A 57,671-nucleotide genomic window follows, 5' to 3' on the forward strand; every position below is an offset into this window, starting at 1 on the left:
GGCCGCAATGGGGCCGGATCGTTGGTGACCATGCAGAAGGTAAGAACGGCCAAAAGGGTGGGAGGATGTTCCCGATCCGCAGGGTTCAGCCACTTTTCAAGCGTGGCGCTCGTGACGCTCTTGGCGTTCCCAGCGCTCAGCCGAACACCTGCAAATCGGGAAATTTCAGACATCCTGTCGGCAATCATCTCTCGCGAAAGAAGACGGCCAGCGGTTTGACGATACCGCAGACCAGGTGCATGCTATCGCTACCACCAGCGAAGAACAGTCGGTAGCCAGTGAAGAAATCAATCAGTCCATTCTTTATGTTGACGATATGGCGAAACAAACTGCTGATGCTATGTCCGAAGCAGCTGGGGCCGTGTCAGACCTCGCAATTCAGGCGCAGGGCCTTGCTGATCTGATTCAGGAACTGAAAAGCGCATAAGCGCATCAAACACAACGGGCCGCCCCAGAGGGCGGCCTTTGTTTGTTTGGGGGCGGTGGGCTGTGACGCCCGCATCGATCTTGTTCGTTTCAACTTCAGGGTTTAGTGGCGGAAAACACATGCAGGGCAGCGTAGTCGTCGGTCCGGATGTGACCTTTCGCCTGTGTAGGGCGCGCTGCCCTTCAGGCTTTTTGCAGCTGTCTTGTCTCATGCTGGAGTCCGGATAATCCATATCCGGGGACATGTCCCCAAGACAGCTGCGGGCGCATTGCCGGCGGCGGGTGATGTTGTTTGTGGGCGGGGTAAGCTTGGAAAAGAGGATTCAGGATATATGGGGGGAGAAGGTGACTTCTCCCCCCCTTTACAGCTTAGAAGCAGGCGGACACTTCTTTGCAGGTCGGAATTCGCTGGATTTCAGGTTGTTTCTCTGAGCGCACTTTTGAAAGATCATGCTGAGTCTGTAGGTTAATCCAAAATTCAGAGCTGGTGCCGAAAAACTTAGCAAGTCTGACTGCTGTGTCTACCGTCACACCCCGCTTTTCATTGACGATTTCTGTGATACGGGAGAGCGGTACCCCAAGGTAGCCGGACAGCTTGCTGGCTGAAAGCTTCATGGGAACCATAAACTCTTCCCGCAATACTTCACCGGGATGTGTTTTAATACGCATATATTTCTCCTAGTTCCGCGACGAAATGCTCTAGGCTTTCGGTTGCGGGTCATCAGGTCCGTTGTGCCTTATTGACTCTTTTTTATTGTATTATTCTGGTGTGTTGTGGTCTAAAGGGCTTTGGGACTTTTACTTTTGTAATGCGTTGTTAGGGTGTAACTTCTTCTAAGCATTAATGATAATCAACGATTTCGATTTCTGTGGCACATTGTTTGGCTTCATCCCAAACAAAGCATATTCGCCATTGTTGGTTTATCCTGATGCTATGCTGACCCTGCCTGTCTCCTTGAAGAGCCTCTAGCTTGTTTCCGGGGGGCGACTTAAGGTCATTTAGCACCGCAGCTGCCTCAATCATGTCGAGCTTGCGTAAGGCTGCTTTGGCAATTGAACTGAAAACCCTCGACTTACCCGTTCTGTAGAGTTCTTCTGTTTTTTTACATTTAAAATCCGGCGGCATATCACCTCCGCTACAGGTTGCCAGACTCAACATCATGCCCTAGTGACTGCTGCTAGCTGTGCACCATTAGCCGTTTTTCAGCTAGCTGTTAAGCAGGTAGGTGTTTTCGATGTCTTTGTCAACAGGAGCGCAAAAATTAGTTGCGATAATTATGATTATGGGGAGGCACGCCCAGCGAAAACTTTACTTTCGGCTGGAACAAGTTGGATGTGGCTTGCGAATATAGTGGGGCTAGCACTTGTCCATGTCGTTTTTTTGACTTTTTATGAAAAAAAGCGCTGGCTTAGTAGATAATAGGTGGGGGCGTAAGCTTCCCCGTCAAGAGGACAGTTGAAAAATAGAGTTTCCAGCGTTGTTGGATAAAAACTCGGAGGGTGTCAGGTCAGATCGGAAGCCTGCATGCTTCCATACTTGGATTTCCAACTATAATAGGTGGCGTCGGAAATACCGTGGGCGCGGCAGATGTCTTTGACTTTGATACCGGCTTCGCCCTCTTTGAGGATCGAGAATATCTGCGTCTCAGTGAATCGTGATTTCTTCATGAAAGTCTCCTGACGGGGATATGCCAGAAAACTCCAGTTTTGGCCTGTGTCTTTTCAGGGGAAGCTTACGCTTTGTTTGGAGATTGATAGCCATGCACGCAAGTACATGCGCGCACGTGTATGTATATATTGTGTGCGCTATCTGTATGTTATTATTAATATATGGCTGAATGGTGTCTTGTGTGTTTGTATGGTGCAGGAAGGGATTATTGTGGGGGGCTGTTGCATAGGGAACGGGCCAGAGCATCCGAAAGGCTTCGTCGCAAGGCACAGAAAGCGAACCGCAAGCTGTCCGACTTCATGGGCCGGATGCGCGACAAGTTCAAAACGCCACACTGGCGAGCCACCCGGCGTCTATCTTCCCGTGAGGAAGAACAGCGCATGGAACGCCGCATAGCCTGGAACAGAAAATGGGGCGAACTGGTTCTCCAGGGTATCGAGACCCATGAGGCTCAACGACGAACAAACGAGGCCTTGGGGTTTCCGCCAGGATACAGCCCAGGCCAGGACGTTCGCTTGTAGAAGCATTTTCAGGGAGCAAGACGCTTTCCAACAGGGAGCCTGCGCTCTTTTTGCTCCCTTGCGCCGCACATTTCATCCCATTGAACTCAAAATTTCCCATCAAAGATGCCTGGCCAGTTTTTTTACCGGCTGCACAGTTCTATTTGTCATGCCCACAAAAATTAAGTGTCGCATGGTTGGGGCTCAAGTGTCGCGCACCAATACCAAGAGGCAAAAAAATTAAAGAAGGAAATATGCTGTTCAGAGTGGGATGGGTGTCACTCATTCTTTTCAATATAAATGGCCACCATCTGATGGCAGTTTCCACCCTGTTGATATTCCAACAGCAGAAGTGTGATAAATTGGCGAACAAATTCGTACTCCCCCATGAGCAGTAATAAATCCAGGGCAGTCATGCCGGTATTTCTATAGAACCAGTTCCGCACACGTTCTGTTGAAACATCAATATCACTGGCAACTTGCTTTGAAGTCAGCTCATGGCCTCGTATCGCCTGAACAAGAGTATCTGTAAGAAGTTTGTTTCCAAGTTTATTTTTGTGGCAATTCTGCCACAGATTACTTCTAGACATGGCGTTCTCCTTGGATGAAATTACGAGTCTGGACTATTCTCAGTCTCAGCAAGGAGATACACACCTCATGCGGCAGCCGGGAACACCATATACAATAGATGAAATAAAAAAACTGCGTTTAAAAAGCGCAATCTATATTCGCATGTCCACAGAATTGCAGGTGGAATCCCCGGAAAACCAGGAACGCCAAATCCGCGCCTATGCGGAGAGATATGGTATTGAGATCATTAAAACCTATGCCGACCTTGGCGTAAGCGGCATGACAGCGGAAAAGCGGGAACAGTTTCAGGCCCTGCTCGATGACGTGGATAATGGCCGTAACAATTACAGTATTGTTCTTTACCTGGATGATAGCCGCTGGGGGCGCTTTGTTGATAGCCGGGATGCCGACTATTACCGCATGAGCCTGGAGCGTAATGGGGTTATCTGCCAGGCCTGCGATAAACCTCTGACCATGACCACCACCATTGCCGACCGGATCATGACCATGCTTAAGGATGAAAGCGCCAGCGATTACTGCCGCCAGCTTTCACAAAAGGTTTTTATCGGGCAAAGCAATCTCATCCTCAAAGGCTACCGTCAAGGCGGCCCGGCGGGCTTCGGGCTCCGGCGCATGTTGCTGACCGAAACCGGAGAGCCAAAGCAAGAGCTGGTCATGGGGCAGCGCAAAAGCCTTCAGACAGAGCGCGTTGTGCTGATTCCCGGCCCGCAGTCGGAACAAGACAAGGTTGTCTGGATGTATGATCAGTTCATTGCCGGAAAAAGGGAGAGCGAAATTGCAGATATTCTCAATGTCGAAGGCTGGCAAACAGACTTTGGAAGGCCCTGGACAAGAGGAACCGTGCGCGAGGTTCTTACCAACGAAAAGTATATCGGCAACAACCTGTTCAACCGCCGTTCCGGCAAGCTGAAAAGCAAACAAAAGAAAAATCCCGAACATGAATGGGTCAGAAAGGATGGGGCCTTTCCGCCCGTGGTCGATTTGGAGCGCTTTTACGCGGTTCAGGAGTTTATCCAAGAACGGCATAAAAAAATGACCAATGAGGATTTGCTTGAGCGTCTCACGAATCTTCAACGTCAAACTGGCCGTTTGTCCGCCATGATCATCGACGAATCCGAAGAAATGCCGCCCAGCAGTCTGTATATGCACCGTTTTGGCGGTCTGCTCCGAGCCTACCGCCTGATCGGCTACATACCGGAGCGGGACTACAGGTATGTGGAGATCAACCAGCGGCTCCGCACCATGCACAGTGATATTGTGCTCCAAACAGTGGCGGATATTGAAAGGCTTTGTGGGAGAAAAATCTCTGTTGATCCGGCAACAAATCTGTTGGAGCTGAATTACCACCTGTTCATATCAATCGTGATCAGCCGGTGCTTTATCACTCCTTCGGGCCTGAGGCGCTGGAAAATACGCTTTGATACCGGGCTCCACCCGGACATCACCGTTGCCGTGCGTATGAATGCGGTAAATGAGGATATCCATGATTACTATATCCTTCCCGCTTTGGAATTTGGTCAGACCGCTCTGAAGTTACAGGATGAGAATACTGACCTTCTGGACAGCTTCCGCGCGGACAGCCTGGAATATCTTCTTGGCATGAGCGTCAACATCAGCCTCGACAAGGCGGTATAATATGAAAACCAGTGAAATCATCCTGGTGCCGGTGGAAGAGGTTCACATCCTGAACCCACGGGTGCGTAACCAGGTAATTGCGGATGAAATCCGCCGCAATATCCGGACTGTGGGCCTCAAGCGGCCAATTACCGTCACCTTGAGCACAGATCCCAAAACTGGGAAAAAGTACGATCTGGTTTGCGGCCAAGGCCGCCTGGAAGCCTTTATGGATGCCGGGGAAACGGAAATTCCAGCTATCATTATCGACGCTGACAAGGAAAATGCTCACATTATGAGCCTGGTTGAAAACATCGCCCGCCGTAACAACAACCCCATGGAGCTGTTGCACGGCATCCGGTATCTGAAAGCCCAAGGCTATGACGATGTGGAAATTGCGGACAAAACAGGGCTGGGCCGGGACTGGATTCGCGGGATCATCAAACTGCTGGATAATGGGGAAGAACGGCTGGTCAACGCTGTGGAAAAAGGGCGCATGCCTTTGTACATTGCGCTGAAAATAGCCACAGAGGATGAAGCGGCCATCCAGATTGCCCTGACCGAGGCCTACGAAACAGGCCAGCTTGTTGGCGGCAAGCTCATCGCCGTGCAAAAGCTGCTCGATCGGCGCAATCATTATGGGAAGAAATTATCCGCGCCAAAATCCAGAAAAGCCCCGTCAGTTGATGAATTAAACGCTCTGTATGCCAATGACATAAAAAGAAAAAAACGGCTCATGGCCAAGGCTGATCAACTCAGGCAAATCCTCGCGTACACCTCCGCCGCTTTGAACAAGTTATTGCGTGACGAACACTTTACCAATCAGCTCAAAGCGGAAGGGATGAACGACATTCCCCGGCAGCTGGCTGAAATGCTGCGGGAGGTGCGTTGATATGGCCAAAGGGATCAAGCAGGGATTTGAGAAGGAGTTGGTGGAACTGGCCTTTACAGATTTGCGGCTCACAAAAAACTTGAATGTTAACGTCAAACAGGGGCGAAAGTATTCACAGATTCTTTCCTCCATTCGGGAAGTGGGCCTCATTGAGCCTCCGGTAGTGGCGCTTTGCAATAACAAGAAAGAATATCTCCTTCTTGACGGGCATCTCAGGATCATGGCCCTGGAAGATTTGGGGGAAAAGCGGGTGAACTGCCTGGTGTCTGTGGATGACGAGGGCTACACATATAATAAGTTCATCAATCGGCTTTCCGCCGTCCAGGAACACAAAATGATCGTGAAAGCCCTCAAAGCCGGTGTCTCTGAAACAAAGCTCGCTGCCGCTCTGAATATTGACGTAAAATCACTACGTGGCAAAAAGGGCATGCTGGACGGAGTGTGCCAGGAAGCTGTGGACTTGTTGAAAGACAAGATCATGTCGGAATGCGTTTTTCGTGTGCTCAAAAAGATGAAGCCCCTGCGGCAAATCAATGCCGCCAGAAGCATGAACGCGCAAAATCGCTACAGCTACAAATATGCTCAAAGCTTACTTGTGGCCACCCCGGCGGATCAGTTGCTTGATACTGCAAAAAGCAAAAAAATATCACAGGCCGAACTGGAAAAACATATCCGGCTGGAAGAAGAAAGCTTTTCTCTGACAGAAGATATCCATGCCCTGCACAATTCTTATGGGGCGGACATGCTGCATCTCAGCTCTATCCAGTCATACCTGAAAAGGATGATGAGCAACGAAAAAGTTGCTGGCTACCTTTCAAGGCATCACTCGGAAATCCACGAAAAATTTCTGGAAATAATCGGGATAGATTTTTTGAAAATGAGCGACATCAAATGATCGCATCCGGCTACCGGAATGCGGTGGGCTATGCCCCCAATCTTTTTATCGTGCGGCGGGCCAATTCGGCCAGCAAATCATCTGTCGAGCACTCTCTCACCGGCCTGTACTCTATGACCGTCATAACTTAAGGCTTCTTGATTTCTTCATCAGAAGCCATGTGCACAAATTTGCCGCCAATGCCGGTGCGTAGCCACTCCGGATTTATCCGCTTCTTTTCAAAGAGCTTTACCAGCCACTCAGAGGGAACGGTTTGACGGCGCTTGGCATCCGAGACGGAGGATTGTTTGATGTTCAGGAATTCGGCAAGCTCCAACTGCGTTCTGCATTCGGCAACTTCAAAGATGCGGGCGAACTGGGAGTCAAAGTCCGCTTGTGGCTGGCAGTCATAAATGGGAGGTGATTCGGTCATGGCGGCTCTCCGGCGTTGCTGGTTGGCAAACGCCGAAAAGACGAATGCCGGGAGCTGATAACCGCACGAGGACGGCGGGGTTATTTCCTTGAAAAGGTATTGTATTCGCCCACTCCCGACAACATACGCGTAAAGATGACTACGCTTTCATTGAAAGCGCAGCCCCGCAGTGTCGGCGGCGGGCCGCCTCGTGATAAAGGTGTTATTAGCACCTACGGGCGATATGCCTGAACAGATTGGAGAAATCAAGAAAATGAAGGCCAGCCGCGACTCGACAATATAAAAGCTAGCCCGCCGATAAACGCGCCGAGAAGAAAACATGTCGCGCATGTATCACTGTCATGTCTCGCTTCAATGCTTATGCAGCGCCTCATATCCATCTCATATGTTCTCATAATCCACACGCAAAAGAACACACAATTTATGTAACTGCATATCTTTGCTGCATTACTTCATGCTATAATTTGTTTTCTCCAGAGGACAGGACAAGGGAGGTAGGCCCACCTTACGGCGCTCCTCCTCCCGTCCTGCCCTGCGGGGCTGGCTTATTCGCCTTCGTCTCAACGCAAATCCAAGAGGTTTTACTCCATGAAAAGAAAGATTATCTGGATGCTGACCTTGTTCCTGTTTCCAGCCTTCACCTCCGCCCAGGCCGAGGAACCGCCGCCAGCATTGGTCAATGCCATCGCCCGACAGGAATCCGGGCTCAACCCTTTGGCCGTCAATGTGGCGGGAAAGTCGTACTATCCGGCCACGCGGGAAGAGGCTGAGCGATTGATCCGGGATGCCCTGGCGGCAGGCAAGTCTTTTGATGTCGGGAAGATGCAGATCAACAGTTGGTGGATGAAACGTTTCGGCATTGATCCTATTGCTCTGCTCGATCCGGACGTGAACGAGTCCTGGGGAAAGCGCATCTTGGCGGAAGAAATCGCCCGGCACGGCCTGAACTGGCAGGCCGTCGGCAAATACCATTCTCCCGACTCGGAGCGCGGCAGGCAATACGCCTGGCGCATTTATCGGCACTACGCAGGCCCACGCGCCTCCACGCAAAAGGAGGTGGGCCATGCCCAGCAAAAAACACGTCCTCAAAGTCTATCTCAGCCCGCAGGAGTTTGGCGAAATCCAGGCGTCAGCCGTCCGGGCCGGATTGTCACTCTCGACCTTCAGTAAGCGGGTATGCCTCGGTTATACCGTTCCAAGCCTTGAACATCAGGAGGCCCGGCTGGAGTTGCGCCGCCTCAAGGGCGACCTTGGCCGTCTGGGCGGACTGATCAAACAGGCGCTGGCCAACGGAGCCGACCGTCAGACCGTTCATAAATTGCTACATGAACTGGACGCCCGGCAGCGCGAACTCCAGGCCGCCGTGGGCCGGATTCGATAGCGTGATCAGCAAGCGCGTGTTCATAGACGCGGGCAATGACAATTACGCCCGCCTTGCCGCGTATATCGCCGATGCCGGGCCGTCTGGCGAAAAGTCCCTGATGAACTGGGCCGAAGGGATGCTTGGCGGCGGCGACTATGAGGAAGGTATTGCGGAGGCTGTGGACGTGCAAGCTCGGAACATCCGTGCCGCCCGCAAAACTTACCATTTGGTGATCAGCTTCCGCCCTGAAGACGAGACCAAGCTCACCCCGGAGACATTCAAGGCCATAGAGCGGCGGTTCGCCGCCGCTCTCGGCTACATCCAATATATTCAACCTGGAGAACCTAATCAGAACGCGTACATTGAACGGTTCAACCGGACATATCGCACCGAAGTGCTTGATCTCTATCTCTTCAGGACTTTGAATGAGGTCCGGGAGATCACCCACTGGTGGAAGATTGAATACAACGAACAGCGGCCCCATGACTCTCTCGGGGACCTGACACCCTCCGAGTTTTTATCCAACAACGCTGGAAACTCTATTTTTCAACTGTTCTCTTGACGGGGAAGCTTACGACAGAAGAAGTATTTTCGGACTATTTTCAATGTCGTACAACATACTATTACCGTCATTTATACCACACATTGAAGTATATTTGTACAGCAAGGTATGGACTCATTGATAAAAATAAATATTTTGGGATTCTTCGAGCACAGCTCTCCACATTTGAAATGCTCCTGCTTTACTACCATGCTCTAGCGAGTGATGATGTAAAAGAAGGTTGCGATAAGAATATTCCAAAGTTTCAATGTTACATTGAGGAAAGTGCGTTACTTCATTGTCTGGAGACTAGCTATCTCTTTGGTGAGGGGAAAGCTGGGGAATATGACCCAAAGGCATTTGGTGAAGAGTCTTCAAACAGTTGTGCCCGAGGGTGTGAACATTAGACCTCACCCCACAAAGCGGCATGGTTCTGGTCATGGTAAAGTCCGTATTTTCACGCCATGCACAGCGGATGCGGTTTTCCACCGCAAGGCGCAGCGCCTCGGCCCGCTGGGTTGTGGCAGTCAGCACGGGGTATACGGTTGCAGTAAGCGCCACAGGCTTTGCGGTAATGGCCATGCAGCGCAGATCATCGCCGTGGCCGTGGTTGCCTGACTGCCGGATAAAGGCGTTTATGGCGTCGATAAGCTCGTGCGGGGGGATGCCGCTTTCCACCATGATGTGGCAGTTGGCAGTGCCCGGGCCGCGGGGACCGTCTTTTTCAAAAAACAGATAGTCAATGCGGATACCTGCAAATCCGGCAATAAGCGCGCGGTAAGCGGCATCGTGATGATACTGGCCCACGGCGGCAAACTGGTTGCGGGCGCGCAGCCGCAGTGATTCGTCGTCTTCGACGTCGGCACCGGGGGCGGTAAGCCACTCCGGCCCGTTACCGGCAGAGACTATGCCGGGCACCGGACGGGTAAGAATGGAATAATAGCCCGGCCCCAGATTGTAGGCTGCACCTTCATGTTCTGCCTGAACCGGCACTTCTGCTGTCAGCTGGCCTTCTTCCATGACGGTTTCCATCGTTGTGGCCACACGGTAGCTCATGCCCTCCAGCGAAGGCGATTCCACCAGTGTTCCGGCGGGGATGGTCAGCGTTCCCGCTGCGGATGCGCGGGTAAAGGTTATGGTGCCGCGTGCCACGGCTGCGGGTTTGCGCCGTACATCCACACCCCATGCATACACATCCAGCCATGCGCCACCGGCAAACCGCAAAAACGTGTTGGGCAAGGCGTGCTCTACCATCAGCTGCACCAGCCAGCGGGCAGGCTCTGTCACTATGGCGCTGATAAGCCGCCAAAAGGGCGACCACGCGCTGTTGTTGGTTATGCGGCTGCCTTGCTCCGCGTTCAGGGCATCCCAGCGGCTTTGCATTTCTGCCGTGGTTACGGGCATGTCCGCCTCGCGCAGCATGGCGGTAAACAGTTCTGTAGCGGCTTTATCTGGCACGGGGCATTCTCCATACTGTCCGGCGGGGGGCGTTATTACGCAGGCCCCCTTGACGCGATGTAACCATAATGGTTACACTCTGGGCATGATTCGCAGCTTTGCCCATAAGGGACTGGAAGATCTGTTCTACGACGGAGTGACCAAAGGCGTGCAGCAAAAGCATGTACGTAAGCTGCTGGATATTCTCGACCTGCTTGATCATGCGCGGGAAGTGAAAGATATGGGGTATCCCGGCTCCGGCCTGCACCCGCTGAAAGGCAGCCTTGCAGGCCACTGGGCGGTTAAAGTTTCCGGCAACTGGCGGATTACATTCCGCTTTGAAAACGGAGACGCCCACATAGTAAATTATCAGGACTATCATTAGGAGAAATACCATGCGTACACGCACTAGAAAGCCCTCGCATCCGGGCGGTATTCTGTACAGGATGCACATGCAGCCGCTTGGCCTTACCATTACGGCGCTGGCACAGCAGCTGGGCATATCGCGCAAAGCTCTTTCTGCCATTGTAAACGAGCGTGCGGCCATTACGCCGGATATCGCCCTGCGGCTTTCGCGCGCGCTGGATACCACGCCCGAACTGTGGCTGGACATGCAACAGACATACACCCTGTGGGAAACCGCCAATACCAGAACAGAATGGCGTTCCGTGCAGCCCATCAAAACAGCCATCGCATAGCACCGCTTTTCTCTAACCACGCTCTTTCTCCAGCTGCAGGGCTATGTTGCCGTACTTCACGGTGGTGGCCGTCAGCCAGTATTCGCCGGGGGCGGATTCTTCAATCTCTGCCGTGCCCGGCACAATGCGCTCGTCGTCGTCCACTGCCATTGTTATGCGGATGATGTTGGTACGGCGCGTCAGTGCGTCGCGGTTGGCTATGATGTCCACCAGCAGGCCTGATTCGCGGATCATATGTTTTATGTCCTGCGCAATGGATGCGCGCCCGTCCACCAGCTTTGGGTTGCCGCCTGCATCCAGCGTCAGGTCGTCCTGTTCAATCAGCAGATCAATATACTCAGCCACGGCTAACCTGCCTCCATCATGGCCCATTCGTTCAGGGCGGCGGGTGTCATGGCTTCGCTGCTTTGTATGGTGACGGACCCTATGGTCACCTGCTTGCCGCCCGTGGTGCTGTTGTTCACGGTGGACTGCATCAGCCCGCCTGCAGGCGGTGCGGCGGGGCGTGCCTGCTGCACGGTGCGCACGGCTGGCGGCGCGGCATTTGCGCTTGCCGCAGCGGGCGGGGCTGTCTGTTCTTCTCCTTCCCCCAGCACATTGGCTTTAATCCAGCTCCATGCACTGCCCAGCATCTGAAAGGGCTTCATGACCATCTTTCGCAGAGGCGATTCAAGGCGAACTTGTGCGGCGTGTCTCATGTAGAAATTGTTTGGCGTGGATTGCGGGCAGGAGTCTTGTCAGGAAAGCGCGGCCGGAGTGTCTTCGTGTGGTGTTTCTTTGGGTGGATTTGTCAGTTGATATGTCGTATTTTCTGTTGAAATCGGGATGCCATTTTGTACGTAGTATTCTACGCAATGAACCAGCATGTTGCTGTTTTTAGAATGGTATCCTGTTACCGGAGGCAGATATGTGGAAGCGGATTGTAGGAGCCATGGTGCTGGCCTTGGTCATGCCTGTTTTGTGTGTGGCAGGGGAGCAGCAGGCTGAGCTATCAGACGGCGGGCAGCAGTGGGCTGAATATGAAGAGTGCCCGAGGCCGGAGGTTGGTGCGCCGGAACCGGACAAGCCAAAGGCCCGGGCTGCGATCGTGCTGGATGTCATACGGAAAAATCCGGAGCGGGCTTTGGATATTATGGAATTGTTGCTGGAGCGCAAAATGGCCATCGGTTTGCGCGCAGGTATTACCACTACCTGTGCTGATTATTTTATTTCCATTTCCGGTAATGAAAAATTTGATCCACCGATGTTCGAGACAGGGCGTATTTTTGGAGATTTCAGATAATCGTGGAATTGTATCTCTGTTTTGTAGGCGTCTGAATTTTATCAGAATGTTCTAAGTTCTTGCATTGCGCAGTAGTAACTGATTTTTTTGTTATACAATAATTTGTACAAAAGTTGTATGTGCAGTCAGTGTCTGCAAAATAGTACAGTATATGATTTGATATGATGCGATGGCGGTTGCTGCTTGTTGTTTGGTTAGGCATCATCTTCCTGCCAGCCGCAGAAAATCATTTTCAAGAAATGGCGATAAGCTTTCTGCATACTCAACTGTCAAATGATGCGTGTCTCTGAATATCAGGATATTTCCCAAAACTGGTTGGCAATCGTCCGATGGGCAAATCTGGTCTCTGAAATCTACATAACTGATGTTGTCATCAGCGCTTGATGCAGAATATAAAAAGTCATATTCGCTGTGATAGTTGTAATACTTTGGAAATGAACACTGCGCAGGGTCGTTCGTTCTGGCCAGACAGTCGATGCTGTTGACCTTTGTGCGCGGGGTGTCCGCAATGATCAGTGTCTGAATCCCTGCCCTTTCAATAGTCTGGAATGTGCTGCGGATTGATGCCGAAAAAAGCTTTGCTGACTGGTTCCGCCATTCTGTATCCGAGCCGGCGAAGTCGTCTTTCAGTGTATCGGCATAGTAGAAAAGTGAAGAAGAGAAGATGACCCCTTTGGGCCTGGTTGATATTATCATGTCGTATACTTTTTTAGACCATTCAAAGCATTCTGTGTATTCCCTTCCCTGATGCGTTACGGGGTTATTGGTGTCGAAGAGGCAGGCGCTCTTTGTTGTAACAAGTATTTTGACATGATGTTTTTTTCCCAGAAAATCCAATGCAGGCAGCCATTGGGCAGCATGCGAATCACCTATCAGAAATACTGTGTCGTTGGATTTGGTGTCGCCGTAGCTGCCGACATGAGGGGCAATGTCTGAGAATCCCAGATGGACATTGTCAGAGTATACTTTGGGTCTTGTTTTTTTGGCAGTTGAAAGAGGCGGAATAAAATTGTCGTGAGGTTTGTATCCTGCAAAGTTAACTGATTCTAAAGCCCCTGTTGCAGATATCTGGCTTGTTTCAGTTGTTGTATTGCGGTGGCTTTTTGCTGTGTACGCAGAAACTGTAAAAATAATGAGCAGAACAGCAAAAGACCGGGCAAACCTTGTTGAATGCCGAGCGAAAGACAACCTGCGGAACGGGTCTTCGATTAAGACTTTTGTAGCGTAGGATAAGGCAAATACAACTGAGCAGAACAGAAGCCCGTGAATCACAGAAAAAGATTCTGATATATGTTGGCGGTAGAAAATGATCAGTGGCCAGTGCCAGAGGTAGATGGCATAGGACAGGTCTCCTACTGCTAAAGCGGGTCTGTTGGAAAGCAGTGCGTGTAAAAAACCGGCGCAGTTTGCACCGCCCAGCAGGATTAATACGGATGAAACTGTTGGAATAAGCGCAAGCCATCCCGGAAAAACGGTTTTTGCGGAAAATAAAAAAATCGAAGACGCTACGCCCAGTCCTCCCAGTATGACCATCAGTCGGGCGGTTGTTCTCGCAAAGAAAAATCTTCGGCTGATAAAAAAAGCAAGCCCACCGAGGAGTAACTCCCAGATGCGTGTAAAAGTGTTGAAATACGCTGCTACAGGAGATGTATAAGAATAATATATAGAGTAGAGGAATGAGCCGAAGCACATAATGGAAAGAGCCAACGTAATTTCTTTGGCTTGAATTTTGTGACGGTATGATCTTACCAATATCCAGAAGAACAGCGGGTAGATAATATAAAACTGCTCTTCTACGGAAAGGGACCAGTAGTGCATCACTGGTGAATGTGCTTCTTCGCTTGCCAGATAGTCCAATGACTTCGCAATAAGTTCCCAGTTCTGGAACCATAGAGCGCTGGAGACAAGCTCGCCACGTACCGCATCCCACAGAGTAAACGGGAGCAGGTAATATGACGCAACGCCTGTTGCTGCAAGAACTGATAAGGCTGCTGGCAGGATGCGCTTTGCACGCTTGAAGTAAAATCTGCCGACGTTAACAGTTCCTCCCGTCTCAATGTCGGAATATAATGTCCGTGTCATTAAAAATCCCGACAGGATAAAGAAAACATCGACCCCTACATATCCCCCTTTCACAATACCGGGGAACATGTGGAACAACAGCACTGCAAGCACTGCTATTGCCCGTAAAAACTGAATCTCGGGAATAATCCGTTTGTCATTATGCAACGACGTGTCTCGCTTGCTGAGGGTGTTTATTTTCAGCTTGCTTCTTTTTAGCCGTGTGCCGCGTCATTTCGCAATGTTTTTTCTTTGGCACAGGCGGTCTGCCGCAAACTTGTCTGCCGGTCAGGTGCTGTGTGGCGGCGGGAGGACAAGAGAACGTCTTTTGCGTAGCCGTTAGGCCGCATCAGTTTTTATGAACCGGGTGCCTGCTGCTTGCAGCAACGGGCAATACGCGGATCGGGTACCAACCGGAAAAACAGCCTGTTTGCAGGTATCCGGAGGGCAGGGCATATTTTTCCGGCACCTCTGATGGCCACCTTTTCCGGGCATGTCTGCAGCACGGTCCGCAGCTGCCTTTTCTTCTCTTGAGCCATTTCGCATGTCGTACCTTATTTGCATTGAACGCGCTGTATTTCTTTTTCTAATTGCAAGAACCGGCCGGTGGCACCGCCTTGGGCTAGGTCTTGCGGCTTCTTCTTTCCCTCCGCTTTTGTGGCTTCGTTTGTCTGTGCAGCAATCCCTTTTTTGTCTTTCTGCCGCTTTCAATGCCGCCTCCTGAATTGACAGCTTAGATGCATCGGTGTATTTATAAAGTGGTCAGACCAATTTGGAGGTGTATCAGATGGTGGCTGAAAGTGCGCCGCGCACATCTGTTGCCGCGGAAGTGGCAGAAAAGATACGGCGGATGATTGATGAAGGGCAGATGCTGCCGGGAGAAAGACTGCCTGCGGAAAGGAAGCTGGCAGGGCTGTTCAATGTCTCGCGTGCGTCGGTACGCGAGGGGATCAAGCTGCTTGCAGAATCCGGAAGGCTGCTGAGCAGGCAGGGGTCGGGCACATATGTGCGTGAACGTTGTGCAGAAAACAGTGGCAGGACTCTGGTGCAGACGGTGTTGAACGGCGGGTATTCCCTGCAGGATGTCATTGCCGTGCGTCTGTTGCTGGAACCGGAGATAGCAGCTCTGGCAGCCCGTAATGGCGGTGCCGCTGTAGCAGCCCGGCTGGAGGCTGTTCTTGCCGAACAGGAGATTGCAATCGGCAGCAAGGACTACAGTGGATCCGCTGACGTCCTGTTTCACCAGATTCTGGCGGAAGCTGCCGCTAACCCGGTGCTTCTTGAGATGGCAGCGGCTTTGTACGAAGGGTTTGCCAAGAGTCGTGAAGACGGTGTGCAGTCTTTTGAGCGCCAGCAGGCATCGCTGAAGGCTCATAGAGAAATTGTGGCTGCAGTCAGGGCGGGGGATTCACGGAAAGCTGAAAGAGCCATGCACAGCCACCTGACAGATGTGGCCCGGCGGATATGTTCTGCATGCCGCTAGGTTGTTGCAGGTTGGCGGGACAGATTGCAGAAATTTTATGAAGGTGATGTCAGCATGTTGTGTGCATATCTGTGTGTAGAGCATGCGTGCAGGCATAAGGCAGCCAGCGGCGCTTTGTCTCCTGCTGCTTTCTGATAACAGAATACGGAGCATTGCAGTGACAGCAATGTAGGTGAAGAAATGATAACAACGTATCTGATTTATATAACGCTGGGTGCCGTTGCCGGTATTCTTGCAGGGCTGCTTGGCATCGGCGGCGGACTTGTTATAGTTCCCATGCTTAATATCGCTTTCGAGCTACAGAACTTTCCGGAACAGCATCTGCAGCATATAGCATTGGGCACGTCCATGGCGACGATGATTTTTACGTCTCTTTCCAGCATGCGCGCGCACCACAAAAGAGGCACCATAAATTACAATGCATTCTGGCGTCTTGCTCCGGGCATTGTGTGCGGCACCTACCTCGGGGCCTGGGTGGCATCCCTGTTATCTACGGTTTTTCTCAAGGCGTTTTTCGGGTTTTTCCTTTATTATGTGGCCGCGCAGATGCTTCTTAACCTCAAGCCTGCCAGTTCCCGCGAACTGCCCGGCGCTGCGGGCGTTTTTGCAGCGGGCGGGGGCATTGGTGTTTTTTCAGCTCTTGCCGGTATCGGCGGGGGCACGCTGACCGTGCCTTTTCTGTCATGGTGCAACCAGACCATGCATACTGCCATTGCCACGGCTGCGGCCATAGGCATGCCCATAGCTCTTACAGGTACTGCGGGGTATGTTTTTACGGGCTGGAATGTAGCCGGCATTCCCGGTCCTCATCTCGGGTATGTTTATCTTCCTGCTTTTCTTGGTATTATCTGCATGAGTGTGCTGACAGCCCCTTTGGGGGCAAAGCTGGCGCACTCATTGCCTGTGGACAAGCTCAGAAGGATATTTGCCGGACTTCTTTTTATTGTAGGTTCGCGCATGTTGTGGAGTGCTTTTTTTTAGGCCGTCTGGTGATGGGCTGAAACTCTCCGCTCACTCCGGCAGGTCAGTGCCTCCTGCGGTCTTTCCGGCGGAACGGGGAAATCTGATCATCAAATCGTATAGTTGTAAGAAGAGCTTCGGGCGGGCAAGTGCCGGACATTGTCTGCCTGAACAGCAGGAGTATTGTTGTGCAGAATAAATACGGCGCACTGGCCGCCATGGTGTATCACGCAGACAAGCCCGTGGGCCGCTCGTTCGGCGATGTCGAGTTTTACCTTGATCGTCTTGACGGTGTTTGCGGGCCTGTTCTGGAGCCTGCTGTCGGTAATGGACGGTTTCTGATTCCGTTGCTTGAAGCCGGCCACACAGTCTACGGGTTCGATGCCTCTTCTCATATGCTGGATATTTGCAAGCAGGAGATTTCAATCAGAAATCTGGCTGATAATGTCAGCATGCAACGCTTTGATGATTTTTGCTATAGTGAGAAGTTTTCTGCCGCCGTGATACCCGCGGGGTCCATTCAGTTAATTACCTCGCCGGATGAATGCCTGATGTTCCTCAAGCGTCTGAAGGGGTGCCTGTCATCGTCCGGCAAAGTGATCATTGATACGGATTCACTGGCCTGCATGGTAGACCCGGGGCCTGAAACACGGATGTGGAATCTCGGTGATGAGATACTGACTTTGACAGAGTCGAGAGTGCGGACAAGCTACCTGCATCAGACCACGGTTTCTCTGTTGAAATATGAGCACTGGAGATCAGGGCAGCTGGTATCTTCCGAGATGGACGTTTTCATGCTCCGCTTCTGGGGTGTTTTCGAGTTTCAAAGTTTGTTGATTCAGGCGGGGTTCAAGAACATATCCGTCACGCTTGACTACGGAACCCCTTTTCTGCGGGAGTCCGGCGACGCTGCTTCAGGAAACGTGATTACTTTTGAGGCTCTGGTATAGAAGCTGAATGAGCCCCGATGGTTTTTTTAAAAACTATTGAATACAGCGGCGGCAGACACTGTTGTGCATGCAGCCTGCCGCGGTGGCCGGGTTGTACCGGCAGTTTTCCGATTATATAAAAGCCGCACCTGACCGTCAGGTGCGGCTTTGTCGTGCGGGCACAGGGGATTGTCGGGGCATGTCCGCGCGCAGACCCGCCGTATGTCCGCTCCTGTGTCTGATCAGTGCTCTCTGTACAGGCTTTCCGCGTTGCATATGTTGCGGTAGGCGTTTTCATTGACAGGGTAGTCCCATGTACCGCTGCGCAGTTCAATGGTGCCGCCGAATCCGGTCTTGAACCTGTAAAGGCCATGAAAAGGGTGCGCCGGATCGTGGCCGGGTGGTACCGCGCCCATTTCATAAGTAGTGCAGCCAAGGCTGCGTGAACGGCGTATGCCTTCCCAGTGCATCAGGCTTGAGGCCATCAGATTGCGTTTGATGTTGGCCGACGCACCGTACAGAAAGTTGGCGGCGGTGCCGGAAATACCGATAATGGCGCCCGCAAGGATGTCCGCTCCGTGCCGGGCGATGAGGAACAGCAGCTCGGAATGGCCGGGGGCGGACAGGCGGCACCGGAACATGGCTGAAAAGTGTTCAAGATCGCAACTGCTGAATCCGTTACGCTGTGCTGTCTGGCAATAAAGGTTGTGAAAATCGCGCAGGTTTTCCAGTGACCCCTGCTGCACGGTAACCCCTTTGCGCTGTGCCAGCCGGATATTGTAGCGTGTTTTGGGCTTCATGCCTGTCATAATGGCATCCTCGCTGCGGTTTATATCCACCACAAGCGAGCTGGCAACTGTCATATCCTCAAATGATTTACGGAAATTCCAGTGCTGTGTGCCTATGTTCATGCGCATTTCCCGCAACCGCGGCTCCGGAAAGGCGTTCCAGCCCTGTTCCTGCATTTCGTCGGCATACAGCGACTTCCATGGCAGGTCATAGCGTATGAAAGCCAGATCGGGGGGCAGGCATTCAGAAAGCGAAAGGGAGAGGTTTTCCAGAAAGGTGCCGTAGTCATCAGCCTGCGGAGCAACTTCCGGCCCCTGAGGCACCAGCGCGACCTTGTGGTCTCCCACTGTTTTCAGCAAAACCAGCACGTCGCCCCACGGGCCGGATGAAAAAACGTCATATGCTTGTGGAGTAAGTCCGAGAGAAGATTTGACCTGCGCCCAGTACGGGGTCTGGAACAGGATGTCTGTCGGTTGCAGTTCTTCGGTTTCTTTAGGCAGAAGTTGTACCATTACGGGTCCTTTTATGATGCGCCGCCGTAAACGGCCGCCCGTCCGGTTATACGGAGGGCGGCCTGACGTGCCGGTTATAATTCAAAATTTCCTGATCGTTCGGGCTGGTATTCAATATGGTCGACCACCAGTTGCAGTGTGCCGCCGCTGGCGTTGGGCCACGTTATCTCGTCGCCTTCGGCCAATCCCAGCAGCGCGCTGCCCACGGGGGCAAGGATGGATACCGTTTCTCCTTCGGCGGCGGAGTGCCGCGGGTACACCAGTTTAAGACGATGCACCGCCCCCGAAGGGCGCAATTTGAATCTAACCACAGAGTTCATGGTTACCACAGTAGGCGGAATTTTTTCCGGCTCGACGATGATTGCCCGTTCCAGTTCTCTTTCCAGCACTTCAAGCTGGGGAAAGGCATCAGGGGAAAGGCTGTCCAGCAGCGATTCCAGACGTTCTGCATCCTGCGCGGTAATTGTGATGGCGGGGGCATTGTTCATGTGTGACTCCGGTGTTTGAATATATGATTTTGCACTGCCTGCGCCCTGACGGGCAGACAATAAAAAAGGGGGCGTACGAAACGCCCCCTTTCGGATGTACGATAAGAAGGACGTGTGTAATCAGGTACCCGTGCGGCGGAAGAGCCGCGGTACAGCAATGGTGGGAGAAATATGCATGGTGGTGTGCGTCATGTTGCCGGTCATGGGTGATTACACGGTCTGTTTATTGAAAAAAGGGCCACGCACACAGGCGTGGCCGGATAAATTGCTTTTATACTAACCGTAAAAGGGCAAGGTGGCAAGCCTGTACGTGACAGAAGCTGCAAGAAAGACCCGCCACCGCTCAGAATGCAGAGTACATCTGCCGGTGCCAGAGGGAGCCGCCGGTGCTGCCGTCTGCCCCGCACCGGACCCGCTGCCGCCGGGCTGGACGTGGCGGCAGCGGGCAGGGGCGTGAGGGCTAGTCGTCGGGCTGACAACCGAGCCTGCGGGCAATTTCCTTGGCGGCTGTGCGTCCTGCGCCCATGGCCAGTATCACGGTGGCTGCGCCGGTGACTATGTCGCCGCCGGCAAACACGTCGGGTATGCTGGTTTCGCCTGTGTCGCTGTTTATGCTGATGTAGCCCCATCTGTTCAGGTCAAGCTCCGGTTCGGCCTCCAGCAGTACCGGATTGGAGCGGGTTCCCACCGCAATGACGGCCAGATCCGTGGGCAGAAGCAGTTCGCTTCCCTCCACCGGCACCGGACGCCGCCTGCCGGACTGATCAGGCTCTCCCAGCTGCATCTGCTGCAGGCGTACACCACTCAGGCAGCCCTCCGCATCGGGCACAAACGCAATGGGAGCGCACAGCTCCTGCATTTTCACGCCTTCTTCCATGGCGTGTTCCACTTCTTCATGGCGGGCGGGCATTTCGGCCACGGTGCGCCTGTAGACGATGTGCACAGAATCCGCACCCAGCCGCAGAGCTGTACGGGCCGCGTCCATGGCTACGTTGCCGCCCCCGAAAACGGTAACACGGCGTCCGCGGATGATGGGTGTGTCATAGTCGGGAAAGCTGTATGCCCGTCCCAGATTGACCCGTGTGAGGTATTCATTGGCGGAAAAAACCCCGTTGAGATTTTCACCGGGAATACCCAGAAATCTGGGAAGACCGGCTCCTACGCCGATGAAGACCGCCCTGTACCCCTGTGCGAACAGTTCGCCTATGGAGAATGTCTTGCCACCCACACGGTTACGGACAAAGTCCACTTCCAGTTCGCGCAGGGCATTCACTTCTTTGGCTACTATTTTTTCTTTGGGCAGTCGGAATTCCGGAATACCGTAGACCAGCACCCCGCCCAGTTCGTGCAGAGCCTCAAACACGGTCACCTTGCAGCCTCTGGCCGCCAGATATCCGGCAGCTGTCAGGCTGGCCGGTCCGCTGCCGATGCAGGCAACCTTTTTGTGCGGATCAATCAGCGGGCATTCCGGCTTGCCGGAAATAAGCCCGCAGGCATCGCGGTGCATGTATTCGTCTGCCACAAACCGTTCCAGACGGCCTATGGCCACCGGCTGCCCTTTGGCTGTCAGGATGCATTCGCCTTCGCATTGCACCTCCTGCGGGCACACCCGTCCGCAGACTGCCGGCAGACTGTTGGTGCTTTTCAGGGTGCGGTAGGCCGCGTCTATGTCGCCCGCCGCCAGATGCGCGATAAATTGCGGAATGGGCACTTCCACAGGACAGCCTTTGACACATTTTGGTTTTTTGCACTGCAGACAGCGCGCGGCTTCTTCTGCGGCCATTTCCAGCGTGTAACCCGTTGCTACTTCGTCAAAATTGCGTATCCGCTCTTCGGGCGGCTGCACGGGCATGGGTACTCTGGGTCTGACGGGCTTTTTACTTGCTTTCATGGCATTTGCACCTGCAGTGATGGTCATAGGATTCGCGCTCAAGCGGACGGAAAGCGTTCAGGCGTTGCCGCAGTTCGGCAAAGTCCACCTGATGGCCGTCAAATTCCGGCCCGTCCACGCAGGCAAAGCGGGTTTCGTTGCCGACGGTCACCCTGCACGCGCCGCACATGCCTATGCCGTCCACCATTATGGAGTTCAGGCTGACGGTAGTCTTTACGCCGAAGGGTCTGGTGGTTGCCGCCACGGCTTCCATCATGGGAACGGGGCCCACGGCCACAACCTCTATCACGTTATTGTCCTGCTCTAACCGGCGGCGCAGCAGGTCGGTGACCAGCCCTTTGTGCCCGTAGCTGCCGTCATCCGTCGAGACGAGCACCTCCGGCGCAAAGGCTTTGAGTTCGTTTTCAAACAGCAGCAGTTCCTTGTTGCGCGCCCCGATGATGGCCACCACATGGTTGCCCGCGTTGTGATGGCCTTTTGCTATGTGATGCATGGCGGCAATACCGGTGCCGCCGCCCACGCAGATCACGGTGCCTCCGGAAGAGATGTGTGTGGGCCGCCCCAGCGGCCCGCACAGGTCAAGAATGCTGTCGCCTTCATTCAGTTCTTCCAGCAGGGCAGTGCTTTTGCCCAGCACCAGATACACGATGGTGATGGTGCCTTTTTCGCGGTCGGTGTCTGCTATGGTCAGGGGTATGCGCTCTCCGTGTTCACAGACGCGCAGTATGATAAAGCTGCCCGGTTCCGCTTTGGCGGCAATATGCGGCGCGTCTATGACCAGTTTGCTGGTCTGGCCGGGAATGAGCTGCTCTTTTTTCAGTATCATGTTGCTCATGGCTTTTTCCGCCCTGTCTTCAGTCTGTTAGAAAGGCCAGATAAGAGGGATGATGGCCACGCTGAGAAGCAGGCTGATAATCTGCAGCGGCCATCCTGCCTTTACATAGTCGAGAAACGAATATTTGCCCGGCCCCAGTACGATGGTGTTGGGCGGTGTTGCCACGGGGGTGAGAAAGCATGCCGAAGCCGACATGGCTATGCCCATGGCCAGCGGCAGGGGGCTGATGCCGCTCTGCATGGCTATGGGAATGGCCAGCGGAGCCATGAGGGCTGCAGTAGCGGTGTTGGACATGAAGTTTGTTATGCAGACGGTAAGCAGACACGTGACGAACATGATGCCGTAAGGGTTGCTCACATGCTGCACAACGCTTTCGGCTATAAGTGCCGCAGCGCCTGATTTGTCCATGGCGGTACTCATGGAAAGCATGCCCGCGAAAAGGAATATGGTCACCCAGTCCACACTGCGGAAGGCTTCTCGCATGGTCATGCAGCCGGTTATGACCACCAGACAGGCACCCAGCACGGCTGCAGTGACCAGCGGCAGAAACTTGGTGGCCATGGCCACCACCACAAAGGCAAAGATAAGCAGCGACCAGATCATTTTTTCCGGCCGTTTGGGGCGCTCTATCTCTTCATCGTCCATGTGGCAGCTGGCGTCGGAATCGGGCAGCAGTTTGTGTCCGATAAGCGCATAGTAGGCAATGCCGGCGATGAACAGGATGATGCCGAACTTGGCGAATTCGAAAAAGCCGAAGGGGTGGATGCCGGCGGGGCCCATTTTTTCCAGTACGGAGTTAATGAGTCCGTTGGGCGGTGTGCCCACCAGCGTCATGGTGCCGCCCAGACTGGCGGCAAAGGCCACAGGCATAAGTATTTTGCCGGGGCGTATACCCGCGCTTGCGCACATGCCCATGATCATGGGTATGGCCACGACGGTGGTTCCCGTGTTGCTGAGAAAGGCGGAAAGCACTCCCACGGAAACCATGGAGAAAATGAGCAGGCGCACTTCGCTGCCTTTGGAAAGCCGTACGGTCATTTTGCCGACCTTATCGGCAAATCCGGTTATGAACGTGGATTCACCAACAATGAACATGGCCATGAATATGACGACCCAGCTGTTCCCGAAGTTGGCAAAGGCCGCTTTGGCCGGAACAATGTCAAAAATGGACAGGCTGACCGGAACCAGCATGGCCGTTATGGGCAGCGGAATTACCTCGGTAAAGAAAAGTACTGCGGCAACCCCCAGAATTGCCAGAGTGAGATATGCCTTGGTCAGGTCGTGGCCGCCGGCCGTGGCCGCGAAGGCGGCACCGGCGGTGACAGCCAGAATAAGAGCCGTAAGGCCGAGTACGGGCAGCACGCGTTTGATCATTGTGTCCTCCTGCAGATCCGGCGTACGCCGGGGTTTAAAGCGCGCAAGGGGAGAGGGCCATCCCGCGGCAGGCGCGGGATGGCCGTTTAAGTGTCCGCAATGTCGGCAGATATGGCGGACAGCCTAAACCGGGAGCTTAAAGACCGTAGCTGTCGACAACACGCGCAATACGCTTGCGCGACTCATCGAAGCGGGTGGTGAGCTGCTTTTTGTAGGCTTCCATGTCGGCGATGGGCTTTCTGGCCACGCCGGAGTCCATGGCTGCCTTGGCAACAGCGGGGGTTTCCCAGACAAGAACTCTGGGATCGAGAGGCTTGGGGATGACATAGTCGACGCCGAAGGTCAGTTCCTTCACGCCGTACATGTCGCATATCTCCGAAGGTACGGGTTCTTTGGCCAGCGCTGCCAGCGAACGGGCTGCCGCCACTTTCATTTCTTCGTTGATTTCGGTGGCACCCACATCCAGCGCCCCGCGGAAGATGTAGGGGAACCCAGATACGTTGTTGACCTGATTGGGGAAGTCGGAGCGCCCTGTACCCATGATGCAGTTGGGGCTTGCCTGCTTGGCATCGGGATAGGTGATTTCGGGGTCGGGGTTGGCCATGGCAAACAGAACGGGGTCTTTGGCCATGGAGCGCACCATGTCCTGCGAGACAAGGTTTTTGGTGGAAAGCCCCAGGAACATGTCTGCGCCCTTCATCACCTCTGCCAGAGTGCCCGCATCGGACGGCTGGGCGAAAAGAGCTTTGTATTCGTTCAGATCTTTACGGCCCTTGTGGATAAGTCCGCGTGAGTCGAACATGTATATGTTGGCGGGATCCACGCCCAGCGAAACGTAGAACTTGGCGCATGCGATGCCTGCAGCACCGGCTCCCACCACGACGACCTTCATGTTTTCGGCTTTGCGGTTGGTTATTTCCAGCGCGTTGAGCAGGCCGGCGCCGGAAATGACAGCCGTGCCGTGCTGGTCGTCGTGAAACACCGGTATGTTCATTTCTTTTTTCAGCGTATCTTCAATGTAGAAGCATTCCGGCGCCTTGATATCTTCAAGGTTGATACCGCCGAAGGTGGGTTCCAGCGCCTTGACCACGCCGATGAGCTGGTCGGCACTGGAAACGTCGAGGTTGATGTCAAAAACATCAATGTCTGCAAATGTTTTGAAAAGAACGCCTTTGCCTTCCATGACCGGTTTTCCGGCCAGCGGGCCGATATTGCCCAGCCCGAGCACTGCGGTGCCGTCGGATACCACAGCCACCAGATTGCTTCTGCCGGTGTATATCTCGGCCTTGGAAGGGTCTTCCTTGATGGCTTTGCATGCTTCGGCAACGCCGGGCGAATACGCCATGGAAAGGTCTTTCTGGTTGCGGCACGGTTTTACGGGAATGACCTCCACCTTACCGTGGCGGGGGGCTTCGTGATAGTGCAGCGCTTCTTCCTTGGTGAACAGAGCCATGATAGAACTCCTCCTGCTTGCTAGCGGTCCAGAGCGGGTTTTACATACAGTTCGCCGCCGTGACAGTCGTTGATGACCAGCAGCGGAAACTCTTTGACGGTCAGCCGGCGTATGGCTTCAGGCCCCAGTTCTTCGTATGCGACCACCTCTGCGGCGGTGATGCATTGCGAAAGCAGGGCTCCGGCACCGCCGGTGGCGCCGAAGTAGACAGCCTTGTGCCGTTTAAGCGCATCGATTACGTCCTGACTGCGCTTGCCCTTGCCTATGCTTGCCTTTACGCCCAGGCTGTGCATGCGGGGGGTGTATGTGTCCATGCGGCCGCTGGTGGTGGGACCGGCCGAACCGATGGGACGGCCGGGGGGGGCAGGTGTGGGCCCCACATAGTAGATGACGGCCCCCTGAGCTTCAAAAGGCAGCGCCTCGCCCTTTTCCAGCGTTTCCATCATGCGCTTGTGTGCGGCATCGCGGGCGGTGAATATTTCGCCGTTCAGAAAAACGACATCGCCCGCTTTAAGCTGTTCGGTATCCTGGTCGCGCAGGGGGGTCTGCAGATAATAGGTGGCCATTAGAATACAACCTCCTTGTGCCGCGAAGAATGGCACTGCACGTTGACGGCCAGCGGCAGGCTGGCGATGTGGCAGGGATGCATGGCTATTTTAACGGCAAGGCATGTGGTTTTGCCGCCCAGTCCCATGGGGCCGATGCCCAGCGCATTGATTTCGTCCAGCAGTTCTTTTTCCATGGCAGCTATTTCCGGGTCGGGATGCACATCGTCCACGCGGCGGAACAGCGCGCCTTTGGCAAGCGAAGGCGCCAGATCGAACGTGCCGCCTATGCCCACACCCACGATGGTGGGGGGGCAGGGGTTGGGACCGGCTTCGGCCATACGCCGGACAACAAAGTCCTTGATGCCCTGCCAGCCCTGTGCGGGGGTAAGCATGGTACAGCGCGACATGTTTTCACTGCCGCCGCCTTTGGCCATGTACCGGACTTTCAGCGTATCCCCGGGCACCAGTTCCACGTGGATGACTGCGGGAGTGTTGTCACCGGTGTTTTTGCGGGTCAGCGGGTGGCACATGGATTTGCGCAGAAAGGCCTTGTCATAGGCTTCCACCATGGCGGCGTTGAGGGTTTCTTTCAGTCCGCCGCCTTCCATGCGCACTTCTTCTCCCATTTCGACAAAGAAAACAGCTACTCCTGTGTCCTGACACAGGGCCAGTCCGCTTTGCGCGGCCAGATCGGCGTTTTCCAGCAGCTGACGCAGTACCTCCTTGCCGGAGTCGGTAGTCTCTTGCTGCATGCAGGTCTGAAAGGCGTTGTACACGTCTTTTCCCAGCACACGGTTGGCGTCCATAATCATGTCACGCACGGCGGCGTGCAGATCGGCGGCCTTAATGCTTTTCATGGCAGCACCCCTTGTGGTTTTGCAGTTTTTTCACCACGGAAGCGGGCAGAATGCCCTTTACGGAGTTCAGCGCCAGCATGCGGCGCATGATTCCCAGCTGATCCTGCAGCGGGATTTTTTTCGGGCAGACATCTTCGCAGGCCAGCAGTCCCATGCAGCCGAACACACCGGCATCATTGCCGATAAGGTCGTAGTAGTCGTCTTCGGACCGTTCGTCGCGCGGGTCCATGTAAAAGCGGGCGATGCGGTTGATGGAAGTGGCCCCTATGAAGTCCTCGCGCATTCTGGCAGTACCGCAGGCAGCCACGCAGCAGCCGCATTCAATGCAGCGGTCCAGCTCGAATATCTGGTTGGCCAGCTCATTTTCCATGCGGGTTTCTTCTGCGGAGGGGTCAAACTCTTTGCGGGTGTGAATCCATGATTCGATGCGGGTGCCCACATCGCGGAACCATACGCCGGTATCAACTGACAGGTCGCCCACCAGTTTGAATACCGGCAGAGGATGCAGCACGATATGATCGGGCAGGTCGCGGGTCTGCGTATGGCAGGCCAGCGCGGGACGTCCGTTGATGACCATGCCGCACGAGCCGCAGATACCGGCGCGGCAGCAGAAATCAAACTGCAGGGAAGGATCGTGCTGGTCGCGGATGATGTTCAGCGCGATGAACAGGGTCATGGAGTCGAATTCGTCGATGAAGAACGACTGCATGTAAGGTTTGGTATCGGGGGTGGCGGGATTGTACCGGAACACCTCTATATGAAGTTTGCGACTCATGAACTCTCCCTCCTAGGCCTTTTTCTTGGACGTTGTTTCAGACTTGGCGGTGGGTGCGGCACCGGGTTTGCGCAGCTTTTCTTCGGGAATGTCGGCATAGATTATCTTGCCGCCGCCGTAGCCGCGTTCGCCGGGAGGCATTTCAAAGTAGGGTGAGGCTTCCTCGTATTCGAGCGTGGGCAGTGCGGCACCTTCTTTCCAGTAGGCAAGGGTGCGGTTCAGCCAGTCACGGTCGTTGCGTTCGGGGAAGTCTTCGCGGGTGTGGGCACCGCGGCTTTCGGTGCGCATCAGCGCGCCGTAGGCGGTGCACAGTGCCAGCTTGATCATGCCGGGCACACGCAGCGCCAGCGACATTTCAGGCGTAAAACCGGCGCTGTTGGACTGCAGCCCTATTTTCATGGAACGCTCATGCAGTGCTGTCAGTTTATCCACGGCGGTCTGCAGGTCTTTGGCGTTGCGGAAAATACCCACTCCTTCCATCATGATGTCCTGCAGTTCGTTGCGCAGGGTTACGGCGCTTTCTTTACCCTTGCGTCCGGCGGCGATGTCGCTGATGCGCTGGTTCATTTTGTTTGCGGCATCGCGCATGGCGCCGGTGGAGAAGCTGGTGGAATGCCCCTGCAGGAATTCGACGATTTTTTTGCCTATGTGACGTCCGGCCACAACTGTTTCTGCCAGCGAGTTGCCGCCCAGCCGGTTGAAGCCGTGCATGTCCCAGCAGGCGGCTTCGCCTGCGGCAAACAGACCCGTAAGCCCGTAGGCCGCACCGTCTTTGTCTGTACGCACGCCGCCCATGGAATAGTGCTGGGTGGGCCGCACGGGAATAAGCTGATGGATGGGGTTCACACCGAGGAAGTTGGTGCAGATGTCGTACACTTCACGCAGGTTGGTGGTGATGTGTTTTTCGCCCAGATGGCGGATGTCGAGCCACAGATGGTCGCCGTAGGGGCTTTTGACCCCCAGCCCCTTGCGCATGTGTTCGGTCATGCGGCGCGAAACCACGTCGCGCGAGGCCAGCTCGGCTTTTTCCGGTTCGTAATCGGGCATGAACCGGTATTCATTGACGTCCAGCAGGGTGCCGCCGTCACCGCGGCAGCCTTCGGTCACCAGAATGTCGGTGGGCACGGTGCCCGTGGGGTGAAACTGCACGGCTTCCATATTGCCCATGGGAACAATGCCGGTGTCCAGCGCTGCTATCTGTCCGCCGCCGTCGCAGATGACGGCGTTGGTTGTGGCGCGGTAGATACGGCCGTAACCGCCGGTGGCAATAAGTGTGGCAGAGGCGAAGTAGGCTATCAGCTCGCCGGTGCGCAGACTGCGGGCAATGCAGCCCATGCAGGTCTGACCGTCGTGGATGATGGCTTCGGCCTGTACTCTGTCATGAATGTTTACGCCGTATTGCAGGCAGATGTTGTCCAGCGTGTACAGCACGGAGTGTCCTGTGCCGTCGGATGTGTAGCAGGTACGCCATTTGGCGGTGCCGCCGAAGGCGCGGGCATGGATGAGACCGTGTTTTTCTTTTTTTTCTTCGGCGTCAAAGGGTTTGCCGCCTTTGTAATAAGTATGCATGCCGGCCACAACGCGGTTCCACGGCACGCCCCAGTGAGCCATTTCGCGCATGACGATGGGGGCTGTGTCGGCAAAAAGCCGGGCCACTTCCTGATCACACCCCCAGTCGGAGCCTTTGACCGTATCGGCAAAGTGCACATCGGTGGAGTCACCGTCACCCATTATGGCATTGCCGAGAGCGGCCTGCATGCCGCCCTGAGCGGCGGAAGAGTGCGAACGTCTGGGGGGAACGATGGAAAGACAGACCACATCGAATCCTGCCATGGCCGCTTCAACGGCGACCCGCTCACCGGCAAGGCCGGCGCCTATGCACAGGACGTCGGTATAGATAACTTGCATTGAACACCTCTTGCTCTGGCTGAAATAATTAAATGAGGTCAAGGAACATGAAGCGGACAAGAGTAAGCAGCCCCACCGCAATGAAGCCGATCATCATGGCGTTTTCGGTGCGCTGATACCATTTGCGGTTTTCACGGGTGATAAAACCGTATTTCACCCCTATGCGGTAAAATCCCACGCCTACGTGGATTTCAGCCATGGGCAGCAGAATGAGATAAAAAGAAAGCCAGCCGCCGTGCTGGATGCGGGCCGCGCTTTTCTGGGCGGTTATGGGCAGGTCGGTGAGCACTTCGTACATATGGATGCTGGCCATGACCAGAATGATCAGCGCCGTAACCACCTGTGCCACCCACATCCATGTGTCTTTGTGCCGCAGCATGCCCGCATGCCGCAGAAAAGCTCTTTGCTCCGTCGTGCGGAAGGGCATCTTGCGTCCGGCAAGAATGAAGTGGAAAAGCATGAGCGCAAAAATGACCGGCCCGCCTATCTGCGCCATGAATGTTGCCTCGAAAAACCATGCAATGGCGTTCATCAGCCGGGGGCTCAGGATGACGCTGGAGACCAGCAGCAGGTGCGCCCATAAGAAGAGAATCAACAGGACACCCGAGAGCATCTGGAGGAAGTCGAGCCTGCCTGCCAGTTTGCTCCGCTGGGGAACATGAAGCGTTACGGTGCTGGAGTTCATGTGCTGCTCCTCGGTAAAGGTTCGTTGCTGGGAAAAGGCCTGCCGGAAACAGGCCGCCACCCGTGCACTGCGGATACCGCAGGCGGTGCGCTCCGCCGGGGCTTTTCCGGTGCCCCTGCGGGTGTGCCTGCAGTACACAAAAGCATATGCCGTGCCAGTCTGTTATATCTAGTATAGTGTGATATTTCAGATGCATGCATTCTTGGCTGTTTGAGTGGTCAATGCGTTTTTCCTGTCATGCAGGATAATTTTCTTGTGCGGCAGGAAAGTAGAGAGAGGGGACGGGCTGTTACTGTTCAGCAGGAAAATGCAGTGTACCGGCAGGCGGATGCCGGAGCATGCCAGACACGGCCCTTTGTCGGGTTGTCGTGTCTGCGGTGGTACGGATGTGCGGGGCGGACGGGTAAAACGGCTGCTGCGGGGCCGGCATGGAGGCGGAACAGGCGGCGGCGCAGGCGCACAGCCTGCTGTCAGCAGGCTTCTGCGGCGCTGGTTTGCTGCATATGCGCGTGGCCGCCGGTACATCATGAGGTGGTTATGTTGTGTTTTTTTAACAGGGCATACAGCCGCGACTGGGAAAGACCTGACGTGCTGACTGCTTTGCGCACGCAGTTGCCGCTTTCTGCCATGAGGCGCCGCAGGTATCCTGATTCGGCCTGCTGCAGCACCGCTTCACGGTAATCTTGCAGCAGCGGCAGCCCGGCGCCGGCGTTTTCAGCCATGGGGGGCGATGCTTGCGGCGGCGTGCTGCCGGGACCGGCAGCCACACGGGCCCGGGCTACTTTGGCACGCAGTGCGGGCGGCAGATGCCATGCAAAAAGGTACGGTTCGGTAATGGCTGCAGCCAGTGCGTGGTCAAGCGCATGCAGCAGTTCGCGCACGTTGCCCGGCCAGCTGTAGTGCGTGAGCACATCAAAAAAATCAGCGTAGCACCCTTTGCGGTCCATGCCGGCCCTTGCGCATTCCCTGTCCAGATAATTGTTGCTGATGGCGGGGATATCATCTTTGCGATCGCGCAGCGGCGGCAGATCGATAAGTATGGAACGCAGGCGGAACAGGAGATCATTGCGGAATTCTCCCGCCTGCACCATGGCTTCCAGATCGCGGTTTGTCGCCGCCACCAGCCGGAAGTCGCAGGGCACTTCCTCTGCCGACCCCAGCGGGCGGACGGTGCGCTCCTGCAGAACCCGCAGGAAGCTTTTCTGCATGAGCAGTGGCAGTTCGCCTACCTCGTCCAGAAAGAGCGTTCCGCCGTGGGCACGCTGCACCAGTCCTGTGCGGTCTTTTTCTGCACCGGTGAATGATCCTTTGCTGTGGCCGAAAAGAATACTTTCTACCAGATTTTCCGGCAGACCGGCGCAGTCCACCACCACAAAGGGGCCGTCGGAGCGCATGCTGTTTTCGTGTATGGCGCGGGCGAACAGTTCCTTGCCGGTACCTGTTTCGCCGCAGATGAGGACGTTGGCGCGGGTCTGGGCCGACTGTGCAACCAGATCAAGACAGCGCATCAGGGCGGGGCTGTCACCCACTATGCCTTTGCGGCGCAGGGCGCGTACGGGGCAGTCCTTGCGCGATTCCATGCGTTCGCGGCGGAAATCCAGCGCACGTCTGAGGGTAAGCGTGATATCCTGAATGGAAGCTGTCTTTTCTATGTAGTCCCACGCGCCGTTGGTAATGGCCAGTTCTGCACCGTCAGGGTCTCCGGCGCCGGTGATGATTATGACCTCCGGGCGTGAGGGGGCTTCTGCCAGCCGGGGCAGAAAGGAAAGCCCGTTGCCGTCCGGCAGCCGCACATCCAGAAACACGGCATCGATATCGCCTTTTTCCGCATGTTGCAGGCCTTCGCCGCCCATGCCGGCCATGACCGGTTCACATCCCAGACGTCTGACTGTGCGTCCCAGCGCGTGGCGCATATGTTCGTCGTCGTCAATGATCAGAACGCGCATGTGCGGTGCTCCTGTGCTTTTTATGCTTGTCCAGCTGGGTGCGTATTTCCGCGCTCAGAGCCGCGGTATCAAACGGTTTGTAGAAAAAGGCGGCCACCCCGACCTTGCGCCAGTCTTTGGGATAGCGCGACAGGTTCCCAGTGCCTTCAAAGCCGGTGTACATGATGACGGGCAGGTCCGGCCGGATGCTCAGCAGCTCGCGTGTCAGTTCCACGCCTGTGAGGTTGGGCATCATCTGGTCGGTAAGTACCAGATCAAAGGCATGGGGCTTTCGTCTGAAAAGTTCCAGTGCCTCTTTGCTGCGTGTGACGCTGGTGACTTTGTATCCCAGCCGCGTGAACAGTTTTCCCACGGAATAGGCCAGGTCATCGTCGTCATCCACTATCAGCAACGATTCATTGCCGCGCTGCAGTGCGGAACGTATCTGTTTTTCCTGTACTTCTTCGGCCATGCCGCTGCAGGGCAGGTACACGCGGAAGGTTGAGCCCCTGCTGGGCGCACTGTCCACCGTTATGTGCCCGCCGTGCAGCCGGACGATGTTTTGGGTGATGGAAAGTCCCAGCCCCGTTCCGCCGCTTTTTTTGCGTGTGGTGTAGAAAGGTTCAAACACGTGTTTCATGACCACCGGCTTCATGCCTGTACCCGTGTCGCGTACGGATACGACCACATAACGTCCCGCGGGCAGTTCCAGCGGGGCGGCGTGTCCGGTGTCCAGAGTTTCCATGTCCAGTGTGATTTCCAGCAGGCCTTTCATGCCGCGCATGGCCTGCTCGGCGTTGGTGCACAGGTTCATGAGCACCTGCAGCAGCTGGTCCGGGTCGGCTTTTACCTGCGCGGTGGGCGCATTGATGCGCAGGCGGACCTCCACTGTGGCGGGAATGAATGTCTGCAGCAGCTGGATGCATTCCTGTACGGTGTATCGTACCTGCACCGTGGTTTTGGTCAGTTCGGTGCGCTGGCTGAACGTCTTGATGCGTTTGACAAGGTTTTTACCGCGCCGTGCCGCCTTGAGCACATGGTACAGGTCTTCGCGCACGGGGCTGTCTTCCGGCGTATCTTCCAGTGCCAGTTCGCTGCATGACGATATGGCGCCGAGAATATTATTGAAATCATGCGCTATGCCGCCAGCAAAAATGCCGATGGCCTCCATTTTTTGTGCATGACGCAGTTCGCGTTCCATCTGGCGCCACGGTTTAAGAATGCCGCTGACCATATACAGGCTGGTGGGCAGTACAAAAAAGACAAGGGTGATGAAAACCCCCACGCCCACGATCATCAGGGCCTTGTTGATATGCCCGTCAAGACGCGCGGCCAGCTTTTCCTGTTCGTTCTGGATGTTGTCGGTGTAGATGCCTGTGGCCAGCCAGAAGTCGGTACCGGGAATAATCTCGGCGTAGGCCAGTTTGGGCAGCGGCGTGGTTTCGCCGGGCTTGTGAAAGCTGTACGAAACATAACCGCCGCCGCTGCGGACCAGTGATGCCAGAATGCTGATGTAGGGTACGCCGTCTTTGTCGTGGTGGTTCAGGCGGTCGGTGCCTTGAAAAGCGGGGTCGAGAGGATGGACGATGTTGATGCCGTTGAGGTCGTAGACAAAGTAATAACCGTCGTTGTCGTAGCGCACGGCATTGATGGTGCGCCGCAGCACATCAACCGGATTATCGCCCCGTTCACGGGCTTTGGTCATGGCGTCCGACAATGCCGCGGCCATGCTTTGCACCGAGTAGCGCAGAGTTCGTTCGTAGCCGTGCACCGTGGCCGATTTTACCTCTGCCAGCGAATCGGACTGCACAAGCTTGATGTAGTAGGTGTATGTGAGCCCGATGGCAGAGGCGAAGACAATAAGAAAGAGCAGCAAAAGACCGATACGGCCTGCAATGCTGGCATTGGCGCGCAATACGACCTCCTCCCGCCGGTACCACCGGCAGGCAACCCCGGGAGCAAGCACTGCGGAACAGGGGGCAGCAGCGCAGTCTGATCAGCAGGCAGACGCAACCGCAGCGCTTTTCCGATGATTTATCCGTACACACTTCAGGATAAAGGTGCAAGCCTGTCGAGAGTTTGTGTCATACTTCGTGCAGATGTGGCCTGTACTTTCCCGGGTACTTGCTCCGGCCTGAGAGGCGGGGCATGATGTGTCCCGCGTATGGCCGGACGTCCGGCGGCATGGGCAACGGCATGCCCGTACAACAGAACAGTGCATGAAAATTGGAGCCTGAAACACTGCGGAGAAACTTTATGAATCCTGTAAATATCAGAATTTTTTCAGATTATATTTGACCGTTCTGCTATATCGGCAAGGGGCTTGTCGAAAAACTGCAGGCGGAACTGAATGTCAGCTCCGAGTGGCTGCCATATGAAGTGCATCCCGAAACGCCGCTGCGGGGGGTGGAACTGGCGGAATACTTTCCCGATCTTGATCCCGCGGCTTTTATGGCAGAGATGGACCGGCGCGGGGCGCCGCTGGGCAAGAGGTTCGGCGGACAGCGGCTTTTGAGCAACTCGCGTCATGCCCTGCTGGGCGGAATACACGCTGCGCGGCAGGGCAGGGCAGATATCTATGACGAGGCCGTTTTCCGAGCGTATTTCACCGACGGGGCAGACATAGGCGACATGGCGGTGCTGGGCAGTGCGGCCGCAGCTGCCGGACTGGACAAGGCGGAATTTATGCGGGCTGTGCAGGATGGCAGATATGAACCGGTACTGCAGGAATATGCGCGGCACGCACGCGGGCAGGGAGTGCGTGCCGCTCCGACTTTTTTCATTGAAGGATATGGTAAAATTGTGGGGGCGCAGCCGTTTGCAGTGCTGCGCGACGCCGTTGTGCGGGCGGCCGGAGGTACGCCGCCCCCGGCGCTGTAACCTGTTCCGGTTTGTCCTGCCGCAGGCCGCAGCCGCGTGGCGTGCACAAGGCTGTGCCGCGTCTGGTGCGGCCTGTATCCGGCAGGCGTGCTACAGCCCGTACAGCTGGATTTTGCGGTATAGTGTGGCCAGCCCTATGCCCAGCCGCTCGGCTGCAAGTTTTTTGCCGCCGGTGGTGGAACCGAAGCGGTCCAGCGCCCGCTGTATGGCCTGACGTTCAAGCTCGCTCAGGGGGATGATATCGTCCTGCCGATCCAGCTGTTCTTTTTTTTCACCGCGCAGCGCGGCATGCAGAAAAGGGGGAAGAACGGCAGGTGTCACCACGCCGTTTTCAGGCATCATGTTGACTATGAATTCAATGGCGTTTTCAAATTCACGGATGTTGCCCGGCCAGGGGTAGCTTTTAAGCATGTCCATGCACTGCGGGTCTATGTGGCGCAGATTTTTGCCGAACCGTTCTCCGTACTTGCGGAAGAAATGTTCGGTCAGCATGTCCACATCTTCCAGCCGTTCGCGCAGCGGGGGGATTTCAAAAGGAATGACCTTGAGCCGGTAGTACAGGTCACTGCGGAACGAGTTGTGGGCGATAAGTTCGCTGAGGTTGTCGTTGGTGGCGGCAATGACACGGATATCTATGTTGATAAGCTTGTTGGACCCCAGCCGTGTGATGGTGCGTTCCTGCAGTACGCGCAGCAGCTTGACCTGCAGATACAGGGGCATGGAGCTTATTTCATCCAGAAACAGCACCCCGCCGTTGGCCAGCTCGAATTTGCCGATGCGTCCGGAAGACCGCGCACCGGTAAAGGCTCCGCTTATATAGCCGAAAAGTTCGCTTTCCAGCAGTGAATCAGGAATGGCCCCGCAGTTGATGGCAATGAACGGCTGGTCGTGTCTGTTGCTTTCCTTGTGAATGGCACGGGCAAACAGTTCCTTGCCGGTACCGCTTTCACCTTCTATGAGCACGGTGGAAGATGATGTGGCGATGCTGCGCACGCGTTCTTTCAGCCGCACCACGGCGGGCGAGTTGCCCAGTATGGCCCCCAGCCCGTCCGAATGGGCCTGCGATGTGAACCGCGACATGCGCCTGGTGAAATCGCGCTGATGTTCAAAAATGACCAGACGTGCAAACCGCGGGTCCTGCGCGGCCAGTTCCACGGTGCGGCCCATGACCATCAGTTCCTTGCCGTTGTAGCTCAGTTCGTATTCGTCGGCGTCTTCCACCGTGTTGCCGGTGGCAGTCAGAGTCAGGTTGGCCGGCAGGGGCGGGTCGGGCAGGCGTATGGTGCGTTTGGCATGTTCGTTCACATAGGTCAGCTGTCCGTCGCGGCCAAAAACAAACACCCCGTCGGAATAGGCATCCACCACACTCTGCAGCATGTCCACGGTGTTGGACATCATGGTTATGCGCTGCTGGTCCCGTGCGGCGCTGATGACAATGTTGGACATCATGTCCACGAAGTCGAGAAATGAATCACGGGTTTTCAGTATGCGCGCCCGGTCTTCTTCATTGAAGCAGATAATGCCGATGATGCCTTCCACCTTGCCGTCAATCTTGATGGGGGCGCAGAGCGTGAGCTTTTCTTCGCAGGTATCTTTTTTTTTGCAGCCGTCACAGATGGGATGAAAGCGGGGTTTTTCCACATACACGGGGCGGCCGGTGCGGCGTGCCGTCCGGTAGACCTGTCCTGCCTCTATGATGCTGGTACCCACGCCCTCGGCATAGCGCCCCGTACCGGCAATGCGGACAAATTCGGCGTTCACCACCTCCACGTCCAGCCCGATGACAATGGATATGACCTGTGCAATCCGGTTTATGGCCGGTGCGATGCTGTCGAGCATTCTCTGTTCTCGATATGATAATAGCTTTTCTGTTTGCAGATGGCGTCTGTATTGAAAAAGCTATGTTTGTTGTGAAAAAATGTCTGTATTGCAGCATGTTGCAATGTGTTATAGAGAAATTATCACATCGAGAAAATTTTTTCAATATGAGAAGTGCCAATGAAGCCGGGCAGTGGCGACGTGCCTGTCTCTTTTTTGTAACTACATGATATGACATAAAATTAATGTCAGGTATTCATTTTGGCATCCTCTTTGCCTTAAGGGCGGCATACCTACTGACATTTTTAGGAGGATTTCATGAAAAAGATTGTACACACCGATGCCGCCCCCGCAGCTATCGGTCCGTATTCACAGGCCGTGCTCAAAGGTGACACCCTGTATATTTCAGGCCAGCTGCCCGTTGACCCCGCCACAGGCGAACTGGTGGACGGTATTGAAGCTCAGACCAGACAGAGCCTGACCAACGCCAAGGCCATTCTGGAAGCTGCCGGTTCTTCGCTGGACAAGGTGTGCCGCACCGGCGTGTTTATGAAAGATCTTTCGCAGTTTGCCCAGATGAACGCCGTCTACGCGGAGTTTTTCTCCACCGCATTTCCCGCCCGCAGCTGCGTGCAGGTAGCCGCCCTGCCCAAGAATGCGCTTGTGGAAATCGAACTCATTGCCGAAGTGTAGGTCGCAGTTTCATGAGTAACATCCGTTTTATTGCCAACCAGAAGGCCAGACAGCAGACAGACAAGGTGGACGTGAGCTTTCTGTCCTGCGCAGAGGCGGAAGTCGTCCGCGGTTTCTTTAAGACCTTTGAAGGGTATGAACCCACTCCTCTTGTCGGTTTGAAAGGACTGGCCGCAGAACTGGGCGTATCGTCTTTCTACCTTAAGGATGAATCCAAACGTTTTGGCCTGAACGCCTTCAAGGTGCTTGGCGGGGGCTATGCCATAGCCAAGCACATCTGCCGGCGTCTGGGCGTGCCCATTGCCGAGATGAGCATGGAACGTCTGTGCTCTGCGGAAGTGCGTGAAGCGCTGGGTGAAGTGACGTTTGTTTCGGCCACGGACGGAAACCACGGCCGCGGTGTGGCATGGGCTGCCAACCGTATGGGACAGAAATCCGTTATCTATATGCCCAAAGGCTCCGCCGTAACGCGGCTTGAAAATATCCGCGCAGAAGGAGCACAGGCCAGCATAACCGACCTGAACTACGATGACGCTGTGCGTCTTGCATGGAAAGATTCGCAGGAAAAAGGCTGGGTTATGGTGCAGGATACCGCGTGGGAAGGCTACGAGGAAATTCCCGGCTGGATCATGCAGGGATACACCACGCTGGCGCTTGAAGCTCTGGAAGAGTTTGAACGGCAGGAAGGCGAAGCCCCCACGCATGTGTTTCTGCAGGCGGGAGTGGGGTCCTTTGCCGGTGGCGTACAGGGGCTGCTGGCTCAGCGCTACGGCGAGCGCCGCCCTGTAACCGCAGTGGTGGAACCGGAACTGGCTGACTGCATTTTCCGCTCTGCCGCCGCTGCTGACGGCAATCCGCACTTTGTCACCGGCGACATGCCTACGGTGATGGCCGGTCTGGCCTGCGGAGAGCCGAACACGGTGGGCTGGAGCATTCTGCGCGACTACAGCGACGGCTACATATCATGCCCCGACTGGGTGGCCGCCAACGGCATGCGTATTCTTGCCAGCCCGCGGCCCGGAGATGCCCGTGTCATTTCCGGAGAATCCGGCGCAGTGACCACCGGCATAGTGGAATGCCTCATGCGTATGCCCGACATGGCTCCCGTGCGCGAGGCTCTGGAACTGGACGGCGACTCGCGCGTGCTGGTCATCAGCACCGAAGGCGACACCGACCCTGTGATGTACCGCAAGATTGTCTGGCAGGGCGCCTACCCTGAAATTGAAGGATAAAAAGGTATCACCGTGTTGAATGAACAAGTGAAGAAAAGCGTTGTGGACCTGTGCGCTGCCGTTATCCGGCAGCCCAGCGTCTCGGGCGAGGAAGCCGGTGTCGTTTCCGAACTCAAGGCCTTCATGGAGTCGAGCGGGTTTGATTCGGTGACTGTCGACCGTTACGGCAGCATCATCGGTTGTGTGAAAGGCAACCGCCCCGGCCCCAGAATTCTGTTTGACGGCCATATAGACACTGTGCCTGTGGATGCCGCACGCTGGACCAGAGATCCTTTCGGCGCCCAGATCGAAAACGGCCGCATGTACGGCCGCGGCACGTCGGACATGAAAGGCGCCGTGGCAGCCATGGCCGTGGCGGCAGCTGAAATGGCAAAGCCGGAAAACCGTGATTTCGCCGGTGAGATTTATGTGGCCGGCGTGGTGCACGAAGAATGCTTTGAAGGGGTGGCCGCACGCGAAATCAGCAGTGCCGTCAAGCCCGATTATGTGGTCATCGGCGAAGCATCGCAGCTGAATCTGAAAATAGCCCAGCGCGGCCGGGCTGAAATTGTATTGCAGACAGAGGGCAAACCCGCGCACTCCGCGTCGCCCGATGAAGGCATAAACGCCGTGCACAAAATGATGAAGCTGGTGGCCTGCGTGGAAGCGCTGACCCCGCCCGAACAGGAAGTGCTGGGCAAAGGTACCAACGCCCTTACCGACATCAAGTCGTCTCCGTACCCCGGCGCCTCGGTGGTGCCTTCCGGCTGCCGCGTGACCTACGACCGGCGCCTGCTGGTGGGAGAAACCAAAGAGTCCATTCTGCAGCCCATCCGCGACATCATTGCCCGGTTGCAGGCCGAAGATTCCGCTTTCAAGGCAACTGTGGGGCTGGCTGAAGATCAGGCCCCCTGCCACACCGGCGAAACCATCCGCGCCGAGCGGTTTTTCCCCGCATGGCGTTATGAAGAGTCCGAAGAGTTTGTCCGGCAGGTTCTGGGCGGTCTGCGTGCAGCCGGTCTTGACCCGCAGATAGACCACTATGCCTTCTGCACCAACGGCAGTCACTATGCCGGCGAGGCAGGTATCAGAACCTTCGGCTTCGGTCCCTCGCTCGAAACTCTGGCACACACCGATGATGAGTACATCGAGCTTGATCAACTCTACAAGGCTGTTGCCGGCTACATGGCCATCAGCCGAGCCCTGCTGCAGGCCTAGAAGAGGAGTCACCTGCCATGACGAGCACATTCTATGTTATTCTGGCCTATATGGCGTGCATGATCGGAATCGGCCTGTGGGTCGCCAAACGCAAAATCCGTCAATCTGAAGATTTTCTTCTGGCAGGCCGGCAGCTTGGTCCGGCTATGATGGCAGGGACTCTCGCCGCCGCCGAAATCGGCGGCGGCAGTACCCTGGGCGTTGCGGCCAAGGCCTATGGCGAATGGGGTTTTTCCGCAGGATGGTACGTTGTCAGCGCCGGTATCGGCATCTTTCTGGTGTCGTTCGTCGCCCCGTATCTGCGCCGCTCCATGGCCACCACGGTTCCTGAAATTCTGGCACGGCGTTACGGCCGCACATCGCATATCATAACCACTTTTCTTTCCATCAGCGCCCTTTTCTTTGCCACGGCTGCGCAGGTCATTGCCACCTCGTCGGTCATCCATGTGGTAACCGGCGCCGACCTGCCCATGGTCATCATCCTTTCCGGCTGCGTGGTCACGGCCTACACGCTCATGGGCGGGCTCATGTCGGTGGCCTTTACCGATATCGTGCATATATTCTTCATCACCGTAGGTATGGCTGTGGCCATGCCCATCATTCTGCACAACTCCGGCGGGTGGGACCATCTTGTGGCCACGCTGCCTCCTTCGCAGATGAGCCTGACCAACGTGGGCTGGAAGACTATATTCGGACTTATCCTTATGTACTTCATGACCTTTTCCACAGGTCAGGAAGCGGTTCAGCGGTATTTTGCCGCACGTAACGCCAAAGTGGCCAAAATGGGCTCCTTCATGTGCTCCTGCCTGATGGCCCTGTACGGCTTCATTCCGGCAGTCATAGGTCTGGTGGCACTGGCCCACTTCCCCGGTATCGAACCCAACAGTGCGCTGCCCACGGCCGCGCAGCATTTCGCCCCGACCATCATCGCAGGCGTGGTTCTGGCATCGGTGGTGGCGGCAACCATGTCCAGCGCCTCCGGCAACATGCTGGCCGTGTCCACACTGTTCACCAAAGACGTCTTTCAGAAGTATATCCGCCCCGATGCCACAGACAAGCAGCTCATGACATGGAGCAAGGGCGCCATCCTGTTCGTGGGCATGTGCGCCGTGGGCATCGCGCTGGGTAACTACTCCATCATATCGCTGCTCATTCTGGCATTCACCATGCGTGCCGCCGGTCCTTTCGCAGCGTTCGTCTTCGGGCTGATTTATGAAAAAGCCACCGTAAACGCCGGACTGTACTCCATCATTCTGGGGTCCGTGGCTGCCATCGGATGGCAGCAGGCCGGTGAACCCTACGGCATCATGGCCATCGTGTTCGGCGCGCTGGTCAGTACCGTGAGCTTCTTTGCGATTTCCAAGATTGAAATCGCCATGGGTGTTGCGCCTGCCCCGCTGGCCATCACCGAAGAACACCGCAAGGCGAGCGGCGAAGAGTAGCAAGGTTATTTGACGGGACGGGCGCGGGTGAAGGCGCGCCCGTCCTGCAGCGTCTCACTGCGCGGGCCGGACGCTGCTTTTCCGCTGCACCCGGAAAAAAACCGGCCCGCCCGCGGCGCAGGATTCCGCAACAGCGCTTCCTGCGCCGGAAATTTCACCGGAAAGCAACTGCCCGTGACAGGCAGGGGGAAAAGACCATGAAAAGACTTATCAGCAACGCCACCATCATCGACGGGACAGGAGCCGCCGGTTTCAGCGGTTCTGTAGTGACCGAAGGAGAGAGGATCGTCGCGGTGCTGCCGGACAGCAATCCTCAGGGCGATTTCGATGAAGTGCTCGACGCTCAGGGTTGTGTCGTCTGCCCCGGCTTCATCGACACCCACAGCCATTCCGACCTGCTGATTTTCAGAGAAAAACATGTGCCCGCCAAGACAAGGCAGGGTATCACAACAGAAATTCTGGGTCAGGACGGTATTTCCGCCGCGCCCATGCCTGCAGAGTATGAAAGCCCGTGGCGTAAAAATCTTGCCGGTCTGGACGGCGATGTGGAAGAGCTGGACTGGTCGTATGCCACCACCGACGGCTACCTGAAGCTGCTGGAGCAGAACGGCAGCGCACCCAACGAAGGGTATCTGATCCCGCACGGCAACGTGCGTATGGAGGCGCTGGGGCTTTCCAATGTAAAAGCCACGGACGACGACCTGCGCCGCATGCAGGACATCCTGCGCCGTGAACTGGAAGCCGGCGGTATGGGGTTTTCCACCGGACTTATTTACATGCCCTGCGCCTACAGCGACACGCGCGAGATGGTGGCCCTGTGCAAAGCGGCTGCGGAATTCGACAGACCTCTGGTTATCCACCAGCGCAGCGAGGCCGACACCATTCTGGAATCCATGGAAGAAGTCATCACCATGGGGCGCGAATCGGGCGTGAAGGTGCATTTTTCGCACTTTAAGATCTGCGGCAAAAACAATGCCGACAAGTATGAAAAAGTGCTTGCGCTGCTGGACAGATGCAGTGCCGAAGGCATCCGTGTCTCTTTTGATCAGTACCCCTACATTGCCGGTTCCACCATGCTGGGTGTGATTCTGCCGCCGTGGGTGCATGACGGCGGGACCGACCTGCTGTTGCAGAGGCTGGCCGACCCCGAAGCCCGCAGGCGCATGGTGCGTGATATCCGCAGCGGCATCGCCGGCTGGGATAACTTTGTGGAGTTTGCCGGACTGGACGGCATATATGTGACCGACGTGAAAACCGCCGCCAACGGCGACTGCATAGGCAAGAACCTTGTGGAACTGGGTGAATTGCGCGGCAAGGATCCTTTCGAGGCCACATTTGATCTGCTGCTGCAGGAAGAGAATGCCGTGGGCATGGTCGATTTTTACGGTCTGGAAGAACATGTGGAAGGCTTTATGCGCCGTCCCGAGATGAACGTATGCACTGACGGTCTGCTGGGCGGCAAGCCGCATCCCCGCGTATATGGTGCTTTTCCGCGGGTGCTTGGCCGCTATGTGCGCGAACGCGGCGCCCTGACGCTTGAAGAAGCCGTGCGTAAAATGACAGGCCGCCCCGCCTCTGTGTTCGGACTTGCCGGACGAGGTGAACTGAAAGCCGGAAATTATGCCGACATTGTGGTGTTTGACCCGCAGACTGTGCAGGACAACGGAACCTTTACCGACCCCTGCCAGTTCCCCGACGGCATCCATCATGTACTGGTCAACGGCCGGTATGTGGTGCGCAATGCCGCCAATACGGACGAGGCGCCCGGAAAGGTGATCCGTCTGTAACAGAAACAGATGCACCGCCCGCACAGGCCCGTCCGGCCATTGGCCGGGCAGGGCGGTGCATCTGTCTTTTTCCGGTGCGGCGCACCGGCGATGATTGTTTTTCCTCCGAAGACGCAGCGGCTGTGCGGCCGGCCATTCTGGCTGGGTGGGCGGGCCGCGGCTTTCAGCAGACTGCGCCGGGGCTCCTTGCGTGTGTCGCGGATGCAATGTCCGGGGCACACGCTTTTTTTTGCGGATGCACAAGTGCAGACCGCCCGCGGCATACAGTTGCCGCGGGCGGTTTATGTGTTCATGGCGGCCGCGGAATCCGGCCCCGGGCAGAAAGGCGGCACTACGGAAACCGCCGGCGTGTGCGGGGCTTGCGGCGTCAGGCGTCTTCGTGCGTGCCGTCCTGTACGTCACGTAATTTTCTGAACAGGGTGGTCCTGCTTATTTTGTACATGGATGCCACCTTGCATACCGAGCCGTGACGTTTGAGGGCTTCCTGCAGAATTTCCCGTTCGATGTCGGCCATGATTTCCTTCAGCGGACGCTCGTCTTCGGGGGCGGGGGGCGTGTAGGGAGTGCTTTTGCCTGCGCGGGTGATATGCGGCGGCAGATGCTCGGGGCGGATAGAGCGCCCGTCGCATGTGACCACAAGGCTCTGGATAAGATTCTGCATCTCACGCACATTGCCCGGCCAGCCGTAGTTGCCCAGAGCGTGGCGAGTGGCTCTGGTCATGGTCATGGTGCGGTGGTATTTGGCATTGAACCGGTCAAGAAACGTGTCTGCCAGCGGAAGAATGTCGTCGCTGCGTTCGCGCAGCGGCGGCAGCCGCAGCACGGCCACATTCAGGCGGTAAAAAAGATCGCTGCGGAACCGCCCTTCTTCCACCTCTTTTGCCAGATTGCGGTTGGTGGCGGCGATGATGCGCACATTGACCTCTTTGGGCTGCGTGGCGCCCACGCGCATGACCTCTCTGTCCTGCAGCACGCGCAACAGCTTTGCCTGCATGGGCAGCGGCAGCTCGCCTATTTCGTCCAGAAAAACCGTACCGCCGTCGGCTATTTCAAAGTAACCCGGTTTCCCTTTGCTGCTTGCTCCGGAAAACGCACCCGGCACATAGCCGAACAATTCAGATTCTATAAGATTTTCAGCTATGCTGCCGCAGTCCACCTTCATGAACAGCTTGCCGTCGCGGGGACTGTATTCATGGGCAAGACGGGCAATCACATCTTTGCCCACCCCTGTTTCACCCAGAATAAGCATGGTGGCATCGGTGGAAGCCACGCGCTGCAGCAGTTCCAGAACCCGTTTCATGGCATGACTTTCAAATACGGGGCGCGGGTGGCGGGTCTGCTCCTGCGCCATGTGTTCCATGCGCTCGTTGAACGAGTCTATCAGCTCGCGCTGCTGGGCTATCTGGTCGCGGAACTGGGTTATCATGGTGATGTCGCGTGCGAATGTGACCACAAGACAGACTTCACCTTCATCGTCAAACACAGGATAGCCGCGCAGGATGACCTTTTTGCTCTGCCGGACATTCTGCACGGATGTGGCCGGGCGGCGTGTGCGGACTATTTCTGGGTTCAGAATGATGTCAAAGACACCTTCTTCCAGCAGGGTGCTGACATTCAGTCCCTTGATGTCTTTCATCTGCAGGCCGGTAAGCTGTTCGTACCGTTTGTTGACGAACAGGGTCTTTCCGGATTTGTCTGTAATGTATATCCCGTCACTTAATACATCAAATATGCTTTCTATATGTTGTATTACTTTACGCATTGTATGGCCGGCAAAATGCAGCGCAGCACGCTTTCAGCTTTACCATGCCAAGCATGAAGCTGATGTGATGCACTGTATGCTGTGTTTATTATTTTGTGCATATCTAAGAATGCGTATGCACCGTGATGCTTCCGGAAAGTATATCGCAGGAGAAGTGTTCTGCGACGTGTTGTTGCGTGATAGTAAAATGGTTGTCTTCGGAATGCATCATAAAAATGAAGCCGCTGTTATCTGAGCGGCTTCATGACATTTTTTGCGTGTCAAACGACATGCCGGCCCCTTGCGGTACGGCATATGAGCGGGGCCGGACGCGGCTTAACCGTCTGTTGCATGCTCTGCAGCCACCACGGCATTCAGTGCTGTCATTACCTGTTCATCCAGAACCACCTCGCCCATGGGAGCCTGCCTGTCGAGGAAGGTGTACTTCTGCGTGCCCAGCCGGTGGTAGGGCAGCAGCTGGTATTCCACTTCCAGTTCCGCAGTAAGCCGCGCAATGGCCCGGATATCTTCTTCGGTATCGTTGAAACCGGGAATAACGGGGGTGCGCACGACCACTTTAAGCGCCGGAAAACGGCTTCTGATATTCCGCAGGTTTTCGATGATCCGGACATTGGACACGCCTGTGGCGCTGCGGTGTTTTTCGTCGTCCAGACTTTTTATGTCGTAGTGGACAAATTTTACATATTCCAGCGCCGGTTCCATGTCGCTCCATGACGCGTAGCCGCATGTTTCCACCGCAGTGTGGATGTGCCGTCTGCGGGCTTCGCGCAGCAGTGCAAGAGCAAAAGCCGGCTGGGCAAAAGGTTCGCCGCCGGAAAGGGTAATCCCGCCGCCGGAGCGTGCGTAAAAGACGCTGTCCTGTTCCACCACGTTGAGCACTTCGTTCACGGTGCGCGTGGTGCCGTAGGTTATCAGCGCTTTTGAAGGACATGCCTCGGCGCAGAACATGCCGCACTCCTCGCACAGGGCGCGGTCAATGGATATGGTGTCGTCATCTGCCCGTGTAATGGCGTTCATGGTGCACACTTCGACACAGCGCACACACTTGGTCAGCGTCAGGCAGCGTCCTGTGTTGTATGCCAGTTCAATACGTCTGCGCTGCGATTCGGGGTTGCTGCACCACCGGCAGCGCAGAGGACAGCCCTTGAGAAAGACAACCGTGCGGATGCCGGGGCCGTCATGAACGGAGTACTTCTGTATATTGAATGTGATGCCGGTTGTTTTTTTGTCTTCAAAAGAGCTCATGGGATGCCTTTTTTTCGGCTAGCAGGTTCGGTAAATGCCGGTGCCGCCCCCGTAAAGGGGGCGGCTGGCCGGCTGAGTGTGGATGATGCCTTTTTAGTGCCGGTGCCTACATCGCGTCGTGCTGGGTACGGGCGATAAGGTCGTTCTGCAGGTCGGGCGAAAGGTCCACAAAGTACGCGCTGTAGCCTGCAATGCGTACAATGAGGCTGCGGTATTTTTCAGGGTCTTTCTGCGCGGCAATCAGCGTGTCGCGGTTGATCACGTTGAACTGCACGTGCCACAGCTTCAGGTCGCAGAATGTACGGATGAACGAGACCAGCTTTTCGGTGCCTTCATCGCCTTCCACGCATTTGGGGGTGAACTTGATGTTCAGCATACGGGCGGCGCGGTCGCGGTAGCCGTAGTTCTTGGAACTGAAGTTGGACTGCAGCACAGCGGTGGGGCCGTTTACGTCGGCACCGTGCGAAGCGGATGAGCCGTCAGACAGCGGCGTCCAGGCCAGCCGGCCGTTGGGAGTGGCAGAAACCACTTTGCCGAAAGGCACGTGCGAGGTGAAAGGCACATAACGCACGTCGTTGTGCATGCCGAGTTCGGGCGAGTAACGGCGGCCGTACTTTACCGAAATGGCGTCGATTTCGCGGGCGATGCTGTCGGCGTATTCATCGTTGTTGCCGTAGCAGGGGGCGGACTTGAGCATCTGCTGAACGTCTTCCTTGCCTTCGAAGTTGCACTTCAGGGCTTCGATGACTTCCTGCATGGTCAGCTTTTTGTCTTCAAAAACAAGCTTTTTGATGGCTGCAAGCGAGTCGACAACGGTGCCGAAGCCCATGTACTCGAAGTACCCGAGGTTTATACCTTCGGGAATCTGCGGGGTGTGCAGGTCGAGGCAGTGCTTCATGCACAGGTCGTGCAGGGCGCTGCCCATGGGCTGGGCAAAGTGGCGGGCGCGCACGTTGTTGATGATGTGCTGCTGGATGAAAGCCGCACGCAGGAAGTGCTCGTGCTGCAGCACATAGGCGTTCCAGAACTCTTCCCACGTTTCAAAGCGGGTGGGGTCGCCGGTTTCCAGACCCAGCTCGTTTTCACCGTATTTGAGCATGCGCCCGTTGTAGAGCACCATTTCCAGCGCTGCGGCAAAGTTGATGTATGCGCCGCCGCTGGTGTAGGTGTCGCGGTTGGGCATACGGGCTTCGGTGCAGCCGGAAACGGCGTAGTCCAGGGCTTCCTCAAAGGTGGCACCCTTGGAGACATACAGAGGCACGATTTCTTCGTCGTTGATCAGCTTGGGAAAGCCGGAGCCGAATTTGATGGTTTCGGCCACGTCGTGCAGGTAGCGTTCGGGCGAGCGCGAATGAATGCGTGCTGCAAGGTCGGGGTAGTGCAGCGGGAATTCACGCTTGGACTTAAGGAACAGGTAGGTCAGGTCGTTGGTGGCGTCCAGCCCCTGCGGAGTCTGCCCGCCTATGGTCACAGCTTCCCAGTGGGCGTACCCTTCGTTAAAGGCTCCGCCCGCGGGAGAAATGTACAGGTCGACATACTGCGCCATGCCCACCCACATGCATTCCAGCAGCTCAAGGGCGCTTTCTTCGGTGATGCGGCCTTCTTCTATGTCTTTGCGGTAGAAGGGCCAGAAGTACTGGTCCATGCGGCCGTTGGAGACAATGGTGCCTGTTTTCTGCTCAAGGCGCGAGAACATCTGGGTAAACCACTGGGCCTGCACAGCTTCATAGAAGTTGCGGGCGGGGTTTTCCGGTACCCATGCGCATATCTCGGCCATGGTTTCCAGTTCCGCCTTGCGAACGGGGTTGGTTTCTGCCGCGGCCATGTCCGCCGCCAGCTTGGCATGACGGTTGGCCCACAGAATAATGGCGTCGCACACGATGACGATAGCTTCAAGGAAGGGGCGCTTTTCCACGTTGTCGCGGGGGCTTAAGGGATCAAGCCCTGCTATTTTCTCCTGCGCTTCTTCCTTCAGGCCTCTGAAACCGCGCTTGAGAACCTTTTCGTAGTCGTGCACCCACTGGATGGACGAACGGAACGACGAGGTTTCGTTGACAATGAAGCGCGACTTCAGACCCTGCGGGTCGTCATAGGTCAGTTTGTGCACATCCGAAGGCAGGGCGAGGTTCAGGTCTTCGTGGTAGGTCTTGCCTTTCCAGTAGGGAGCTATTTCTTCCACCACCACGCGTGCGTCCGCTTCGGTGATGGTAAAGGGCGATTCGGTACGGTTGGGCAGGTCTTCAATGGCCAGATCAAGAAAGTCGCCGTCCAGTTCGGGGTACAGCACGCCGTACCGGCCGGGGCAGCCGCCGCGTCCGCATATCAGCTGGTCGTCATCAATGTACACGGTGATATGTTCGGCCACATGCTTCATGGCCTTGGCCCAGCGCAGCACCAGCGGCTGGCCTTCGGTCTCCTTCATGGAGTCGGTGAAGAGCTTTGCGCGTTCCACGTCGATGCGGGGGCGTTTGCCGTCAAAGCTGTCCAGAATGTTGAACACGCGCTCGTGCGACTTGCGGAAGCTGTCTTCCTTACCGGCTATTTTGTCCTGAAGGCGCTGTTCATGGGGAGACAAGGGAGTTGTGCAGCATTGCATGGTTTTTTCTCCTGAGTGTATTCGTCTGAGTTCTGTTGAGTGTGTATATGCTGCGCCCGGGGCGGTGCAGGACACCGGCCGTGCGCCGTGCTTTCATCAGCCCGCAAAGAACATGGGAATTGCGGGAACGTAGGTGGTGATCAGCAGCACCGCCAGCATGAGCGCGATGAGCGGCAGAACCACCTTGGACAACTGTTCGATTTTGGCGTTGGCAACGCCGCTTGCCACAAAGAGGTTGACCCCGACCGGCGGTGTGACGAACCCGATGGCAAGGTTGACCACCATGATGATGCCGAAGTGTACGGGGTCTACGCCGACCTTGAGCACAATGGGCAGCAGGATGGGAGTCAGTATGACAATGGCGGCCAGAGCTTCCATGAACGTGCCGATGATGAGCAGCAGCACGTTGATCATGAGCAGGATGGCTATTTTGTCTGTGGTCAGGCCCAGCATGGCCTGTGCAATGGTGGTGGGCACTTCTTCGATGGTCATTATGTTGCCGAAGATGGTGGCCATGGACATGAGCACGATAACCATGGCGGATGTGCCGGCCGCTTCGACCACACAGTCGTAAAAGCTGCCGCAGCTCAGTTCGCGGTGCACGAAGCAGCCGATGATGAGGCCGTAGAAGGCCGCCAGTGCCGCTGCTTCCGTGGGGGTCATTATGCCGCCGTATATGCCGCCCAGCACGATGACCGGCACCATAAGAGCCCACTTTGCTTCCCATACGGCATGCATGAAGGTCTTCAGGTTGCGATCGCGTACTTCGCCTTTCCAGCCGCGCTTTTTGGAGTACCAGTAGCTGTACGCCATAAGGGCAAGACCGGTCAGCAGGCCCGGCACGATGCCGCCCATGAAAAGCTTGCCGATGGATGCCTGAGCGGAAACGCCGTAGACCACAAACGGGTTGCTGGGAGGAATCATGACGCCGATGGCTCCGGCGGCGGCCACAATGGCTGCAGAAAAGTATTTGCAGTAGCCGCGTTCCACCATGGCGGGAATAGTCAGCGAGCCGATGGCGGCAACGGTGGCGGGGCCGGAACCGCTGATGGCGGCAAAGAACATGCATGTGCCGATGGTGGCCAGAGCCATGCCGCCGGGCAATGCGCCCAGCATTTCATCGGCAAGGTTCAGCAGACGGCGCGAAAGCCCGCCGGCACCCATGAACACTCCCGCGGCGATGAAGAACGGAATGGCCATGATGGGAAAGCTGTCTATGGACGTGAAGGCAATCTGGGCCACATAGTCTATGGGCAGGCTGCCTGCGGCCACGATGGTGGCCAGCGCAGCCAGCCCCAGACCTATGGCAATGGGCACGCCCACCACCAGAAACAGGGCAAAGTAGCCGAAAAGTACCGGCAGCGGGTCGATGTAGTCGGCGATGAACAGGGGGGCGGCCAGTACCGCACACAGGATAAGGCCGATAACGGTATCCGCCGCACCGCAGATGCGTACCTGTCCGGCAAGGTCCTGCAGCAGCCGCACGGCCATCAGCCCGAAGCTGACAGGCAGCACAAGATACGGAATATAGTAGGGCAGCTGCAGAGCGGGAGATGTCTGCGGATAGGTCAGCTGCATTTTGATGAGATCAAGCGACTGCCAGAGCACGGTGGCTGCCAGTGTGAGAAAACACACGTCCACGATGATCCACGATATATTCTGAAACCTGACGGGCAGCCTGTCGAAAATAATGTCGACGCGGATGCTTGAGCGGTTTTTAATGGCCACAGGCACAGCCAGATACGATATCCAGATGAAGATGAAACGTGCCATTTCTTCTGTCCAGACGGCGGCTGCGGCGCCTTCGTGCAGGTAGACGCCGATGTAGCGGTACAGGGTCTGGAAGGTGATGATGAAGATGATGGCCAGCATGCCTGCAACCAGAAACGGCTTTTCAAAGTTGGCATCAAGCCAGCCCAGTATTCCGGGGCGGCTTTCCAGAGAGCCGCTGGAGCATTCGCCCTGAGCGTTCATGATGGCGGCTGTGACGTTGGGATCTGACATTATGACCTCTTGGTTGCGTTGTCGGAAAAGCGGCTTTCCGGGGCAGGAAGCGGGCAGGCCCCCTGCCCCGGTTTCTGTTTACTGCTGGGTTTCCTGCACCAGTTTGATCAGTTCGGCAGGAATGTCGTCTTTGAACTTGTCCCAGACGGGGCGGGTGCGTTCGACCAGCTTGGCGCGCTCTTCGGGGCTCAGTCTGGTCACCGTGATGCCCTGTTCGATGAATGCGTCTTCCGCTTTCTTTTCAAGCTCGCTGGTGATGGAGCGCTGATAGGTCAGTGCTTCGCGGCCTGCTTCTGTCAGAATCTGCTGCACATCGGCAGGCAGGCTGTCGTAGTAGGCTTTGTTCATCATCAGCAGGTGCATGCTGTAGTTGTGGGCAGAATCTATTGCGTACTTCAGCACTTCGGTGTGCTTGGCGTCGTTGAGCAGCGAGAATGTGTTGCCTTCGCCGTCCACGGTGCCCTGCTGCAGAGCCGTGTAGGTCTCGCCCCACGAAATGGGGGTGGGAGCCATGCCCAGCGCGGCAGCCACGGCCACTTCAATGGGTGAGTCGGTGGTACGCACCTTAAGGTTTTTCAGATCGTCAGCGGTTTTGATGGGCTTTTTAGTGGTTACAAAATTGCGGTAACCATATTCGCTGTACATGATGGGCTTCAGACCGATGGAGGCGGCTATTTCATCCAGCTTTTTGCCCAGTTCGCCGTCATCGATGGCTTTGTACAGCTTTTGCTGATGCTCGGGGCTGGTGATGTAGGGCAGGTCAAACACCATCCACTGTTTGGAAAAGTTGGCCATGTTGGGTGAAGAACTGGAAGCCATTTCCAGCGTGCCGCGCTGTGCGGCTTCCATGGTCACACGGTCGCTGCCCAGCATGCAGTTGCCGAACAGCTGGATGCGCACACGGCCGTTGCTTTTTTCTGCAACCAGTTCCTTAAATTTTTCGTAGCCTACCGTCACGTTGTTGCCCGGCGCCATGGGGTGCGCCAGACGGATGTTGATACGCTTTGCCGCATGCGCCTGTGCGCCTGCCGTCAGGGTCACGATGCACGCCAGCGCCACCAGTGCGCCTGCTTTCAATAGGTGTTTCATGGTTCTTCCTTGGTCTTGAGGTTCTTCCCGAGTGTGTTGTTAGCAGCTGCCTTTCGTCCCTTACTGAGCAGGTAATGTGCCAAAACCGCAAAAGCGGCGCGCAGCTTGATAAAAACGGCACAAGCAGCCCGGAGCGGCTGCCTTTTGGGTCTGCCTGAATGCGTATTCCGGCAAGGAGTGTTCCAATTATGAAACAGTGTTTTTGTATCTTACTAATTTTGATAGGTTTTTTTGATTGTGAAAAGTATGTTGCAAAGGTGGAACATGTCTTATTGCGTCAGACGTGTGGATGCGCAGGACGAGCCCGTGCGTGCCGCATGACCGGCAGGCGCCGCGGAATCATGCGGTGTCTGAGGCGCTGATGTGCCTTGTTGAAAAATACAGGCAGCATACCGGCAGGTGTACAGGATATGTGAAATACAGAACATAGCGGGAGGGGCAGGGGGGAAGTTGCGGTATCCGTATCCGGCTGTTGAACGGCGGATACGTCGTCATCTTGTGGCGCGGAGGTGGAGAAGATCGGGCGGTGCCCGTCGTGGCAGTTGCACGGTTGCAAAAGTGAAACGTGCGGAATGTTATGCTGTTACATACAGATGAAAAAAATCACATGCGTCCGCGCTGCTGGCGGGAAGGCGGCCGCAGTTCCCGCAGAAGACTGTTGCTTGCTCTCCGGCAGGCAGAGGAGATCGGCTTTTTGAGTTTTGTCATTAAATGCAGTGTATTGCTGCTTAATGATGAGCTTGAATGCCAAGGCACGCTTTTTGCGAGAAGGGAAGGACCTTTTACTGCAAGGAGTGAACTAATGAAGGTTATCGATTTCCGTTTCCGGCCCAATACACCGGAAATCATTAACGGCATTGCCGGTAGCAATATGTTTAAAGCGGCCTGCAAGGCCATAGGATTTGAAAAGCGCAAGCCGCAGCCTCTGGATGAGATAGTGTCCGGTCTCGATAAACGCGGCGTCGAGCTGTGTGTCATTTCCGGACGCGACAGTGAAACAACCTACGGTTCACCTGCCAATAATGACAGTGTGCTGGAATTCTGCAGGGCGTACCCTGACAGATTTATCGGCTTCTGGGGAGTTGACCCGCATAAAGGCATGGCCGCAGTGCGCGAATTGCGGCACGCCGTGACAGAACTTGATATGCGCGGGGCATCCATCGACCCCTATCTGGCGCACATCCGCCCTGATGAGGCACGGTACTACCCCATATATGCCGCCTGCTGCGATCTGGGCATTCCCGTGTTCATCACCACGGCGCCGCCGCCACAGGTTGCCGGCGCGGTTATGGATTACACCGACCCCCGGCATGTGGATATTGTGGCGCGTGATTTTCCCGATTTGAAAATCGTCATGAGCCACGGCGGGTATCCTTTTGTGAATGAAGCCATTTTCACCTGTCTGCGTAACGCCAACGTTTACATGGACTGCTCTGAATACGAACAGGCACCCATGGCGGAAGCTTATGTTCAGGCCATGAACTCCTTTATAACGGACAAGGTTGTTTTTGCCAGTGCCCACCCTTTCATCGAGCAGGAAGACGCTCTGAATGTGTACGCGAAGATGCCTCTTTCGGATGATGCCCGGCGCAAGATAATGTACGATAATGCCCGCAGGGTTCTCGGACTGTAAGACTGCGCGTCAAAGACCGTAAAAAGGAAGGATTCATGTCCTTCCTTTTTTTGTGGCTTATAAATACGCGGTGACAAAATAACAGAGCGTGAATTTACCGTATAATATAACTGAAAAACAGGAGCTCCAGCGTATAGTGGGCGGCAGGGAACGTCATATAAATCGTATATGTTTTGTATCAGCCGGAAGGTCAGAGGAGGTCATACATGTCTCTTAAACAACTCTTTGCGCTTTCAACAGTACTTATCATGCTGCTTTCGGCAGCTGTTGTGGGCGTTTTTGTAAAATACAGAAGTGCTGTTGAGCTGCAGCACAGCGCCATGCGTGAGCGTGACGCGGCTGTTGCACTTTCGCGTGAAATGGCTTCAGACTCCAATGGGCTTACCGATAATATCCGGCTGTACGGTATGACAGGAGAAGTAAAATACAAAGAAGCGTACATGCGCATTCTTGATCAAAGCAACGGTAAAATTCCGAGGAGCGACGGTTCTGTTATAGATTTTATGGACAAGGTCAAGGCGTTCGGCGTGACCCGTCAGGAGATGGACGCCCTGAAGGCTGCAAAGGAACTTTCCAATGGTCTTGCCGTCATTGAAACGGAAGTCATGGATTTTATAGATGCACGCCTGCAACGCGCGGGCAGTGCGGAAAGGTACCGCAGTCAGCTTGATGCGGATGCCATGCAGCAAATGGCCAGGCTGTATGATGCAGAGTATTATCAGTGGATAAACAAAATCGCCGCCGCAGTGCAGCAGTTCAACACCTCGCTTTTCAGCAGAACCGAAAAGAGTGTGAACGATGCTCTGGCAACCGGAGAGAGCATGAGTCGCACGTTTTTTGTCATGCTCGGCGTTTTTATTGTTTTTGTTTTTGCCCTGCTTGTATTTTTGTGGCGCAGTCTCTCGCAGAGTATCGGCGGTGAGCCGCGTGTCATTGAGCAGGTGGCCGCCGCCATTGCCGCCGGTGATCTGACTGCGGCGGATAAGCTGGACAGAACAACGGCGCGGGGTGTGGCAGCGGCCATGCTGGGTATCAATGACAGCCTCAATCTGCTTGTGACCGAGATGGTCTCGTCGCTTGAACATATCAAACGCGGTAACCTGCGTGCGGAATGCGACGAGAAAAAAGTCCGCGGAGCCTACCGCGAGCTGCTTGCCTCCACCAACAAACTTATGGCCACCATTGTCGCTTACTTTGACCTGATCGCCACGCCGCTCATGTGCATAGACAGCGGGTACAATATTCTTTTTATGAATAAAAAGGGTGCCGAAATGGCAGGCAAGACCCCTCAGCAGGTACGCGGGACAAAATGCCATGACCACTTCCGCACTGCCGCCTGCCGCACGGGCAGCTGTATCTGCGATCTGGCCATGAAAGCTCATGATGTGACCAGTGGTGAAACCGTTGCTAATCCGGCGGGTAAAGAACTGCTGGTGTCCTTCTCTGCGGCTCCCATCCTTGATGAAAACGGAGCTGTCATTGGAGCTTTTGAGCAGATATTTGACGAGACAGCTATAAAATCGGGCCAGCGCAAAATGCAGCAGCTTGCCGGTAATGCCACCAATATAGCAGACCGTCTGGCTTCTGCGGCAGAGGAGCTGTCGTCACAGGTTGAGCAGTCGAGCACAGGATCTGACGTGCAGCGCGAACGCATGGGCGAAACTGCCACAGCCATGGAGGAGATGAACGCCACAGTGCTGGAGGTGGCGCAGAATGCTTCGCACGCCGCTGATAACGCCGAAGGCAGCAGAACCCGCGCTCATGAAGGCAGCACGGTCGTGGGGCTGCTCATAGAATCCATCCGGCAGGCGGAGAGGGCCGCAAGAGGGCTGAAAGAACATATGACCGAACTGGGGCAGCAGGCAGAAGGCATAGGCGGCATTATGAATGTTATTTCAGATATAGCCGACCAGACCAATCTGCTTGCGTTGAATGCCGCCATCGAGGCCGCCCGGGCAGGCGATGCGGGGCGCGGGTTTGCAGTGGTTGCCGACGAAGTGCGTAAACTGGCGGAAAAGACCATGGTAGCCACCAGCGAGGTAAGCTCCGTTGTAAATTCTATCCAGAACGGCACGCGGGCGAGCATCGCATCAACCGATGATGCGGTGAATGCCATTGCCAGCAGCACAGAACATGCAACCAACTCGCAGGGCAAACTGGCTGAAATAGTTAATCTGGCAGAGACAACGGCCGATCAGGTGCGCGCCATCGCCACCAGTGCCGAAGAGCAGTCTGCAGTGGCCGACGAAATCACACGCTCGGCTGATGAGGTGAATCAGATAGCACTGGATGTTTCACAGGCGATGCAGCAGAGCACGCAGGCTGTGCGTGAACTGGCGGAACTGGCCACGGAACTGCAGACTCTTATCAGTGAACTGACTGCCGCACGGTAGTCCCCGGCACTGTTGCAGGTGCATACCATGACCGCCCGGTGCAGCGCTGTGCCGGGCGGTGTTATGTACAGTCTGCAGACTGTGCGGGAACTATGGCGATATCAAGAAATATGGCCGTATGCCCCTGTGCCCGGGCAGTTGCGGTGATTGTGTCTGCGGCAGCGCTGTGTGCGCCGTGCAGTGTCAGGCTGGCTCGCTTGAACCAGCCGAGGCAGCGTTCACTGCCGGTGCCTGCGCGGGTCAGATGCAGCATGCCTGTCACCGTGTGCTTCTGCTGTGCATGGGGGCCGCTGTCAGCAGGGGCCGCCGGTCCGATATGTCCGGTAAGCCGGTATTGTTCCGTGCTGCCCGAAAAGTTGCCGCCGCTTACGGCAATGGTGCCCTCTTCCGTATGCTGGCTGTCCGAACAGCGTATGCGGTACAGCCCGTCTTTCAGGGGAATGCAGGTGCATATGGTCATGGCCGCAGGGTACACCATACCGGCGTGCCTGTCTGCCCCGGCACACCGCCGTGTTTCGATTTGCTCGTTACGGGTGGGTACGGTGCGGGCGCTGGACATCCTGACAGTTAGTGCATAAGCACATTGTGCCGCCAATGGCGGGACTATTTTTAACAAGGTGAGTGTAATGAGCAATAACGAACCGGATAAGATTATCTATTCCATGGTGCGGGTGTCCAAGCGGCACGGCCAGAAGGAAGTGCTTAAGGATATTTCGCTGTCGTATTTTTACGGCGCAAAAATCGGCGTGCTGGGGCTTAACGGTTCCGGTAAGTCGTCGCTGCTCAAAATTCTTGCCGGCGTTGACCAGTCTTTTGACGGCAAAACCGTGCTTTCTCCGGGGTATACCATAGGGTATCTGGAGCAGGAACCGTTGCAGGACGAAACCCGCACCGTGCGCGAAGTGGTGGAAGAAGGTGTGGGCGATGTCATGCAGCTGGTACAGGAATTTAACGAGATCAACGCCAGATTTGCCGAGCCCATGGAGCCTGACGAAATGGATGCGCTCATTTCCCGTCAGGCCGAGGTGCAGGAACAGATGGACGCCAAGGGCGCATGGGACATAGACTCGCGTCTTGAAATGGCCATGGATGCTCTGCGCTGCCCGTCCGGCGATACGCCGGTCTCTGTTATTTCCGGCGGTGAAAAGCGTCGCGTTGCTCTGTGCCGTCTGCTGCTGCAGAACCCCGACATTCTGCTGCTCGACGAACCTACCAACCATCTGGATGCCGAATCTGTCGCATGGCTTGAACGCTATCTGCAGAGCTTTCCGGGCACCGTCATTGCCGTTACCCACGACCGGTATTTTCTGGACAATGTGGCCGGCTGGATACTGGAACTCGACCGCGGCCGCGGTATTCCGTGGAAGGGCAACTACTCCAGCTGGCTGGAGCAGAAAGAAAAACGTCTTGCCAATGAAGACAGGGCCGAAGCCGAACGCAGAAAGACCCTTGAGCGCGAACTTGACTGGATACGCATGTCTCCCAAAGGGCGGCACGCAAAATCCAAAGCGCGTATCAACGCCTACGAGGCCATGCTCAGCCACGAGTCGGAAAAAGTGGCCGGAGACCTTGAAATCTACATTCCGCCGGGACCCCGTCTGGGTAAGGTTGTCGTGCAGGCCGAAGGGCTGTGCAAGTCCATGGGTGACAAACTGCTGGTGGACAACGCCGGTTTCATCATTCCTCCCAACGCCATAGTGGGTATTGTGGGGCCCAACGGCGCAGGTAAATCCACGCTGTTTAAGATGCTTGTAGGAGAGGAACAGCCGGATGCAGGCGAGCTGAAAGTGGGCGAAACCGTCAAGTTCGCATACGCTGACCAGAGCCGCGGCTCGCTGGAAGCTGGCAAGACCGTGTACGAGGTTATAAGCGAAGGCTACGAAACGGTGAAGCTGGGCAGCCGCGAAATTAACAGCCGTGCATACTGCTCGCGTTTCGGCCTTACCGGATCCGATCAGCAGAAAAATGTCGATGTGCTTTCCGGCGGTGAACGCAACAGGGTGCATCTGGCACGTATGCTGAAATCAGGCGCCAACGTGCTGCTGCTTGACGAACCCACGAACGACCTTGATGTGAACACCATGCGTGCACTGGAAGACGCGCTGGA

The 57,671-nt window shown here is 55.7% G+C and carries 50 protein-coding genes and 4 pseudogenes (1 of these 54 running past the window's edge); 25 read left to right on the plus strand and 29 right to left on the minus strand.

Going from position 1 to position 57,671, the window contains the following annotated elements:
• Positions 1-220: 220 nt before the first annotated feature.
• Positions 221-427: pseudogene (locus H586_RS0110520) on the plus strand (methyl-accepting chemotaxis protein); the annotation flags it as partial.
• A gap of 368 nt (positions 428-795) precedes the next feature.
• Here H586_RS0110520 and H586_RS0110525 read toward each other — a convergent pair.
• The 4 genes and pseudogenes from H586_RS0110525 to H586_RS0110540 form a co-directional block, all read right to left on the minus strand.
• A complete protein-coding gene (locus tag H586_RS0110525) occupies positions 796-1,095 on the minus strand; it encodes a HigA family addiction module antitoxin (RefSeq protein WP_027182001.1) in 300 nt (99 codons plus the stop codon).
• 172 nt (positions 1,096-1,267) lie between these two features.
• The gene (locus H586_RS0110530) at positions 1,268-1,552 is read right to left on the minus strand and encodes a type II toxin-antitoxin system RelE/ParE family toxin (protein WP_027182002.1); all 285 of its coding nucleotides are present in this window, start codon (positions 1,550-1,552) and stop codon (positions 1,268-1,270) included.
• A gap of 383 nt (positions 1,553-1,935) precedes the next feature.
• Positions 1,936-2,094, minus strand: a pseudogene (locus H586_RS18960) (transposase); the annotation flags it as partial.
• A gap of 779 nt (positions 2,095-2,873) precedes the next feature.
• Positions 2,874-3,185 carry a hypothetical protein gene (locus H586_RS0110540; protein WP_027182003.1) on the minus strand — a complete coding sequence of 104 codons (312 nt, stop codon included), beginning with the start codon at positions 3,183-3,185 and terminating at the stop codon, positions 2,874-2,876.
• A 10-nt stretch (positions 3,186-3,195) separates the two neighbouring features.
• Here H586_RS0110540 and H586_RS0110545 point away from each other — a divergent pair, with 10 nt between their 5' ends.
• From H586_RS0110545 to H586_RS21135, 4 genes are read left to right on the plus strand one after another with little or no spacing between them, the layout of a single operon-like run.
• The gene (locus H586_RS0110545; protein WP_211232565.1) at positions 3,196-4,821 is read left to right on the plus strand and encodes a recombinase family protein; all 1,626 of its coding nucleotides are present in this window, start codon (positions 3,196-3,198) and stop codon (positions 4,819-4,821) included.
• Between the two features lies 1 nt (position 4,822).
• Complete coding sequence (locus tag H586_RS0110550; RefSeq protein ID WP_027182005.1) at positions 4,823-5,692, plus strand: ParB N-terminal domain-containing protein; 870 nt, start codon at positions 4,823-4,825, stop codon at positions 5,690-5,692.
• A gap of 1 nt (position 5,693) precedes the next feature.
• Positions 5,694-6,587 (plus strand): plasmid partitioning protein RepB C-terminal domain-containing protein, encoded by an 894-nt coding sequence (locus H586_RS0110555; protein ID WP_027182006.1) that lies wholly within the window; start codon positions 5,694-5,696, stop codon positions 6,585-6,587.
• Complete coding sequence (locus tag H586_RS21135) at positions 6,584-6,718, plus strand: hypothetical protein (protein WP_267878771.1); 135 nt, start codon at positions 6,584-6,586, stop codon at positions 6,716-6,718. The genes H586_RS0110555 and H586_RS21135 overlap by 4 nt, the downstream gene beginning before the upstream one ends.
• Here H586_RS21135 and H586_RS18965 read toward each other — a convergent pair.
• A complete protein-coding gene (locus tag H586_RS18965; RefSeq protein WP_051363982.1) occupies positions 6,715-6,999 on the minus strand; it encodes a helix-turn-helix domain-containing protein in 285 nt (94 codons plus the stop codon). The genes H586_RS21135 and H586_RS18965 overlap by 4 nt on opposite strands.
• A gap of 588 nt (positions 7,000-7,587) precedes the next feature.
• Between H586_RS18965 and H586_RS18970 the strand changes: the two genes are divergently transcribed.
• From H586_RS18970 to H586_RS21210, 5 genes and pseudogenes are all read left to right on the plus strand, one after another.
• On the plus strand, positions 7,588-8,169 hold the full coding sequence (locus H586_RS18970; protein ID WP_051363983.1) for a lytic transglycosylase domain-containing protein: 582 nt from the start codon (positions 7,588-7,590) through the stop codon (positions 8,167-8,169).
• Positions 8,063-8,380, plus strand: a complete 318-nt coding sequence (locus H586_RS21200) for a plasmid mobilization protein (protein WP_081701824.1) — start codon at positions 8,063-8,065, stop codon at positions 8,378-8,380. The genes H586_RS18970 and H586_RS21200 overlap by 107 nt, the downstream gene beginning before the upstream one ends.
• Positions 8,325-8,669: pseudogene (locus H586_RS21205) on the plus strand (relaxase/mobilization nuclease domain-containing protein); the annotation flags it as partial. The gene H586_RS21200 and the pseudogene H586_RS21205, both read left to right, overlap by 56 nt.
• A 12-nt stretch (positions 8,670-8,681) precedes the next feature.
• A pseudogene (locus tag H586_RS20455) lies at positions 8,682-8,924 on the plus strand (integrase core domain-containing protein); the annotation flags it as partial.
• On the plus strand, positions 8,921-9,310 hold the full coding sequence (locus H586_RS21210; RefSeq protein ID WP_162147969.1) for a putative phage abortive infection protein: 390 nt from the start codon (positions 8,921-8,923) through the stop codon (positions 9,308-9,310). The pseudogene H586_RS20455 and the gene H586_RS21210, both read left to right, overlap by 4 nt.
• Here the strand turns inward: H586_RS21210 and H586_RS18985 are convergent.
• Positions 9,213-10,361: a baseplate J/gp47 family protein gene (locus tag H586_RS18985; protein ID WP_234702956.1), complete on the minus strand. Its 1,149-nt coding sequence runs from the start codon at positions 10,359-10,361 to the stop codon at positions 9,213-9,215. The two genes, H586_RS21210 and H586_RS18985, sit on opposite strands and share 98 nt — an antisense overlap.
• A gap of 85 nt (positions 10,362-10,446) precedes the next feature.
• Between H586_RS18985 and H586_RS0110595 the strand changes: the two genes are divergently transcribed.
• Together H586_RS0110595 and H586_RS0110600 are read left to right on the plus strand one after the other, a co-directional pair.
• Positions 10,447-10,725 (plus strand): type II toxin-antitoxin system RelE/ParE family toxin, encoded by a 279-nt coding sequence (locus H586_RS0110595; RefSeq protein WP_027182007.1) that lies wholly within the window; start codon positions 10,447-10,449, stop codon positions 10,723-10,725.
• Positions 10,726-10,735: 10 nt separating this feature from the next.
• Positions 10,736-11,038: a HigA family addiction module antitoxin gene (locus H586_RS0110600; protein WP_027182008.1), complete on the plus strand. Its 303-nt coding sequence runs from the start codon at positions 10,736-10,738 to the stop codon at positions 11,036-11,038.
• A 12-nt stretch (positions 11,039-11,050) separates the two neighbouring features.
• On the opposite strand, the gene H586_RS0110605 is transcribed toward H586_RS0110600, so the two are convergent.
• Together H586_RS0110605 and H586_RS0110610 are read right to left on the minus strand one after the other, a co-directional pair.
• Entirely contained in the window at positions 11,051-11,383 is a 333-nt protein-coding gene (locus H586_RS0110605; RefSeq protein ID WP_027182009.1) for a DUF2590 family protein, read from the minus strand.
• A gap of 2 nt (positions 11,384-11,385) precedes the next feature.
• Positions 11,386-11,685, minus strand: coding sequence for a hypothetical protein (locus H586_RS0110610; protein ID WP_034619115.1), 300 nt, complete (start codon positions 11,683-11,685; stop codon positions 11,386-11,388).
• Between the two features lie 260 nt (positions 11,686-11,945).
• Here H586_RS0110610 and H586_RS0110615 point away from each other — a divergent pair, with 260 nt between their 5' ends.
• On the plus strand, positions 11,946-12,320 hold the full coding sequence (locus tag H586_RS0110615) for a hypothetical protein (RefSeq protein WP_027182011.1): 375 nt from the start codon (positions 11,946-11,948) through the stop codon (positions 12,318-12,320).
• Between the two features lie 201 nt (positions 12,321-12,521).
• Here H586_RS0110615 and H586_RS0110620 read toward each other — a convergent pair whose 3' ends face one another.
• The gene (locus tag H586_RS0110620) at positions 12,522-14,549 is read right to left on the minus strand and encodes an acyltransferase family protein (protein WP_162147970.1); all 2,028 of its coding nucleotides are present in this window, start codon (positions 14,547-14,549) and stop codon (positions 12,522-12,524) included.
• A 619-nt stretch (positions 14,550-15,168) separates the two neighbouring features.
• On the opposite strand from H586_RS0110620, the gene H586_RS0110630 reads away from it, so the two are divergent.
• The 3 genes from H586_RS0110630 to H586_RS0110640 all read left to right on the plus strand — a co-directional run bounded on the left by H586_RS0110630 (position 15,169) and on the right by H586_RS0110640 (position 17,774).
• Positions 15,169-15,864 carry a FadR/GntR family transcriptional regulator gene (locus H586_RS0110630; RefSeq protein WP_011367247.1) on the plus strand — a complete coding sequence of 232 codons (696 nt, stop codon included), beginning with the start codon at positions 15,169-15,171 and terminating at the stop codon, positions 15,862-15,864.
• A gap of 180 nt (positions 15,865-16,044) precedes the next feature.
• Positions 16,045-16,845 (plus strand): sulfite exporter TauE/SafE family protein, encoded by an 801-nt coding sequence (locus tag H586_RS0110635; RefSeq protein ID WP_011367248.1) that lies wholly within the window; start codon positions 16,045-16,047, stop codon positions 16,843-16,845.
• Positions 16,846-17,012: 167 nt separating this feature from the next.
• Entirely contained in the window at positions 17,013-17,774 is a 762-nt protein-coding gene (locus H586_RS0110640) for a class I SAM-dependent methyltransferase (RefSeq protein ID WP_051363985.1), read from the plus strand.
• A gap of 221 nt (positions 17,775-17,995) precedes the next feature.
• Here the strand turns inward: H586_RS0110640 and H586_RS0110645 are convergent, their stop codons facing one another.
• From H586_RS0110645 to H586_RS20140, 13 genes are all read right to left on the minus strand, one after another.
• Positions 17,996-19,054, minus strand: a complete 1,059-nt coding sequence (locus tag H586_RS0110645; RefSeq protein WP_027182015.1) for a lipid II:glycine glycyltransferase FemX — start codon at positions 19,052-19,054, stop codon at positions 17,996-17,998.
• 74 nt (positions 19,055-19,128) lie between these two features.
• Complete coding sequence (gene rnk, locus H586_RS0110650) at positions 19,129-19,542, minus strand: nucleoside diphosphate kinase regulator (protein WP_027182016.1); 414 nt, start codon at positions 19,540-19,542, stop codon at positions 19,129-19,131.
• Between the two features lie 460 nt (positions 19,543-20,002).
• Positions 20,003-21,433, minus strand: coding sequence for an NADPH-dependent glutamate synthase (gltA, locus tag H586_RS0110655; RefSeq protein ID WP_011367252.1), 1,431 nt, complete (start codon positions 21,431-21,433; stop codon positions 20,003-20,005).
• Positions 21,420-22,268 carry a sulfide/dihydroorotate dehydrogenase-like FAD/NAD-binding protein gene (locus H586_RS0110660; RefSeq protein WP_011367253.1) on the minus strand — a complete coding sequence of 283 codons (849 nt, stop codon included), beginning with the start codon at positions 22,266-22,268 and terminating at the stop codon, positions 21,420-21,422. Before H586_RS0110660 ends, gltA begins: the two co-directional genes overlap by 14 nt.
• Before the next feature lie 27 nt (positions 22,269-22,295).
• Positions 22,296-23,642: an SLC13 family permease gene (locus tag H586_RS0110665; RefSeq protein ID WP_011367254.1), complete on the minus strand. Its 1,347-nt coding sequence runs from the start codon at positions 23,640-23,642 to the stop codon at positions 22,296-22,298.
• Positions 23,643-23,778: 136 nt separating this feature from the next.
• Positions 23,779-25,095, minus strand: a complete 1,317-nt coding sequence (locus H586_RS0110670; protein ID WP_011367255.1) for a malic enzyme-like NAD(P)-binding protein — start codon at positions 25,093-25,095, stop codon at positions 23,779-23,781.
• Positions 25,096-25,115: 20 nt separating this feature from the next.
• Entirely contained in the window at positions 25,116-25,661 is a 546-nt protein-coding gene (locus tag H586_RS0110675) for a Fe-S-containing hydro-lyase (RefSeq protein WP_011367256.1), read from the minus strand.
• Positions 25,661-26,500 carry a fumarate hydratase gene (locus tag H586_RS0110680; RefSeq protein WP_027182018.1) on the minus strand — a complete coding sequence of 280 codons (840 nt, stop codon included), beginning with the start codon at positions 26,498-26,500 and terminating at the stop codon, positions 25,661-25,663. Before H586_RS0110680 ends, H586_RS0110675 begins: the two co-directional genes overlap by 1 nt.
• Positions 26,487-27,275 carry a fumarate reductase iron-sulfur subunit gene (locus tag H586_RS0110685; protein WP_011367258.1) on the minus strand — a complete coding sequence of 263 codons (789 nt, stop codon included), beginning with the start codon at positions 27,273-27,275 and terminating at the stop codon, positions 26,487-26,489. The genes H586_RS0110680 and H586_RS0110685 overlap by 14 nt, the downstream gene beginning before the upstream one ends.
• A 12-nt stretch (positions 27,276-27,287) precedes the next feature.
• Positions 27,288-29,183 (minus strand): fumarate reductase flavoprotein subunit, encoded by a 1,896-nt coding sequence (locus H586_RS0110690; RefSeq protein ID WP_011367259.1) that lies wholly within the window; start codon positions 29,181-29,183, stop codon positions 27,288-27,290.
• A 28-nt stretch (positions 29,184-29,211) separates the two neighbouring features.
• Positions 29,212-29,868 (minus strand): fumarate reductase cytochrome b subunit, encoded by a 657-nt coding sequence (locus H586_RS0110695; RefSeq protein ID WP_011367260.1) that lies wholly within the window; start codon positions 29,866-29,868, stop codon positions 29,212-29,214.
• A 524-nt stretch (positions 29,869-30,392) separates the two neighbouring features.
• Positions 30,393-31,814, minus strand: coding sequence for a sigma-54-dependent transcriptional regulator (locus H586_RS0110705; protein WP_027182019.1), 1,422 nt, complete (start codon positions 31,812-31,814; stop codon positions 30,393-30,395).
• Positions 31,795-33,708: an ATP-binding protein gene (locus tag H586_RS20140; RefSeq protein WP_051363986.1), complete on the minus strand. Its 1,914-nt coding sequence runs from the start codon at positions 33,706-33,708 to the stop codon at positions 31,795-31,797. Before H586_RS20140 ends, H586_RS0110705 begins: the two co-directional genes overlap by 20 nt.
• 395 nt (positions 33,709-34,103) lie before the next feature.
• On the opposite strand from H586_RS20140, the gene H586_RS0110720 reads away from it, so the two are divergent.
• Positions 34,104-34,673 (plus strand): DsbA family oxidoreductase, encoded by a 570-nt coding sequence (locus H586_RS0110720; RefSeq protein ID WP_081701827.1) that lies wholly within the window; start codon positions 34,104-34,106, stop codon positions 34,671-34,673.
• 90 nt (positions 34,674-34,763) lie between these two features.
• Here the strand turns inward: H586_RS0110720 and H586_RS0110725 are convergent, their stop codons facing one another.
• Positions 34,764-36,512 carry a sigma-54 interaction domain-containing protein gene (locus tag H586_RS0110725; protein ID WP_011367264.1) on the minus strand — a complete coding sequence of 583 codons (1,749 nt, stop codon included), beginning with the start codon at positions 36,510-36,512 and terminating at the stop codon, positions 34,764-34,766.
• A gap of 297 nt (positions 36,513-36,809) precedes the next feature.
• Between H586_RS0110725 and H586_RS0110730 the strand changes: the two genes are divergently transcribed.
• The 5 genes from H586_RS0110730 to H586_RS0110755 all read left to right on the plus strand — a co-directional run bounded on the left by H586_RS0110730 (position 36,810) and on the right by H586_RS0110755 (position 42,842).
• Entirely contained in the window at positions 36,810-37,184 is a 375-nt protein-coding gene (locus H586_RS0110730) for a RidA family protein (RefSeq protein WP_027182022.1), read from the plus strand.
• 11 nt (positions 37,185-37,195) lie between these two features.
• Complete coding sequence (gene dpaL, locus H586_RS0110735; protein WP_011367266.1) at positions 37,196-38,416, plus strand: diaminopropionate ammonia-lyase; 1,221 nt, start codon at positions 37,196-37,198, stop codon at positions 38,414-38,416.
• A 12-nt stretch (positions 38,417-38,428) separates the two neighbouring features.
• Positions 38,429-39,613, plus strand: a complete 1,185-nt coding sequence (locus H586_RS0110740; RefSeq protein ID WP_011367267.1) for a YgeY family selenium metabolism-linked hydrolase — start codon at positions 38,429-38,431, stop codon at positions 39,611-39,613.
• A 17-nt stretch (positions 39,614-39,630) separates the two neighbouring features.
• The gene (locus H586_RS0110745) at positions 39,631-41,055 is read left to right on the plus strand and encodes a sodium:solute symporter family protein (RefSeq protein WP_011367268.1); all 1,425 of its coding nucleotides are present in this window, start codon (positions 39,631-39,633) and stop codon (positions 41,053-41,055) included.
• A gap of 197 nt (positions 41,056-41,252) precedes the next feature.
• Positions 41,253-42,842: an N-acyl-D-amino-acid deacylase family protein gene (locus tag H586_RS0110755; protein ID WP_011367269.1), complete on the plus strand. Its 1,590-nt coding sequence runs from the start codon at positions 41,253-41,255 to the stop codon at positions 42,840-42,842.
• A gap of 367 nt (positions 42,843-43,209) precedes the next feature.
• Here H586_RS0110755 and H586_RS0110765 read toward each other — a convergent pair whose 3' ends face one another.
• The 5 genes from H586_RS0110765 to H586_RS0110785 all read right to left on the minus strand — a co-directional run bounded on the left by H586_RS0110765 (position 43,210) and on the right by H586_RS0110785 (position 51,538).
• On the minus strand, positions 43,210-44,604 hold the full coding sequence (locus tag H586_RS0110765) for a sigma-54 interaction domain-containing protein (protein WP_011367270.1): 1,395 nt from the start codon (positions 44,602-44,604) through the stop codon (positions 43,210-43,212).
• Between the two features lie 315 nt (positions 44,605-44,919).
• Positions 44,920-45,849, minus strand: coding sequence for a (2S)-3-sulfopropanediol dehydratase activating enzyme (gene hpsH / locus H586_RS0110770; RefSeq protein ID WP_027182024.1), 930 nt, complete (start codon positions 45,847-45,849; stop codon positions 44,920-44,922).
• A gap of 106 nt (positions 45,850-45,955) precedes the next feature.
• Complete coding sequence (hpsG, locus tag H586_RS0110775) at positions 45,956-48,445, minus strand: (2S)-3-sulfopropanediol dehydratase (RefSeq protein ID WP_027182025.1); 2,490 nt, start codon at positions 48,443-48,445, stop codon at positions 45,956-45,958.
• Positions 48,446-48,541: 96 nt separating this feature from the next.
• Positions 48,542-50,449 carry a TRAP transporter large permease gene (locus tag H586_RS0110780; protein WP_027182026.1) on the minus strand — a complete coding sequence of 636 codons (1,908 nt, stop codon included), beginning with the start codon at positions 50,447-50,449 and terminating at the stop codon, positions 48,542-48,544.
• A 78-nt stretch (positions 50,450-50,527) separates the two neighbouring features.
• Complete coding sequence (locus tag H586_RS0110785; protein WP_027182027.1) at positions 50,528-51,538, minus strand: TRAP transporter substrate-binding protein; 1,011 nt, start codon at positions 51,536-51,538, stop codon at positions 50,528-50,530.
• Between the two features lie 802 nt (positions 51,539-52,340).
• Here H586_RS0110785 and H586_RS0110795 point away from each other — a divergent pair.
• Positions 52,341-53,171 (plus strand): amidohydrolase family protein, encoded by an 831-nt coding sequence (locus tag H586_RS0110795; protein ID WP_011367275.1) that lies wholly within the window; start codon positions 52,341-52,343, stop codon positions 53,169-53,171.
• 206 nt (positions 53,172-53,377) lie between these two features.
• Positions 53,378-55,564, plus strand: coding sequence for a methyl-accepting chemotaxis protein (locus H586_RS20145; RefSeq protein ID WP_051363987.1), 2,187 nt, complete (start codon positions 53,378-53,380; stop codon positions 55,562-55,564).
• Positions 55,565-55,625: 61 nt separating this feature from the next.
• On the opposite strand, the gene H586_RS0110805 is transcribed toward H586_RS20145, so the two are convergent.
• The gene (locus H586_RS0110805) at positions 55,626-56,042 is read right to left on the minus strand and encodes a hypothetical protein (RefSeq protein WP_027182028.1); all 417 of its coding nucleotides are present in this window, start codon (positions 56,040-56,042) and stop codon (positions 55,626-55,628) included.
• A 148-nt stretch (positions 56,043-56,190) separates the two neighbouring features.
• On the opposite strand from H586_RS0110805, the gene ettA reads away from it, so the two are divergent.
• Positions 56,191-57,671, plus strand: the 5' portion of a protein-coding gene (gene ettA / locus H586_RS0110810; RefSeq protein ID WP_011367278.1) for an energy-dependent translational throttle protein EttA. 205 nt of this gene lie beyond the right edge of the window; only the first 1,481 of its 1,686 coding nucleotides appear in the window; it begins with the start codon at positions 56,191-56,193; the stop codon falls past the right edge of the window.

The organism is Oleidesulfovibrio alaskensis DSM 16109 (assembly GCF_000482745.1).
Lineage (GTDB): Bacteria > Desulfobacterota > Desulfovibrionia > Desulfovibrionales > Desulfovibrionaceae > Oleidesulfovibrio > Oleidesulfovibrio alaskensis.

Excerpts from the sequence above, each read along its gene's own strand:
- H586_RS0110525 (WP_027182001.1), bottom strand. The coding sequence starts at position 1,095 with ATGCGTATTAAAACACATCCCGGTGAAGTATTGCGGGAAGAGTTTATG.
- H586_RS0110530 (WP_027182002.1), bottom strand. The coding sequence starts at position 1,552 with ATGCCGCCGGATTTTAAATGTAAAAAAACAGAAGAACTCTACAGAACG.
- H586_RS0110540 (WP_027182003.1), bottom strand. The coding sequence starts at position 3,185 with ATGTCTAGAAGTAATCTGTGGCAGAATTGCCACAAAAATAAACTTGGA.
- H586_RS0110550 (WP_027182005.1), top strand. The coding sequence starts at position 4,823 with ATGAAAACCAGTGAAATCATCCTGGTGCCGGTGGAAGAGGTTCACATC.
- H586_RS0110555 (WP_027182006.1), top strand. The coding sequence starts at position 5,694 with ATGGCCAAAGGGATCAAGCAGGGATTTGAGAAGGAGTTGGTGGAACTG.
- H586_RS21135 (WP_267878771.1), top strand. The coding sequence starts at position 6,584 with ATGATCGCATCCGGCTACCGGAATGCGGTGGGCTATGCCCCCAATCTT.
- H586_RS18965 (WP_051363982.1), bottom strand. The coding sequence starts at position 6,999 with ATGACCGAATCACCTCCCATTTATGACTGCCAGCCACAAGCGGACTTT.
- H586_RS18970 (WP_051363983.1), top strand. The coding sequence starts at position 7,588 with ATGAAAAGAAAGATTATCTGGATGCTGACCTTGTTCCTGTTTCCAGCC.
- H586_RS21200 (WP_081701824.1), top strand. The coding sequence starts at position 8,063 with ATGCCCAGCAAAAAACACGTCCTCAAAGTCTATCTCAGCCCGCAGGAG.
- H586_RS0110595 (WP_027182007.1), top strand. The coding sequence starts at position 10,447 with ATGATTCGCAGCTTTGCCCATAAGGGACTGGAAGATCTGTTCTACGAC.
- H586_RS0110600 (WP_027182008.1), top strand. The coding sequence starts at position 10,736 with ATGCGTACACGCACTAGAAAGCCCTCGCATCCGGGCGGTATTCTGTAC.
- H586_RS0110610 (WP_034619115.1), bottom strand. The coding sequence starts at position 11,685 with ATGAAGCCCTTTCAGATGCTGGGCAGTGCATGGAGCTGGATTAAAGCC.
- H586_RS0110615 (WP_027182011.1), top strand. The coding sequence starts at position 11,946 with ATGTGGAAGCGGATTGTAGGAGCCATGGTGCTGGCCTTGGTCATGCCT.
- H586_RS0110630 (WP_011367247.1), top strand. The coding sequence starts at position 15,169 with ATGGTGGCTGAAAGTGCGCCGCGCACATCTGTTGCCGCGGAAGTGGCA.
- H586_RS0110635 (WP_011367248.1), top strand. The coding sequence starts at position 16,045 with ATGATAACAACGTATCTGATTTATATAACGCTGGGTGCCGTTGCCGGT.
- H586_RS0110645 (WP_027182015.1), bottom strand. The coding sequence starts at position 19,054 with ATGGTACAACTTCTGCCTAAAGAAACCGAAGAACTGCAACCGACAGAC.
- rnk (WP_027182016.1), bottom strand. The coding sequence starts at position 19,542 with ATGAACAATGCCCCCGCCATCACAATTACCGCGCAGGATGCAGAACGT.
- gltA (WP_011367252.1), bottom strand. The coding sequence starts at position 21,433 with ATGAAAGCAAGTAAAAAGCCCGTCAGACCCAGAGTACCCATGCCCGTG.
- H586_RS0110660 (WP_011367253.1), bottom strand. The coding sequence starts at position 22,268 with ATGAGCAACATGATACTGAAAAAAGAGCAGCTCATTCCCGGCCAGACC.
- H586_RS0110665 (WP_011367254.1), bottom strand. The coding sequence starts at position 23,642 with ATGATCAAACGCGTGCTGCCCGTACTCGGCCTTACGGCTCTTATTCTG.
- H586_RS0110670 (WP_011367255.1), bottom strand. The coding sequence starts at position 25,095 with ATGGCTCTGTTCACCAAGGAAGAAGCGCTGCACTATCACGAAGCCCCC.
- H586_RS0110675 (WP_011367256.1), bottom strand. The coding sequence starts at position 25,661 with ATGGCCACCTATTATCTGCAGACCCCCCTGCGCGACCAGGATACCGAA.
- H586_RS0110680 (WP_027182018.1), bottom strand. The coding sequence starts at position 26,500 with ATGAAAAGCATTAAGGCCGCCGATCTGCACGCCGCCGTGCGTGACATG.
- H586_RS0110685 (WP_011367258.1), bottom strand. The coding sequence starts at position 27,275 with ATGAGTCGCAAACTTCATATAGAGGTGTTCCGGTACAATCCCGCCACC.
- H586_RS0110690 (WP_011367259.1), bottom strand. The coding sequence starts at position 29,183 with ATGCAAGTTATCTATACCGACGTCCTGTGCATAGGCGCCGGCCTTGCC.
- H586_RS0110695 (WP_011367260.1), bottom strand. The coding sequence starts at position 29,868 with ATGAACTCCAGCACCGTAACGCTTCATGTTCCCCAGCGGAGCAAACTG.
- H586_RS0110705 (WP_027182019.1), bottom strand. The coding sequence starts at position 31,814 with ATGCGCGTTCTGATCATTGACGACGACGAACATATGCGCCACGCGCTG.
- H586_RS0110725 (WP_011367264.1), bottom strand. The coding sequence starts at position 36,512 with ATGCTCGACAGCATCGCACCGGCCATAAACCGGATTGCACAGGTCATA.
- H586_RS0110730 (WP_027182022.1), top strand. The coding sequence starts at position 36,810 with ATGAAAAAGATTGTACACACCGATGCCGCCCCCGCAGCTATCGGTCCG.
- dpaL (WP_011367266.1), top strand. The coding sequence starts at position 37,196 with ATGAGTAACATCCGTTTTATTGCCAACCAGAAGGCCAGACAGCAGACA.
- H586_RS0110745 (WP_011367268.1), top strand. The coding sequence starts at position 39,631 with ATGACGAGCACATTCTATGTTATTCTGGCCTATATGGCGTGCATGATC.
- H586_RS0110755 (WP_011367269.1), top strand. The coding sequence starts at position 41,253 with ATGAAAAGACTTATCAGCAACGCCACCATCATCGACGGGACAGGAGCC.
- H586_RS0110765 (WP_011367270.1), bottom strand. The coding sequence starts at position 44,604 with ATGCGTAAAGTAATACAACATATAGAAAGCATATTTGATGTATTAAGT.
- hpsH (WP_027182024.1), bottom strand. The coding sequence starts at position 45,849 with ATGAGCTCTTTTGAAGACAAAAAAACAACCGGCATCACATTCAATATA.
- hpsG (WP_027182025.1), bottom strand. The coding sequence starts at position 48,445 with ATGCAATGCTGCACAACTCCCTTGTCTCCCCATGAACAGCGCCTTCAG.
- H586_RS0110780 (WP_027182026.1), bottom strand. The coding sequence starts at position 50,449 with ATGTCAGATCCCAACGTCACAGCCGCCATCATGAACGCTCAGGGCGAA.
- H586_RS0110785 (WP_027182027.1), bottom strand. The coding sequence starts at position 51,538 with ATGAAACACCTATTGAAAGCAGGCGCACTGGTGGCGCTGGCGTGCATC.
- H586_RS0110795 (WP_011367275.1), top strand. The coding sequence starts at position 52,341 with ATGAAGGTTATCGATTTCCGTTTCCGGCCCAATACACCGGAAATCATT.
- H586_RS20145 (WP_051363987.1), top strand. The coding sequence starts at position 53,378 with ATGTCTCTTAAACAACTCTTTGCGCTTTCAACAGTACTTATCATGCTG.
- H586_RS0110805 (WP_027182028.1), bottom strand. The coding sequence starts at position 56,042 with ATGGTGTACCCTGCGGCCATGACCATATGCACCTGCATTCCCCTGAAA.